The sequence below is a fragment of the Clostridium sp. ZS2-4 genome (assembly GCF_026719745.1).
In the GTDB taxonomy this organism is placed as follows: domain Bacteria; phylum Bacillota; class Clostridia; order Clostridiales; family Clostridiaceae; genus Clostridium_H.
The window spans coordinates 1-44,688 of record NZ_JAPPRQ010000130.1; the positions used below are offsets into that span (position 1 = coordinate 1).

At 28.6% G+C, this 44,688-nt stretch carries 38 protein-coding genes, 2 other RNA genes and 1 pseudogene; 32 read left to right on the forward strand and 9 right to left on the reverse strand.

Going from position 1 to position 44,688, the window contains the following annotated elements; translation table 11 throughout:
• Positions 1–411: 411 nt before the first annotated feature.
• From OIO11_RS14765 to OIO11_RS14800, 8 genes are all read left to right on the forward strand, one after another.
• On the forward strand, positions 412–579 hold the full coding sequence (locus OIO11_RS14765; RefSeq protein ID WP_268072208.1) for a hypothetical protein: 168 nt from the start codon (positions 412–414) through the stop codon (positions 577–579).
• A gap of 112 nt (positions 580–691) precedes the next feature.
• On the forward strand, positions 692–1,261 hold the full coding sequence (locus OIO11_RS14770) for a hypothetical protein (protein ID WP_268072209.1): 570 nt from the start codon (positions 692–694) through the stop codon (positions 1,259–1,261).
• Between the two features lie 354 nt (positions 1,262–1,615).
• Entirely contained in the window at positions 1,616–1,873 is a 258-nt protein-coding gene (locus OIO11_RS14775; protein WP_268072245.1) for an SdpI family protein, read from the forward strand.
• Between the two features lie 301 nt (positions 1,874–2,174).
• Entirely contained in the window at positions 2,175–2,573 is a 399-nt protein-coding gene (locus OIO11_RS14780; RefSeq protein WP_268072210.1) for a bacteriohemerythrin, read from the forward strand.
• A 61-nt stretch (positions 2,574–2,634) separates the two neighbouring features.
• Complete coding sequence (locus tag OIO11_RS14785) at positions 2,635–3,099, forward strand: NUDIX hydrolase (protein WP_268072211.1); 465 nt, start codon at positions 2,635–2,637, stop codon at positions 3,097–3,099.
• A gap of 92 nt (positions 3,100–3,191) precedes the next feature.
• Entirely contained in the window at positions 3,192–4,025 is an 834-nt protein-coding gene (locus OIO11_RS14790; protein ID WP_268072212.1) for a methyl-accepting chemotaxis protein, read from the forward strand.
• Positions 4,026–4,067: 42 nt separating this feature from the next.
• Entirely contained in the window at positions 4,068–4,931 is an 864-nt protein-coding gene (locus OIO11_RS14795) for an MBL fold metallo-hydrolase (RefSeq protein ID WP_268072213.1), read from the forward strand.
• A gap of 155 nt (positions 4,932–5,086) precedes the next feature.
• Entirely contained in the window at positions 5,087–6,268 is a 1,182-nt protein-coding gene (locus OIO11_RS14800; RefSeq protein ID WP_268072214.1) for an alanyl-tRNA editing protein, read from the forward strand.
• A 350-nt stretch (positions 6,269–6,618) separates the two neighbouring features.
• Here the strand turns inward: OIO11_RS14800 and OIO11_RS14805 are convergent, their stop codons facing one another.
• Positions 6,619–7,839, reverse strand: coding sequence for a DEAD/DEAH box helicase (locus tag OIO11_RS14805; protein ID WP_268072215.1), 1,221 nt, complete (start codon positions 7,837–7,839; stop codon positions 6,619–6,621).
• A 362-nt stretch (positions 7,840–8,201) separates the two neighbouring features.
• Here OIO11_RS14805 and OIO11_RS14810 point away from each other — a divergent pair, with 362 nt between their 5' ends.
• Both OIO11_RS14810 and OIO11_RS14815 read left to right on the forward strand, forming a co-directional pair.
• Positions 8,202–9,275 carry a DUF2157 domain-containing protein gene (locus OIO11_RS14810; protein ID WP_268072216.1) on the forward strand — a complete coding sequence of 358 codons (1,074 nt, stop codon included), beginning with the start codon at positions 8,202–8,204 and terminating at the stop codon, positions 9,273–9,275.
• Positions 9,268–9,840, forward strand: a complete 573-nt coding sequence (locus OIO11_RS14815; RefSeq protein WP_268072217.1) for a GDYXXLXY domain-containing protein — start codon at positions 9,268–9,270, stop codon at positions 9,838–9,840. Before OIO11_RS14810 ends, OIO11_RS14815 begins: the two co-directional genes overlap by 8 nt.
• Positions 9,841–9,954: 114 nt before the next feature.
• On the opposite strand, the gene OIO11_RS14820 is transcribed toward OIO11_RS14815, so the two are convergent.
• Entirely contained in the window at positions 9,955–11,313 is a 1,359-nt protein-coding gene (locus tag OIO11_RS14820; protein ID WP_268072218.1) for a YjiH family protein, read from the reverse strand.
• A gap of 211 nt (positions 11,314–11,524) precedes the next feature.
• Between OIO11_RS14820 and OIO11_RS14825 the strand changes: the two genes are divergently transcribed.
• Positions 11,525–12,907, forward strand: a complete 1,383-nt coding sequence (locus OIO11_RS14825; RefSeq protein ID WP_268072219.1) for an MATE family efflux transporter — start codon at positions 11,525–11,527, stop codon at positions 12,905–12,907.
• Positions 12,908–12,998: 91 nt separating this feature from the next.
• A complete protein-coding gene (locus OIO11_RS14830) occupies positions 12,999–13,811 on the forward strand; it encodes a TrmB family transcriptional regulator (protein ID WP_268072220.1) in 813 nt (270 codons plus the stop codon).
• Between the two features lie 142 nt (positions 13,812–13,953).
• Here the strand turns inward: OIO11_RS14830 and OIO11_RS14835 are convergent, their stop codons facing one another.
• On the reverse strand, positions 13,954–14,349 hold the full coding sequence (locus OIO11_RS14835; RefSeq protein ID WP_268072221.1) for a hypothetical protein: 396 nt from the start codon (positions 14,347–14,349) through the stop codon (positions 13,954–13,956).
• Positions 14,350–14,516: 167 nt separating this feature from the next.
• Between OIO11_RS14835 and ssrS (OIO11_RS14840) the strand changes: the two genes are divergently transcribed.
• The 4 genes from ssrS (OIO11_RS14840) to OIO11_RS14855 all read left to right on the forward strand — a co-directional run bounded on the left by ssrS (OIO11_RS14840) (position 14,517) and on the right by OIO11_RS14855 (position 19,052).
• A non-coding RNA gene (gene ssrS, locus OIO11_RS14840) (6S RNA) lies at positions 14,517–14,701 on the forward strand.
• 286 nt (positions 14,702–14,987) lie between these two features.
• Positions 14,988–16,175 (forward strand): O-antigen ligase family protein, encoded by a 1,188-nt coding sequence (locus tag OIO11_RS14845; RefSeq protein ID WP_268072222.1) that lies wholly within the window; start codon positions 14,988–14,990, stop codon positions 16,173–16,175.
• 143 nt (positions 16,176–16,318) lie between these two features.
• On the forward strand, positions 16,319–17,020 hold the full coding sequence (gene deoD / locus OIO11_RS14850) for a purine-nucleoside phosphorylase (protein WP_268072223.1): 702 nt from the start codon (positions 16,319–16,321) through the stop codon (positions 17,018–17,020).
• Between the two features lie 340 nt (positions 17,021–17,360).
• Positions 17,361–19,052 carry a glutamine--tRNA ligase/YqeY domain fusion protein gene (locus OIO11_RS14855; RefSeq protein ID WP_268072224.1) on the forward strand — a complete coding sequence of 564 codons (1,692 nt, stop codon included), beginning with the start codon at positions 17,361–17,363 and terminating at the stop codon, positions 19,050–19,052.
• Positions 19,053–19,147: 95 nt separating this feature from the next.
• On the opposite strand, the gene OIO11_RS14860 is transcribed toward OIO11_RS14855, so the two are convergent.
• Complete coding sequence (locus tag OIO11_RS14860; RefSeq protein WP_268072225.1) at positions 19,148–19,354, reverse strand: DUF6465 family protein; 207 nt, start codon at positions 19,352–19,354, stop codon at positions 19,148–19,150.
• 195 nt (positions 19,355–19,549) lie between these two features.
• Positions 19,550–20,782: an aminopeptidase gene (locus tag OIO11_RS14865; RefSeq protein ID WP_268072226.1), complete on the reverse strand. Its 1,233-nt coding sequence runs from the start codon at positions 20,780–20,782 to the stop codon at positions 19,550–19,552.
• Between the two features lie 267 nt (positions 20,783–21,049).
• On the opposite strand from OIO11_RS14865, the gene OIO11_RS14870 reads away from it, so the two are divergent.
• The 7 genes and pseudogenes from OIO11_RS14870 (at position 21,050) to OIO11_RS14900 (ending at position 27,524) form a co-directional block, all read left to right on the forward strand.
• The gene (locus tag OIO11_RS14870) at positions 21,050–22,030 is read left to right on the forward strand and encodes a glucosaminidase domain-containing protein (protein ID WP_268072227.1); all 981 of its coding nucleotides are present in this window, start codon (positions 21,050–21,052) and stop codon (positions 22,028–22,030) included.
• Positions 22,031–22,116: 86 nt separating this feature from the next.
• Positions 22,117–22,449: pseudogene (locus tag OIO11_RS14875) on the forward strand (MarR family winged helix-turn-helix transcriptional regulator); the annotation flags it as partial.
• Between the two features lie 59 nt (positions 22,450–22,508).
• Complete coding sequence (locus OIO11_RS14880; protein ID WP_268072228.1) at positions 22,509–22,874, forward strand: HsmA family protein; 366 nt, start codon at positions 22,509–22,511, stop codon at positions 22,872–22,874.
• A gap of 152 nt (positions 22,875–23,026) precedes the next feature.
• A complete protein-coding gene (locus OIO11_RS14885; protein WP_268072229.1) occupies positions 23,027–23,932 on the forward strand; it encodes a helix-turn-helix transcriptional regulator in 906 nt (301 codons plus the stop codon).
• An 879-nt stretch (positions 23,933–24,811) separates the two neighbouring features.
• Positions 24,812–26,617 carry a MutS-related protein gene (locus OIO11_RS14890; RefSeq protein WP_268072230.1) on the forward strand — a complete coding sequence of 602 codons (1,806 nt, stop codon included), beginning with the start codon at positions 24,812–24,814 and terminating at the stop codon, positions 26,615–26,617.
• 159 nt (positions 26,618–26,776) lie between these two features.
• A non-coding RNA gene (gene ssrS / locus OIO11_RS14895) (6S RNA) lies at positions 26,777–26,961 on the forward strand.
• A gap of 176 nt (positions 26,962–27,137) precedes the next feature.
• Positions 27,138–27,524, forward strand: coding sequence for a PrsW family glutamic-type intramembrane protease (locus OIO11_RS14900; protein WP_268072231.1), 387 nt, complete (start codon positions 27,138–27,140; stop codon positions 27,522–27,524).
• A gap of 331 nt (positions 27,525–27,855) precedes the next feature.
• On the opposite strand, the gene OIO11_RS14905 is transcribed toward OIO11_RS14900, so the two are convergent.
• Positions 27,856–30,066, reverse strand: a complete 2,211-nt coding sequence (locus tag OIO11_RS14905) for a GGDEF domain-containing protein (protein ID WP_268072232.1) — start codon at positions 30,064–30,066, stop codon at positions 27,856–27,858.
• Between the two features lie 188 nt (positions 30,067–30,254).
• Positions 30,255–30,941 (reverse strand): formyltransferase family protein, encoded by a 687-nt coding sequence (locus OIO11_RS14910; protein WP_268072233.1) that lies wholly within the window; start codon positions 30,939–30,941, stop codon positions 30,255–30,257.
• Between the two features lie 369 nt (positions 30,942–31,310).
• Here OIO11_RS14910 and OIO11_RS14915 point away from each other — a divergent pair, with 369 nt between their 5' ends.
• The 5 genes from OIO11_RS14915 (at position 31,311) to OIO11_RS14935 (ending at position 36,939) form a co-directional block, all read left to right on the forward strand.
• Entirely contained in the window at positions 31,311–32,015 is a 705-nt protein-coding gene (locus tag OIO11_RS14915; protein WP_268072234.1) for an MIP/aquaporin family protein, read from the forward strand.
• Positions 32,016–32,155: 140 nt separating this feature from the next.
• Positions 32,156–33,649, forward strand: a complete 1,494-nt coding sequence (glpK, locus tag OIO11_RS14920; protein WP_268072235.1) for a glycerol kinase GlpK — start codon at positions 32,156–32,158, stop codon at positions 33,647–33,649.
• Positions 33,650–33,839: 190 nt separating this feature from the next.
• On the forward strand, positions 33,840–35,279 hold the full coding sequence (locus tag OIO11_RS14925; protein WP_268072236.1) for an NAD(P)/FAD-dependent oxidoreductase: 1,440 nt from the start codon (positions 33,840–33,842) through the stop codon (positions 35,277–35,279).
• A gap of 23 nt (positions 35,280–35,302) precedes the next feature.
• Positions 35,303–36,562, forward strand: a complete 1,260-nt coding sequence (locus OIO11_RS14930) for an NAD(P)/FAD-dependent oxidoreductase (protein ID WP_268072237.1) — start codon at positions 35,303–35,305, stop codon at positions 36,560–36,562.
• A 5-nt stretch (positions 36,563–36,567) separates the two neighbouring features.
• Entirely contained in the window at positions 36,568–36,939 is a 372-nt protein-coding gene (locus tag OIO11_RS14935) for a DUF1667 domain-containing protein (RefSeq protein WP_268072238.1), read from the forward strand.
• 77 nt (positions 36,940–37,016) lie between these two features.
• Here OIO11_RS14935 and OIO11_RS14940 read toward each other — a convergent pair whose 3' ends face one another.
• Both OIO11_RS14940 and OIO11_RS14945 read right to left on the reverse strand, forming a co-directional pair.
• The gene (locus tag OIO11_RS14940) at positions 37,017–37,907 is read right to left on the reverse strand and encodes a polysaccharide deacetylase family protein (protein ID WP_268072239.1); all 891 of its coding nucleotides are present in this window, start codon (positions 37,905–37,907) and stop codon (positions 37,017–37,019) included.
• Between the two features lie 34 nt (positions 37,908–37,941).
• Positions 37,942–38,202, reverse strand: coding sequence for a hypothetical protein (locus OIO11_RS14945; RefSeq protein WP_268072240.1), 261 nt, complete (start codon positions 38,200–38,202; stop codon positions 37,942–37,944).
• Positions 38,203–38,420: 218 nt separating this feature from the next.
• Here OIO11_RS14945 and OIO11_RS14950 point away from each other — a divergent pair, with 218 nt between their 5' ends.
• The 4 genes from OIO11_RS14950 to OIO11_RS14965 all read left to right on the forward strand — a co-directional run.
• A complete protein-coding gene (locus tag OIO11_RS14950; protein WP_268072241.1) occupies positions 38,421–38,810 on the forward strand; it encodes a hypothetical protein in 390 nt (129 codons plus the stop codon).
• Positions 38,811–39,120: 310 nt separating this feature from the next.
• A complete protein-coding gene (locus tag OIO11_RS14955; RefSeq protein ID WP_268072242.1) occupies positions 39,121–41,076 on the forward strand; it encodes a DNA gyrase/topoisomerase IV subunit B in 1,956 nt (651 codons plus the stop codon).
• 85 nt (positions 41,077–41,161) lie between these two features.
• On the forward strand, positions 41,162–44,074 hold the full coding sequence (locus tag OIO11_RS14960; RefSeq protein WP_268072243.1) for a DNA topoisomerase IV subunit A: 2,913 nt from the start codon (positions 41,162–41,164) through the stop codon (positions 44,072–44,074).
• Positions 44,075–44,269: 195 nt separating this feature from the next.
• A partial coding sequence (locus tag OIO11_RS14965) for an NAD(P)/FAD-dependent oxidoreductase (protein WP_268072244.1) occupies positions 44,270–44,688 on the forward strand: 419 nt, incomplete at its 3' end.

A 44,688-nucleotide genomic window follows, 5' to 3' on the forward strand; every position in this document is an offset into this window, starting at 1 on the left:
AATTTAGTATATTATTCCAGCAGGCTTCGCCTAAAAGATTGGAAGTCGAAGGAATATTATAGATAATAATAACAGGTAATTATGTACAAATATAAGTTTTATATTTGTACGAAACTTAGGTAATTAACATTTATTTAAAACAGAATCCCAAATAAGAATTTAATAGATATATAAAGTAAAAACTTTAAACTAGAAATAAAACCGTGGCTTATGAAAAATCTTAAAAAGTATGTAAATATAAGTGTTTAAAGTTTAAATATATTACTTTATGCATAAAAGCTCCTGCTGATGTGGGAGCTTTTAATTTGTAAAAACATACTTTAATGAAGTGTACAGGTTATATACTAAATTTATATATTTAGGTTTATTATAGTGTAATCAAATAAATAATAGAAAAAATAGGGGGATAATATGAAGAAATCGATTGAAGCATTAATAATTACCTTTATAGCAGGTACTATTGGGATTTATTTAGGTGCAGCTATAAATCTTGAAGGATATCTAGGAGTTATTTTATCAATAGCTACTATGGGTTATTTTATTATTTCAGCAATTGAAAACATGGACAATAAAAAATAATGAATAGTGACATTTGTTTTAGGGTTAATATGGTATAATTACATATAAATTGTTATTAAATAATATAAAGACATTATGTCTTAATTACTTAAGAAATTTAGGGGGAAATTTTATGAGTGTATTTATAATAATACTTCGACTTATCTCTATTAAGTTATGCTATGATTTAGCAAAGAAAAACAATTATAATGTTACTTTATGGACTGTATTAGCTATTTTTATTGGATATTTAGCTCTTATTACATTGATTATAATAAATATAGTTAAAAAAAGAGGTACAAAAGGGGAGGTTACATTACTAATTATTTTTATAAGCATAAGTATAGGCTTAGTAATGTACTATAAACCTATACATGTTGAAAAAACATATTATGGTAATATGCTAGATGGACAAAAGATATTAAAGAAAAACATATATGTAAACATAAATGGTGAAATATATAAAGATATAAATGGGCATAAACAAATAAATGGTACTATGAAGTTATATGATAAAGAATATATATTAGATTATCTATTGGAAAAGGATAATAATTACAAATTGTTCTCTATAGATAAAGAAAGTAATGTAGAAGTAACCCAAGTTTATATATCTAAAGATTTCAAGTCTATAAATATAATTTTTGATGATTCGGATAAAGAGTATAGCGGGTATACAATAGCAGCTGTAAGCAAGGAATAAAATTATAGTTAAATATACGATATATGGGAATTACCCTCAAGACACTTATTTTTAAAAAGAAGTTTAGAGTGTATAGTTGCTATAGCTTAGTCTAGTTACTTAGTCTAGTTACTTAGTCTAGTTACTTAGTCTAGTTACTTAGTTTAGATTAATTGCTTTGCTGAGATGGAAAATACTTTTAAATAACCATATAAAAAGCTAATATTAAAAGAAACAGTTAAGACATAATAGCAAAATTATATGACATAACTGTAATTAAACAATAAGAAAAAGTATAAGTAATAAGGGGGGAGAGGCACGTGATTTCTCTAATAGTATCAATAGTTTTTATTGCATTCAAAAAGTATAAATGATATGTACGGCTGTAGAACACCTTTATCAATGAAAAATCAAGACACTTGGGATGTAGCACAAAAGCATAGTGGATTTAGTATGATGATACTTGGAGTTATTAATGGCATTTTTGGAAGTTGGTCAATTATTCAACCAATGGCTATTAATAAGGAAATAGTGCAGCTGTTATTTTTATTAATAGGTACTGCAGGTATGATATTTATAGAAGAAATACATTTAAGAAAACTATTTAATAAAGATGGTAGCAGAAAAAAATAGAATGAATTCATATAATAGTGTTGTCCTTTATTATCAAAATGCTCAACCTGATATGAATCATGTGACACATATGCAAACAGAGGAAAGAATATGGCTGAGTCTTTATTGAAAAAGTATATTGTATAGTGTAGAAATTAGTAAAGATTAATCTATTTATAGAGAAAAATATTAATTTACCTTTTTTAGTTTTCAAAATTAATGTTATTTTAAAAGATAAAAAAGGTAATTAATGATATGTATAGAATATTATATCATGGGAATAAAATATTAAGGTTTTTGCTTTAAAAGGAGGAAATATTAAATGATAAAGTGGAAAGAAGAGTATGTTATAGGTGTAGATAATATTGATGAACAGCATAAAAAGTTATTTGAAATAGCAAGTAGAGCTTATGCGCTTTTAAAAAATGAATTTTGTATTGATAAATATGATAAAATTGTGGAGATATTAGGTGAATTAAAAGAATATACGGTATATCATTTTAATTCAGAAGAAGAATATATGACAAGTATAGGTTATAAAAAGTTTTTATCTCATAAAGTAGAACATGATGAGTTTATAAAAAAAATTAATAACATTGATTTTAAGGGTATTGATGAAGATCAAGATAAATACCTATTACAAACATTAGACTTTGTAGTTAATTGGATTAGTGGTCATATTTTAGGAAGAGACAAATTCTATGTGAATAATGTAAAATAATTTAATATACATAAAAAAGTGCTAATTTCAGCACTTTTTTATATTAAGGAGGATACAAAGCTTGAAATTAGGAACTTTATGTTATATAGAAAAGGATAATAAAATTTTGCTGCTTCATCGTGTTAAGAAAAAAAATGATATTCATGAAGGCAAATGGATTGGAGTAGGAGGAAAAGTAGAACAAGGAGAGACACCAGAAGAATGTGTAATAAGAGAAGTTAAAGAAGAAACAGGACTAACTATTGAAAAGCCAGCATTAAGAGGCGTTATGACCTTTCCTAAATTTAAGGATGATGAGGATTGGTATGTATTTTTATTTGCCGCTTATGAGGCGGAAGGTGAGTTAATAGAATGCAGTGAAGGTAATCTTAAGTGGATAGAAAAGTCAAAGGTTTTGGATATGCCTACCTGGGAAGGCGATAAAATATTTGTTAAATGGATTTTAGAAAACAGAAACTTTTTTTCTGCAAAATTTATTTATGAAAATAGTGAATTGATTAATCATGATGTAGTATTTTATGGATAATAGTTGAAGATAGTACTAAATCGTTTACTTGACTTTACGATATATAAGTAATATATTCGAATTATATAAAATTATTGGAAAGGGTGGGATATATGATAGAAACTTTAGAACAAAATGAACTTATAAGGTCTTTTAATAATTTAATACCATATTTTCAATATTATTTTGAGGATGAAATAGCTTTTACTATTTCAAACACTGAGTATTTTTTAAGAGTTGTTGATAGTGAAACTATTAAGTCCGGAGTAACAGCAGGTGATATCCTTCCTGTAGGTTGTGCAGCTTATGAATGTCTAAAGGCTAAAAAACCTGTATCTATAATTGTACCCAAAGAGGTTTTTGGCATTTCTATAAAAGCAATGGGGGTTCCTGTTAAAGAAAATGGACAAATAGTAGGAACTATAGTTATAGCAAAAAGTTTAAAACGTAAAAAAGAAATGCTTACGTTAACTGAAAACCTATCTGATTCTTTGGAGCAAATAAATAAATCTCTTAATGAAATTAATAAAGGGGTACAAAATGTTTCAGCAGCTAATAGCTCAATACAGCAAAATGTAGACAAGACTTATGATGAAGCACAAAATACGGATGAAGTATTAAATTTTATTGAAAACATTGCAAAACAGACTAACTTATTAGGATTGAATGCAGCAATTGAGTCATCTAGAGCAGGAGAATTTGGCAAAGGTTTCAGTGTAGTTGCCAAAGAAATAAGAAAATTATCTGTATCTAGTAGTGAATCAATTAAGCAGATAAATGAAGTTCTAAAAAATATTCAAAATTCAGTAATGGAGATGTCAGACAAAATTAACAATTCAAACAATGTTTTTGAAGCACAGGTTTCATCTATTCAAGAAATAACAGCAGTTATAGAAAAATTAAATGAATCCGCATTGATACTTAAACAAATGACATCTGAAATTTAAGTGATATAGTTAATATAAAATTAGGCTGGGGAGATGTTACTTATGAAAATTACAACAGTAATAGAAAACTCTTTGGGAGATAATAAAGAATTTAAAAATGAACATGGATTATCTTTTTTTATAGAGACACCTAAATGTAATATTTTATTTGATACAGGTAAAACAGGAGACTTTATTGAAAATGCAAAAGATTTAGGGATTGATTTAAACAAAGTAGATTATTTAGTACTTAGTCATGCTCATTATGATCATTGTGGGGGAGTTACAAGATTTTTAGATACATTCAATGTTCGTCCAGAATTTTATGTAAGTGAAAAATTCTTTATAAATAGTGATAAATACCATTATTCAGATGGAAGTCAAAAATTAGATTTTACTTCTGATAGTACGGAATATAGATATATAGGAATAAATTTTGATGAAGCGTTTATAAAAGATAAAAAATTAAACGTTAACTATGTAGATAGTGATATGGTAAAGGTTGATGATAAAGTATATATCTTTACTAATTTTGAAAAAACTTATGATTTTGAAGCTTTAAATCCTAATATGAAAATTAAAAAAGAAGAAGAATACATAGTGGATCCTTTTGATGATGAAATAACTGTAGCTGTAGATACAGAAAAAGGACTCTTAATTTTACTTGGTTGCTCTCATCCTGGAATTTTAAATATAGTTGATACAATTGCTAAAAGAACAGGTAAGAAGATATATGGTATAATGGGAGGAACTCACCTTGTAGAAGCAGATGAGCAGCGTATAAATAAAACTATAGAACGTCTAAAGGAAATGAATATTGAGATTATAGGGGTATCTCATTGTACAGGAGAAAAAGCAGTTGAAATGTTCAAGGAAAAGTGTGATAATTTCTTTGTAAATTCTACTGGAAATGTTTTGGAAGTATAAGAAGTAGTTTTAATGTAAGCTGAAGAATAGATTTGATATAATAAAAAAAGCTTATCTATGAAAAAATATGTAATCATGTTTTTCAGCAGATAGGCTTTTTATAGTATACCAATGATAAATATAGATTCATAACAGTATTGAAAGGGGTTTTAGCTATGACAGAAAAGCTGTATTATTCAGATTCTTATTTAAAGGAATGTGAAGCAGAAATAGTAGATGTAATAAAAAAAGAGGAGAAGATATTTGTAGTTTTAGATAAAACTCCTTTTTATCCAGAAGGTGGAGGGCAGCCCTCAGATGCTGGAAATATAAATGGGATTAAGGTTATATATGTTTACGAAAAAGATAATATAATATATCATCAGGTAGAAAAAGAACTTAAGTGTGGAAAAGCAGTATGCAGTGTGGATTTTGAAAGAAGGTTTGATTTCATGCAGCAGCATTCTGGAGAGCATCTTTTATCAGGAGCTATACATAAGTTGTATAAAGGAAATAATAAAGGTTTCCATCTAGGAGAAGATTATGTAACTCTAGATATAGATATTTATCCTTTTACTGATAATATGGTACAGGAAATAGAAAGAGAAGTGAATAAGTACATATATATGAATGAACCTTTTACAACTTACATTGTAGATAAAAAGAACTTAGATAAGGTTCCTTTGAGAAAGAAGATAGCGGTAGATGAAGATATAAGAATAGTGGAAGCAAAAGATATGGATTGTTGTCCTTGCTGTGGAACTCATGTTTTAAGAACTGGAGAGATAGGTCTTATAAAAATACTTAAAGTAGAAAAATATAAGGGAATGAGCAGAATATACATAAAATGTGGAAAGAGAGCATATGAAGACTTTAAAGTTAAACATAATATAATAAGTACTTTAAGTAGACAATTTTCTACTGATGAAAATTGTCTACTTAAAAATGTAAATAAACAATCAGAAGAAATATTTAATTTAAAAAGATCATTAAATGATTTAAAGACTAAATTAGCTGAAGAAGAAGCTTTAAAATTAATAGAGTACTCAAATGAAAACTTTATCTTTAAAAGCTATGAGAATAAAAATTTTGAGGAAATTACATATATTAGAGAAGCTTTAAGTAAAAAGCCATATATAGTTATATTAACTTCATTAAAAGACAAAAAGATATTGTTTGCTAATAATACTAATATTAAATTAAGCTGTGGAAGGATTTTTAAAGAACATATTAAAAATTTTAATGGAAAAGGTGGAGGCAGTGATATAAAAGCCCAAGGTTCTTTCAACAATACAGAGGATTTAGAGGATTTTTATATGTTTTTACAGGAATGTTTAAATAAGACTTTTATAGGTTAATAAAAAAAGGGAAGTAAAGTAGGAGAGGTAGCAGTAAATAGCACCTCTCTTTTAATGATTATAGAAAAATCATTAAAAGAGAGTATTTAAGGTAAACAAAGTAAAATTTTTAGCTTAAAATGAGTTTTATTTACATAATAATTATTATGTAAATAAAACTCTAAATGTAAAGTTAAATCATACTCTTAAAATAATAACAATATATAATTTTTTAACATAACCAATATAACAATATTTAAAATTAAATTCTTATATAAAATTCTCCTTAGCAAGTTATTTTAATTTTTGCTAAGGAGAACAACTATTAGCTTTTAATGCAACGTTTTATTCTTATAGATTTAATATCAATATTATTTGAATTTTTTAAAGGCAGTTTTCTTATTTTTACTCGATGTTTTAGTAAAATTACTTTTCCTAGTCGGTTTACTTTTTCTTATGTTTGTAATAGCACCTTTATATACTGTCTTTGCTTCAATTTTTATATTAAAATCTTTTTCATATTTTTTAATTAATGATATCTCTTCTTTTGTAACTATCGAAATAGCAGTACCCAAATTTCCAGCTCTTCCAGTTCTGCCTGTTCTATGTAAGTATTCATTTGAATCTTCTGGTAAATCTAAATTAAATATATGAGTTACATCTTTTACATCTAGTCCTCTGGCAGCTAGATCTGAAGCTATTAAAAGTTGAATCTTTCCGTTTCTAAATCCATCTAAAGCTTTTTTGCGTTCTTCTTTTGATGCACTGCCATATATTCCATGTGCTTTAATGTGGTGATATTGAAGTTTTGATGTGGTTATTTCGATTTCATCACTCTTATTTATGAATACAATGGCTTTTTCAGGTTTTAGGCCAGCTACCAATTTTCTTAAAGTCTCAATTTTATCTCTTTGTTCTGCAGTAATATAATAATGAGTAATATCAGGATTAACTTGATTCTTCTCTTCAATCTTAATAATTTCTGTTTCTTTCATTAAACCTTTTGCTATATTAAGTGTTTTCTCATTTATAGTAGCTGAGAAGACCATTAATTGTCTGTCTCTCATTGTAGTTTTTATAACATCTTTTACTCCAGTTAAATTGTTTTGATCTAGAAGTCTATCACCTTCATCTATAACAATGGTTTTAACAGTATGTGGACGTATTTTTTTCATTTTTATAAGCTGAAGTACTCTTCCTGTTGAACCTACAATTATATGAGGCTTTTCTTTTAACTTCTCAATTTGTCTTTTTATATTAACTTCTCCTATCATCGTTGCAGAAGTTATAGGTATTCCAGAATTTTGAGATAAAAGTTTTATTTGGTTATCTATTTGCATAACTAATTCATGGGTTGGAGCCAATATAATAGCTTGCATTTCTTTTTTATTACTATCTATCTTTTGGAATATAGGAAGTAAATAGGCTAATGTTTTCCCACTTCCAGTTTCAGATTGTCCGATTATATCTTTATTTTCTAATGCCAAAGGTATTGCTTTTACTTGAATATCTGTAGGCTCATTGATACCTTCTTTTTTTAATCCTTCTATTAGATTTGAATTTAATTGTAATTCCTGAAATGAAATTGCCATAGTTATCTCCTTTATAATTTCTCTGATTTGTGAATAATTTGGAAGTATTTTTATACTAAAAACTTCTATAATTCTATACTTAGCATATCATTTTGTCAATTAGATTATTTAATACTAATATACATCCAGTTTTAAATTTATTTCAGCAATATGAACAAGAATATGGTATGTATATAAAATTATAACTATTCTAGATTATTATATTATTAGATTTTGACATAGCTTTTTGATATAATAAAGCAAAGAGTTGAATTTAAAGTGGGTTAATATAGTTATCTAAACACAATATGATACTAATATACATATAAGGCATCTGACTAAATAGGAGAGTGCTTTTTATTATATTTTAAGGGGGAAAGTGAATGAAGAAAAGATTAAGTAAATCAAATTATAAATTTCTTTTGAATGAATTAACCTATCAAAGAGATAATCATGTAATTACCCAAGAAAAATTTGAAGATATGATGAACTTATATGAAGAAGGAACAGGAATAAATTTTATAAGAGTATTGGTAACAATAGGAGCTATTTTAATAGGACTTGGGATTTTAAGTTTTGTGTCTAGTAATTGGATTTATATGAGTAAAGTCTCAAAAATTATTATCATTATATCCGTTATGGGAATATCTATGTTTACATCTTTTAAGCTTGAGTATACCTATGAAAAAACTTCAAAAGCTTTATTATATTTGAGTACACTAATATATGGTTCAGGAATATTTTTAATAGGGCAAATATTTAATTATGGTGGAGAATTTACCACTGCCTTTTTGTTATGGTCAGTAGGAGTAGTATTAATGGCATTAATATTAAAGGAAAAAATATTATTTATCTCTGCACACATATTGTTACTTGTATATATAAATGGAAGCTTTGGAGATAATGTACTAATGTATTCTTTAATACTTATTTGTACTTTCTATATTGGAAATAAGTCATTTCAAGATTCTAAGCATATAACTTTTCTTAACAATTTAGCAGCATTAGATTTCATTTTATATTTCTTAGACTATTTAAATTTCAAAAATATCTATATAGCTATGATATTTTTTCTAATAGGATTTGGAATGTATTATATCAAACATAATTTAAATATATATATTTTTAAATTGCAAGGACTTGTTTTAATAGGCATAAGCGGAATATCTTTAACCTTCAGATATATTTGGGAAGAGCTATCATTTGTAACTAATGGAAATTCAATAGCTATTATATTTGGTATAGCATTCTTAATATTTTTATTAAGTTTAGTTAGAAAAGGTCTTTTAATACCACTGGTATTTATTTGTGTTTTGATTTTGAGGTATTACTTTGATACTCTATATGATTTTATGCCTAAGTCTCTATTCTTTATTATTGGTGGACTCATTCTTCTTGGTTTTGGCTACTACTTTGAAAAACTTAGAAAAAACTATGGAGGTGAATTACATGAATAAAATAATTGAGAAAAGAAGCTCTAGATACTTAGCATCATTTCTTATATTGTTCTTGATTTTAGTTTCCATGACAATAGAACCTGTAACAACAAATATATTGGGGGAAGAAATATTTATTAAAACAAAACCTTATGACCCAAGAGACTTATTTAGAGGGGATTATGTGCAGCTTAATTACGAAATAAATGATATTAATTTAGAACAGCTGGATAATGAAGTATTAAAATATAAAGATAAAGAAGAAGAAGACAATTTTTTTGAAGATTTGAGAGGTAAAAAATTATACGTATCTTTAAAGAAAAACGGAGAAATTTATGTAGTTGATAAAGTAACATTAAAAAAACCTGAAGAAGGAATATTTCTTAAAGGAAAGTATGAATATCCTATTTGGGATAATACTGCTCAAGCTAAACTAATCGGAATCAGAGTTGATTATACGTTAGATAAATATTTTATACCTGAAAATACAGGTGAATCCTTAGAAGAAAAGGCACGAAATGGAGAGGTTTTTGCAAAAATCAAAGTTTATAAAGGATATTCTTTTTTACAGGAAGTTGTAGATTAAATAGGTTTGTGGGATTTAAGAATATTTGAAAGCAGATTATGAATTTAAAAATAAAATAGATAAATCACAAGAATGTATTTAAAAAACCTCTTCTGCTGATGCAGAAGAGGTTTTTTAAAATATTATATGAGCTATTAGTGTAATAATAGGCAGTGTAATCAGTGTACGCTGAATAAATATTATTACTAACTCCTTTAAAGAAACAGGTATCTTTGAACCTAACAGAAGTCCACCAACTTCAGACATGTAAATTAGCTGAGTAACAGAAGTACATGCTATTACAAATCGTGTCAATTCACTTTTGATTGTAGCCCCAATAACAGATGGAAGAAACATATCTGCAAATCCTACAATAAGTGTTTGTGAAGCTTCTCTTGCTTCAGGTATATGAAGAAGTTTTAATAAAGGTATAAAAGGTAATCCCATCAATTTAAATATAGGAGTATATTCAGCTAAAATAAGAGCAAGAGTTCCCATAGCCATAACTATTGGAGCTACCCCTAACCACATATCAAGTATATTTTTCATTCCTTGTTTTAAGAAATCTGTAAAGGTATAACTGTTACTTGCTTTTTCTATCGCTTTTGTTAATCCCCAGGTAAAAGGAGTATGGTTTTTAGGTATTACTTCTGAATCTTCTTTTTTAATATCGTTGAAATACGTATCAGGTTTTCGTGAAAGCGGTGGAATACGTGGAGTTATTATAGCTGCTGCTAATCCTGATAGAGTGACAGTTAAATAAAATGGAATGAAAAGATGTCCAAGATTTACTTGAGAAATAACTATAAGACTGAAGGTTATTGAAACGGCAGAGAAGGTTGTCCCGATGACAGCAGCTTCTCTTTTAGTATAGTAACCTTCTTCATATTGTTTGCTTGTAAGCATTACACCAATTGTTCCATCTCCAAGCCAGGATGCTATACAATCTATTGAAGAACGGCCAGGTAAAGAAAAAATAGGACGCATAATTTTTGTAAATATTGCACCAAAAAATTCCAACAACCCAAAATCTAATAGTAGAGGAAGTAACATACCTGCAAAAAGGAATACAGAAAATAAAATCGGAAGCAGATCATTTAACAAAAGACCGCCCGTCTTTTCTGACCATATCCATTCTGGACCTATCTTAAAGAATGTAAGAATAGCAAATACAGCTCCAAGAATTCTAGCAAAAACCCATAGTGGAGATACATTAAACAATGTACTTAAAAATTTATCATTAGAAAAAGTTTTAGGTTTTAATGTTTTAGCTGTCATTGTACCTACAAAAGTAATACATATAATAATTGTCATAATTCCTGGCAGCTTATTTGAAAGATGATTTTGTACAAATTTTGATAGTATTGCAATAGGAATAGTAATTTTTCCATTATATGAAATAGGAGTCATGAAAAATAAAATTCCCAACAATGATGGTATTATAAATTGAAATAAGTCCTTTGACGAATAGCTATTTTTTACTTGTTTTTCCATATTTATTCTCCTTTGTGTTATGAATGTTCATGCAGCAATATTCATTATAATGTATGAATATTAGTTTATCAAGAATATAATTGAAAGTCATAGTGAGTTATTTGTATTATTTTTCTAATAATGTATTTTTATTGACAAAAAGAGGAAAAAGCATATAATAATATTAGTAGTACATTATGTACTACTAATATTGACTAGAAGAGGGGATATTATGTTAAAACATAAAGGTGAGAAAGAAAAATATTTCAAAGCAATGTTAGCTCTAGCTATACCTATTTCAATTCAAAGTTTATTTCAAGCTTCTCTTAGCATGATTGATCAGATTATGATCGGGCAGTTGGGGGAAGATGTTGTTGCAGCTGTTGGACTTGGTTCAAGGTTTCCTTTTATTTTACTTATAACACTTTCAGCTATTGCCTCTGCTGCTTCCATTTTTGCAGCACAATTTTATGGACAAAAGAATATGGATGGTATTGCAAAAGCAATAGGTGGAACTGCTATATTTGGGATTATCATTACAATTATTTTTACAATCACTTCTTTAGCATTTCCACAGCATATATTAAGAATTTATACAAAAGATACACCAATAATTAAAATGGGAAGCGAATATTTAAAAATAGTTGCAATAGGATATATACCTATGCTGTTTATAGGCATATATTCTTCTGTACTAAGGAGTATTGAACGGGTAAAGATTCCAATGTACACAGGGTTATGTTCTATTTCTGTAAATACATTATTAAATTATATACTTATATTTGGTAAGTTTAATGCTCCTAGGATGGGGTTATGTGGTGCAGCATTGGCTACTACATTATCCAGATTCATTGAATTAGGTTTAATATTAGGCATTGTATATATAAAAAAATATCCAATAGCATTCGGAGTTAACAAACTATTTAATATATCTTCAGATTTCATGAGGAAATTATTTATGATAATGTGGCCTCTTGTTATAAATGAATTTTTATGGGCACTAGGAGAAACATTATATTCTGCTATATATGGAAGAATAGGAACTGTACAGGTAGCGGCTATGACATTGACTTATCCCGTCCAAAGTTTAAGTATAGGATTATTTTCTGGAGTAAGTGGAGCAGCTGCTATAATGATAGGTAATAGTCTTGGACAAAAGGATAATGATACAGCTTTTAACTATTCAAAAGAATATATAAAATTGGGAATTATAGGGTCAGTAGTTCTTGGAGTATTGATGATAGTATTTTCAGGAGCATATACTTCAATTTATAATGTTTCTCCAGAGTCAAAGCAGTATACAGTAAAGCTTTTAATTGTTTTTAGTTCAGTTTTATGGATTAAGGTTTCAAATATGATAATAGGTGGTGCCATATTAAGAAGTGGAGGTGAAACCAAATATACCCTTGTTCTTGATATGATAGGTACTTGGGGCATTGGAATTCCTATGGGCCTCATATCTGCATTTGTTTTTAAATTACCTGTTTACTGGGTTTACTTCCTAATTTCAATGGAAGAATTGGTAAGATTGCTTATAGGATTAAAGTTAGTTTACTCTAAAAAATGGATTAAAAATATACAAAATGTAAGTGCTTCAAATGCAATAGAAGTGTAATTTATGTATAAATGGTATATTGCTGAATTTTAGAAGTTAATATAATATTAAATTAGCTTAATATTTACAAATATATTTGGAGTTAAAGAATATGAAATTGGTGGAGAGGAGCATTTATATAGAAATGGACGATATTTTAGACTTATTTGAAAAACTAAATTTTTCAAGAACAGAAGCTTCAGTTTATGTTAATGTTTTAAAAAATCCTAAATCAAGTGGCTATCAAATAGCAAAAAATCTCAATATGTCCAGATCATCTGTGTATGCTGCTTTAGATAATCTTTATAAAAAAGGGTGTGTATTTGTTCTACCTGGAGATACCCAAATCTATAAAGCAGAAAATCCAAAGACATTAATAAACAATATGAAAGATGATTTTATAAGAACTACTGATACTCTTGAAAAAAAATTGGATGAAATTAAGAATAATGATTTAGAAGAAAGATTTTTGAATATTGAAGGATATGACAATATTATTGCTAAAGCAAAAGAACTTCTTTTGACTGCTGAAAAAGAGGTATATATAAATACTGATTTTGATATACAGATATTTAGGAATGAGATGAGTGAGCTAACAAAAAGGGGAGTAAGAATAATTATATTCTCATTTTCAAAGCTCAATGACGAAGGTCTTACTTTAGAAGTTTACAATCATTGTGATAAAAGATGTTATGGAAAGCAGACAAGAATAATGCTAGTTGTTGATTGTCAGAAGACACTTATTGCAGATAGCGGAAGGCATAGAGAGAAATTCTTGGGAACCTTTACTGAAAACACTCTCTTGGCATCCATTATATCTGAACATATACATCATGATATTTACTTTTTAAAATTGAAAAAGAAATATCAAAAGGATATAGTTGAAAAAGATATAATGATAAATACACTCTTGGAAAATAGATAATAAATGTTATTATGTAGGTTGTTTTTTAAAAGGCAAGAAATATGAACCCCAATTATCTAAAGATTATGGGGTTCATAAATAATTTCAAGTTGAATTAGCCTACATTTAGATTAATCATTAAATGATAACTAATATCAAGAAGTTAATAACATATGAAGCTTTCAATTTTTCTTAGGTCTATTCCAAAATAAACCCAGTAAAATCCGTTCCATCTCCAGCCAGCAGCGGATTCTTTTCCTACATAAGTAAGCCATGCCCAGAATGATCTACCATTTCTTAACCAAATATATACATACCTATATTTACAAGGTCTAATTGCACCAGGGTCAACAGCTTTAAGTTCTGCTTTAGTCTCTGTTTTTTTTGGCGTAACTGATGGTGGGGGACCCATCGGAGGACTATCCTGTTGTCCTCCAGCAGGTGGCTTTTGAAATGGAGGTGGCATAGGAGGACCTTGACGATAAAGAGAATAAAACGGACAGTAGAGACAATTAAAATTATTTAGATTGTCATACTCATCAAAACTTCGAAAATACACATTTATACACTCCTTATAAGAACTACATTTATATTATATGTTGGAGTGTTCTAAAAGGTTATTACAGTTATGCTTTTATAAAAATAACTATTGATTTTTTTATGTAATTTGATATAATAGTTCTTGGGTAAAGCTTTTCATAAGGAGTAATACTCATTAATAAGTTAATATGTCTGAAATATTTGTGGAGCTCTTATTTTGAACCTACATAACTTAAAAGGGAGTTCAATATTTAGATGCAGATTAGATCTATAAGACCAGTATAAGGCAAGAACAGTGAAGCATCTGTGAGAATACCCACCTATCAGAGAGATAGGTGTCAAAATCAGAGCAACGGTATTTTGGATTTTAAATTAGTAAATATGGCTATAATGCTATTAAAGAGAGATAGAAATTTCTATCTCTCTTTTTTAGGTTTAATTTTATTAAATATTCAACTTTAAATTTGTATGGAATTTTAATTTTAAAAAGCTGCATGGATTAATTATCTACTTACAAAACAGTTAAATTCTGTTTTTTTTATATTTACTGAATGGTTTCAGGTATTATGGGCAAAAAATAATAGTATTGGAAAAAACGAAAATTTTATTTAATAAATATACATCCATTCAAATAGAAAATAACAGGAGGCAATATATATGGACGTGTTAAGTATTTTTCTCATAGTATTTTCACCGTATTTAGCAATATTACCTATGGCAATTATCGGATTTAATATAATTATTAAGAATAATTGTATTTTATTAAGAAATATTTGGAATATAGGATTACTATTTCTTTTTGTATGGTCTTTTTTTGTGGGAATCATAAATGTAGATATAGTTTCCACATTAGCCTCCTTTGTCATATTATTTTATTTCTTTGTTTGCATATATTTACAAAATCACTATAATACCGTGGAACAAATAGAAAAGCTTTTTAAAAATATTATGTTAATTTCTATTGGATCTGGTTTTATCGGAATTATTGAGGGGATTACAGAAATACATTACAATTTCAGCTGGTGGAAATATTTACTTGGAATTTATCCATTTCTTCCTTTTGAAGAAAAGTACCGAATTTCTGGAACTTTTGGTAATCCAAATGTAGCAGGAACTTGGTATGCAGCTATGGTTCTTATATGCTTTTATTTTTATCAAAATGCATCTAAAGTTAAGAAAGTATTCTATACATCGGTAGCTTTATTATTTATGACTGGTTTAATTATGACGGGATCACGTGGAGCAGTAATAGGATTATTGATAGGATTAATTACATATGCTTATTTTATAGAAGATAAAAAGAAAATGATATTTTTGATATTAATCTTGTTATCAGGTATAGCATTAATGTTAAATTTCCCACACTATTTTCCAAGAGGAAGAGGAATATTCATTTCAATCAAGGATCGAAGAATGATTTGGAAAAATTGTTTTAATATGTTTGAAATCAAACCCATAACTGGATGGGGACTAATGGGAATTTATTTTGCAAAAGGGGATGTATTTGATTATGTTAGAACAGTTCATGGACATAACATATGGATTACAATAGGAACTACTTTGGGGAGTGTTGGTCTTAGTGCATTCATATGTATGCAGTGTTATTTGTTTAATGAGACTAGGTTACTTAGACAACATCACTGTTCCTTAGTACATTTATTAGCTGGTTTAGAAGCTATAGTTTTAGCTCAAGGATTAGTAGATTTTACTATAATAAGTCCTCAGGGAGGTATAATATTTTTTGGGTGTTCTGCACTTATTAGTAGTCTTGCTTTTCAATACAGAAATATATCTGTTGATGAATATTTTTCAATACCTTTGTTACAAAGAATAAAGAATAAGTAATATGTTTATACCATATTTATTATTCACTTTAAGAGAATGGTTCAACTTACTATGTATAAATATAAATTGTATAAATACATATAGATTGATTAATATATGTTATAATATATTGTATTTTAGTAATATTTTAGGAGGAATTTTAAATGAGTGTACATATATCAGCAAAAACAGGAGAAATAGCAGAAACAATTTTATTACCAGGAGATCCATTGAGAGCAAAATTTATAGCAGAAAACTTTTTAGAAGATGCTGTTTGCTACAATGAAGTTAGAGGAATGTACGGATTTACTGGTACATACAATGGAAAAAAAGTTTCGGTTCAAGGCACTGGAATGGGGGTTCCATCTATATCAATTTATGCAAATGAACTTATAGAAAGCTATGGAGTAAAAAATTTAATACGAATAGGTACTTGTGGCTCTATACAAGAAGATGTAAACGTAAGAGATGTTATTTTAGCTATGAGTGCTTCAACTACTTCTGGAATTAATAAAATTCGTTTTAAAGGAATGGACTATGCACCTACAGCAAGCTTTGAATTATTAAAAAAAGCATACGATATTGGGGTAAGTCAAGGCGTGAATATGAAGGCTGGAAATGTGCTTACCAGTGATTTGTTCTACGATGATGACCCAGACTCATGGAAGCAATGGGCAAAATTTGGAGTATTAGCTATTGAAATGGAAACTGCAGCTTTGTATACTCTTGGAGCAAAGTATGATGTAAATACACTTTCAATTTTAACTGTTAGCGATAGCTTAGTAACTGGAGAAGCCACAACCGCCGAAGAACGTCAAAGTACATTTACAAAAATGATGGAAATAGCTCTTAAATTAGCAGAATAAAAAATTCCAAGTTGTTAAAGACATATAGTGTATAAAAGCTGTATGTCTTTGTTCGTAATTAAGAAATAGTATGTCTAATAGTATTTGAGACTAACCGTTGGTTGTTTATTTAATTTGTATTTGATATTATATACATAGGTCATCCCTAAAAAACTAACGTCCTACAAATTATGAAGTATTTAATAAAAATATTGAAGTTTATAAGTGTAAAGTATTATAATTACATATAAAATAATAAAATTTGCTTGAAATAACATATATTTATGATACCATTAGATAAGAATATATTGTTATCTAATGTGGGTTTATACAAATTTTCATATAGGAGGAACAACACGACATGAAAAACAATACTGAAATAATAAAAAGTAAAGAAGAGATAGCTGAAGAGTCTAATATATCATCTAATTTTATCCATAATATAATAGATGAATATTTAGAAGCTAACCCTAATAATAAAATACATACTCGTTTTCCACCAGAGCCAAATGGTTATTTACATATAGGTCATGCAAAAGCTATATGCATAGATTTTGGTACATCTGAAAAGTATAATGGTCTATGCAACTTAAGATTTGATGATACTAATCCTACTAAAGAAGATGTAGAATATGTAGAATCTATAAAAGAAGATGTTAAATGGCTTGGATTTGATTGGGAAGATAGAATATTCTATGCATCAAATTATTTTGACAAATTCTATGAATATGCTGTTATGCTTATTAAAAAGGGTAAAGCTTATATAGATGATTTGAGCCCAGAGGAAATGAGAGAATACCGCGGTACATTAACTAAACCAGGTAAAAACAGTCCTTATCGTGACCGTTCAGTTGAAGAAAATCTTGATTTGTTCGAGAAAATGAAAAATGGAGAATTTGAAGATGGTTCACGTGTTTTAAGAGCTAAAATAGATATGTCATCACCAAATCTGAATATGAGAGATCCTGTAATTTATAGAATTTTCCATGCAACCCATCATAATACAGGAGATAAATGGTGTATTTATCCTATGTATGATTATGCGCATCCACTTGAAGATGCTATTGAAAGAATTACTCATTCTCTTTGTACATTAGAGTTTGAAGCACATAGACCATTGTATGATTGGGTTTTAAGAGAGTGCGAAATAGAAAATGCACCAAGACAAATTGAGTTTGCAAGATTGAATATTACAAACATGGTAACAAGTAAACGTAAGCTTAAAGCATTTGTTGATGATGAAGTAGTCGATGGATGGGATGATCCTCGTATGCCAACTATTTCAGGATTAAGAAGAAGAGGATATACTCCAGAAGCTATTAGAGATTTCTGTGAAAGAATAGGAGTTGCTAAATCTGAATCTATAGTTGATATAGCATTACTTGAACATTGTTTAAGAGAAGACTTAAAATTAAAGGTACCTCGTGTTATGGGAGTATTAGATCCATTAAAAGTTGTTATTACAAACTACCCAGAAGGTGAAGTTGAGTACTTGGATGTAGAGAATAATCAGGAAAATTCAGATATGGGTACAAGAAAAGTTCCATTTTCAAGAGTTATTTATGTTGAAAAAGAAGATTTTATGGAAAATCCACCTAAGAAATACTTTAGATTATTTCCAGGAAACGAAGTAAGATTAAAAAATGCTTATTTTATAAAATGTAATGAAGTTATAAAAGATGAAAATGGCGAAGTAGTTGAGCTGCATTGTACATATGATCCAGAAACTAAGAGTGGAAGTGGATTTACAGGAAGAAAAGTTAAAGGCACACTTCACTGGGTAAGTGCAGAACATGCATTTGATGCCCAAGTTAGATTATATGACCATATAATGATAGAAGATGAAGAGAATGAAGGAGAAATGAAACAAAATACAAATTCTCTTGAAGTTTTAGCTAACTGCAAGTTAGAACCATCACTTACTGATGTAAAACTAGGAGATAAATTCCAATTCTTAAGACATGGATATTTCTGTGTAGATACTAAGAATACAACTGAAGATAAAATGGTATTCAACAGAGTGGTTTCAATGAAAAGTTCATGGAAAAAATAAAAAATAAGTAACTGCAAAAACAGGTCTCTTACGTATGTTAAGACCTGTTTTTTTATTTATAATTTGATATATAAGGTTACTATGTATATAGTAGTTTATACTTCAAACTCTCCTTTTTCTTCACCTTTAAATGTACTTGCTATCCAATAACATTTATTTTGTGATGGCACAAAATATAGATTCACATTTTTCACATCTTTAACTTTTTTTCCTGTCTGTTTCCAAAACTCTCTAAACATATTTAGCAGTTGATTACTAGTTACCTCCTTGCCATCATGTTGAATACAAATCTTACTTTTCATAATATCCTCTCCTCCCTGAAATTTAATATAATAATAGGATTAAAAAACAATATTAATACAATATATCCTATTATAACAAAAAATATCCAAAAGTTCAAAAAAAACAAAAGTAGTGAGAGATAATTAGTTGTATAATCAAAAATAGACCATTCTCTTAATATTTAAGATATGGTCTATTTTTGCACAAATTAAATTTTAAAATGCCCAGTTTCCATTTTTAAATATTTGCATTGTTTCTCCATTTATTGTTTCACCAGTTATGTCAAGATCAGCAGAGCCTATCATAAAGTCTTCATGGGTTAAAGAAATGTTAGCACCAGCTTTTTCAATTTCTTCTTCATTCATTTCACTGCCACCTTCGATACAAGTAGGATAAGCCATTCCTAAAGCTAAATGACAAGAAGCATTTTCATCGAATAATGTGTTGTAAAAAATAATATTCGAATTTGAAATTGGTGAATCATGAGGTACTAAAGCAACTTCTCCAAGGTAACAAGAGCCTTCATCTGTTTCTATTAATTTTTTTAATGTTTCATAGCCTTGTTCAGCTGAAAAGTCAATAATTCTGCCATTTTTAAAGGTTAGGGTAAAGTTATCTATTAAGTTACCACCATAGTTAAGTGGTTTTGTACTTTTAACCTTACCATTTACGCCTGTTTTTAGTGGTAGCGTAAATACTTCTTCAGTTGGCATATTTGCAACAAAATAAGTTCCTTTTGAATTGTATTCTCCACCGCCTGCCCATAAGTGTTTTTCAGGCAGTTCTATTGTTAAATCAGTATCATTTGAAACAAAATGAAGGTTCTTAAATTTTTTATTATTTAAGAATTGAACTTTTTTATTCATATTTTTCAAGTGTTCGTTCCATGCTGATACAGGGTCAGGTTTATCTACTCTGACTATTTTGAAGATATTTTCCCAAAGTTTTTCTACAGCTTCTTCCTCTGCAAGAGTAGGAAATACTTTTTTAGCCCAACCTTTTGTTGGAATGGAAACTACTGACCAGGCAACTGTACTATTCATTATATATTCTCTGTAGTTTTTTAGTGCAATTGATCTTGCCTTATTTGCTTCTGCAATTCTTTTAGAATCCACATCTTTTAAAAGTTCAGGATTAGATGCAGAAATTGAAAGAAACGCTGCTCCGTTTTTAGCAAGTTCTTCAAAGCCATCTGCTTTCCACTTAGGAAATTCCTTAAATACCTCATCAGGTGCATTCATATATTTTATAAGAGCTAATTCTTCATCACCCCATTCAACATGAACATTCTTGGCACCAGCATTATAAGCACATTCTGCCGCAAGTCTTGTGAACTCTGCACATTCTATGGGAGAATTTATAACAAGTGTTTGACCATTCTGAATATTAACACCCGTTTTAACTGCAAGCTCTGCGTATTTTCTTAGTGTATCACTAAACTTATCCATTTTATCACTCCTTTAACTCTTTTACATATTATTAGTTTATCTTAAATTAAATATAAGTCAAATCTATATTTAATTTAAAAGTGGAAGAAGTGTCAAGATTAAAAAATGCAGATGTACTTTGTAGATATAAGAAGAATGTGTTTAATAGGCGCCAGAAATTGTGATAAAAATGTAACGAAAGAATAACAAAATGTAAGGATAAAAGCTGGCTAAAATTAACTTTATTGTTTATAATTAAATTACAATATTATATAGGAGAAAATTAAAATGAAAAGAAAGCTAAAGAGAAGAAAGATAGAGAAAAGAAAAATAATAAAAAAAATGTATAAAATAATTGCTTTATTGATTATTGTAGGGGTAGTTTTAAATATGGCAAATTATTTTATATGGACAAATAGTCATATTGATGATAAGAAATTAAATATAAGTTCTTATATTAATGCTGCTGATGAAGCAAGTAAAGGTAAGTTACAAATTAATTGGAAATATTTGGTTGCTATTGATGGTGTTAGATACAAAAACGATTTTTCAAAAACGGATAATAGAAGTTTAAAAGATTTAGCAGATATGTTTGTTATTAAAAATAGTACAACCTATAAAGCTGAAAATAGTGATTATAGATTAAGAAGTATAGAGGAAGTTTTAGAACAATTATCTTTTAAAAAAGAAGAAAAGAAAAGAGTATATACTTATTTAGACGACTTAAAATATATGGGATTAGTTAAGAAAAATTTAAAAGAAAATTCCCCACAGAGAAAATTTATTAATAAAATAGCTCCTGATGCTGTTGAAATATATAAACAGTATGGCATTTTTCCTTCTATAACTATAGCTCAAGCTATTTTAGAAACTAGATGGGGAAAGTCAGAATTAGCTGTTAAAGCAAATAATTTGTTTGGCATAAAAGCTGATAAAAGCTGGAAGGGTAAGTGTATAAATATGAAAACTTCAGAATACTACGATAAAGTTATAAATGATGGCTTCAGAGTATATGAAAATGCAAGCGAATCTTTAAAGGATTATGGAGAGTTCTTAAGTAAAAATAAGAGATATAAAAAATACGGTGTTTTTTCATCTTCTTATTATATAGAACAGGCAGAGGCTATTGAAAATGCTGGATATAGTACTAAAGAAGATAAAAAAGGTGAAAAAATTTATGCTGATTTATTAATAAATTTGATAAGAGAAAATAACCTCCAGCTTATAGATTCTGAGGTGCAAATGGAGTATTCTAAAAGAGCAATTTAATATTGCTCTTTTTACGTCTAGTGGATTTAGAATATATTTAATTCCAATATTTTCATGATCTAAGAAATAAATTTAAAGACAGTGGATTTACAATACCTCAAATTACATTTATGAAAACACTAAACAGACATAATACAATGAAAATAAGCGAAATAAGTACAGAAATGAGTCTTGCAAATAGTACAGTATCAGGAATTGCAGATAGGCTTGAAAAACAAAATATTATAAAACGACTTAGAAGTAAAGAAGATAAGAGAATAGTTAATATTGAGCTTACTGATAAAGGAAAGACAATTGTTGAAGAATTTCGCGGTACAATAAATGAGTATTTTGAAGATATTTTTGATAAATGTGATGAAACACAAATGAATGCTATTATAGAAGGACTAGAAATGATAAAGAGAGTATTGGAGATTTAGGTAGACATGAATACACATAATTAAAATTAAATTTTTCAAAAACAAATGGAGGAAAATATATGGTAACATATGCAGTTATTTTTATTAATTTAGCACTTGTTTTTTATACAATAGGTGTATGGAGTGAAAAGAGACAAGGAGAACTTAAAAAATGGCACTTAGGAGTGTTTTTACTTGGACTTGTTTGTGATACTGCAGGAACTACTTTTATGAGTATCATATCCGAAAGTAAATCATTACTTAATCTACATGGTATTACTGGATTATTAGCAATAGTTTTAATGCTTATACATGCTTTGTGGGCTGCAGTAGTTTTAATAAAAAACAATGAAAATATGAAGGCTAATTTTCATAAGTTTAGTGTAGTTGTTTGGATTATTTGGCTAATTCCATTTTTATCAGGAGCTATATTCCATATGCTGTAACTACCAAGTTTAGATTGTCACAAAAAGTATAATGATTTACCTTGCACCATTATACGAACAAGAATAACAACTAATACTTCTGTTATTCAAATAAGTTTAATATGACATATAGTTGTCATATTATTATGTTATAATCTATTTGGGTGATTATAATGCAGATTAACAGGTTATTTGAAATTGTATATATCCTATTTGAGAAAAAGACAATTACTGCAAGGGAACTATCAGAGCGTTTTGAAGTTTCACAGCGGACTATTTACCGTGATATTGATGTACTTAGTATAGCTGGAATACCTATCTATACTAATAAGGGCAAAGGCGGTGGCATTAGTATACTACCAGAGTTTGTTTTAAATAAATCAGTACTTTCAGACACAGAGCAAAATGAAATATTATCAGCATTACAAAGTTTAAATGCATTACAAGTTCCTAATATAGATCCTGTTTTAAGTAAGCTTGCAGCCCTGTTTAACAAGAACAATACAAGTTGGATTGATGTGGATTTTTCTCATTGGGGTAGCAATGATAGTGAAAGAGAAAAGTTTAAGGTTTTAAAGAATGTTATTTTGACAAAAAAAGTTATAGAGTTCGATTATTACAGTTCATATGGGGAGAAGTCAACAAGACGTGTAGAACCTTTGAAGCTTGTTTTTAAAGACCATGGATGGTATATTTATGGATACTGCAAATTGAAAAATGATTATAGAATGTTCAAAGTCACACGCATAAAAAGACTTTTATCTTCAGAAGAAAGTTTTAATAGAGATACCCCAAAGGATATTTGGTGGGATTCAGATGATTCGTACAAAAGCAAAATGATTACATTAGTTTTAAAAATTGATGGGAAGATGGCATATCGAGTGTTTGACGAGTTTTGCCCAGAAGATATTGAAAGTAACATTGACGGTAGCTTTACTGTAAAAACTATTATTCCCGAGAGCGATTGGATTTATGGATATCTAATGTTCTACGGAGAATACGCAGAGGTTCTAGAACCAAAACATATTAAGGATACTATCACGAGTAAATATGAAAAAGCATTAAAAAAATATTTATAATATGACATACTGTTGTCAGTTTATGAATGTTACACTGATTTCATTAACTGGAAAGAGGTGTATATAATGAATTATGAAGTAGTAGAATTAAAGGAGAAAACAGTAAGTAATACGTATTTGCACCTATACTTTATTCATCTTGTATAATAGAAAAGTTGAGAAAGTACAATAGTTGAACAAAAAACTTCCTAAGAATTTTAGAATTTAGGAAGTTTTATTTTTGTGATCAAATTCTTAATAAATTGAATAAGTAGAAATTGATTTACTACCCAAACTCGATTAACTTAATCTAGGTATAAAAAAGTATAAAGAACATAACGATTTACCTTACACCATTATAGATAGCTTATTACCTTACCATGATCTTTCGACCATGATAAAGCAGGTCACAACCTATAATGATGGTTCGTTCAACCATATAGAATATTTACCCAGCCCTATACAACCTTTCGGCTGCATAGAACCAGTACAATACCCTATATAGTCTTCGCTCGACCCTATAGGATAAGTTGGAACCCTATTACAATCAATAGTTTGTAATAAAATTACAAATCTTCGACTATAATAAAACTTTTCCCCACCCTATTGAATCTTCCCTCCGACTGCATACAAACAAGTTTTAAACTCACCTATATGCAATCTTTGGCCGACATATATATACCCTTATTTAAGGAGCATATATATGTCTTGGCTCAACCGTTATGTTCCTTATGATATTAATATGTGCAGTTTAAAGAAATATATTCAAAATAAACTATGTAATTTTTGGCAATAGAAAAACCAATTAAGATTTATGTCATTAAAATAAATATTTAAAATATCTTTCATGGTTATTTATGGTATATTAATTACAAGAATTAATATACCGGAGGTGTAAAATTGATAAAGATAAAAACGATTTATTCTAAAAGAAAAGAAAAATATGAAAAACTTTTAAAAGCACAAAATAAAATTGTAAATATTATAAGTCTAATTAGAATGGTGATTTTTATAAGTGCAGTAAGTTTTCCTTTGATTTTTTATTATAATATAAAGAATATGTATTTAAGCGTTTTTACATTTTTGGCATTTGCTTCAATATTTGTAATTATAGCTATAAAACATGATAAAATAATAAAAACTAGAGATTTGATATATAATATGTGTAATATAAATCAGCAGTGTATAGAACGTGTAGAAGGCAAATGGAAACAATTTCAGGATGATGGTGAAGAATATAAAGATGAAAATCATCCTTATTCTAATGATTTAGATATATTTGGCAGGGCTTCTCTTTTTCAGTACATAAATAATACAACAACTTATATTGGAAGAGAAAAATTGAAAAAAAGTTTAACAAGTAATGGTTATTCACATCAGGAAATTTATAGAAGACAGGAAGCTATAAAAGAACTTAGCAAAATGATAGGTTTTAGACAACGATTAAAGGCAGAAGGACTCAAAAATTTTAATTCAGGTAAAAGTGCAGCAAGTTTATTGAAATGGGCAAAACAAAAACACAATTTTTATGATAGTAAATTTATTGAAACTATTAGTATAGTCCTACCTGTCTTAACTTTAGGAGCTATTGTATATTATTTTTTAGGTATACTAAAAAGTTATCATATACCTTTGGCGTTTATAATTGTAAATTTTATTGTACTTAAAATAAATAAAAATGAAAGAGAAAGTGCATTAGATACAGTTTATATTTATAAGAAACAAATAAATAATTATTACAATATGTTAAAGCTTATAGAAAAAAAGAGCTTTAAATCAGTTTACTTAAAAAATTTAAAATCAAATCTTATACATGAAAAAGGTACTTCTTCACAAAGAATAATAAAACTTAATAAACTTTCAGATTTAATTTTAGACAGAAACAATTTAATGTATTTTATATTGAACTATGTGTTTTTATGGGATTATCATTGTATGATAAATCTTGAAAAATGGAAAAAGGTAAATGGGGAAGAATTGGAGAAATGGTTAGAAACTATAGGGATTATAGAAGAATTGTCTAGTTTTTCAACATTAGCTTTTGATAATTTAGATTGGGCTATGCCTAAATTTAAAGAAGGTGAGTTTGTATTTAAAGTGGAAAACATAGGCCATCCTCTTTTAGGTAGTGAAAGAGTGTGTAATGATTTATCACTAGGACGATATAACAAAATTATATTGATTACAGGTTCAAATATGTCGGGAAAAAGTACATTTCTTAGAACTACTGGTATAAATTTAGTTTTAGCTTATGCAGGAGCACCAGTATGTGCAAAAAAATTTGAATGCAGTATAATGGAGATATTTACTTGTATGAGAATTAGTGATAATTTACAAAAAAATATTTCATCTTTTTATGGGGAACTACTTAGAATAAAGGAACTTGTAAGTAAAACCAAAGAAGGAAGAAAAGTATTCTTTTTATTAGATGAAATATTTAAAGGAACTAATTCTATCGATAGACATATGGGAGCAAAAAATTTGATAAATAAACTTAGTGAGGAAAAAGTGCTTGGAATGGTATCAACTCATGATTTAGAGCTTGGAAGTTTGGAGAAAGAAAACAGTAACATAAAAAACTATCACTTTGAAGAGTACTACAAAAACAACAAAATATATTTTGATTATAAGCTAAGAAAGGATATTTCTACTACAAGAAATGCTATGTATCTTATGAAGATTGCAGGAATAGTAGATGACGATTAAGTTTTTAAATTATATCATGAAGGGCATAGATTTATTTTAGCAATTGAGTAAAATATTTTCATAAAAATAGTTATTGCATTTTGTATAAAATTTGATATAATAAGTATCATAAAGAGGGATTTAGATAAATTCTAAAATGATATGTCAATAATTAAGTTAATATGTCTGAAATATTTGTAGAGCTCTTATTTTGAACCTACATAACTTAAAAGGGAGTTCGATATTTAGATGCAGATTATATCTATAAGACCAGTATAAGGCAAGAACAGTGAAGCATCTGTGAGGACACCCACCTATCGGATAGATAGGTGTCAAAATTGGAGCAGCGGTATTTTGGATTTATAAAGTAAAATATAATGAATATTATATTAGGGAGAGGTGGAAACACCTCTCTTTTTGATTTCTATTAAAAATTCAACAAGTGTTTTTATGCAATGTTAAAATACATAAGATAAGAAGAATATAAAAATAGTTATTACAAATAACAAAATCATAGACAAGTTTAGAAAGGTTGCTCGTTATGTACACAAGATTATTTGTAATAGCAGTAACTCCAGGAATAGCATTAGCACTTGCTGCGTATTTAACTGATAGGTATGATAGAGAACCTATAAGCTTATTAATAAAAGTTTTTATTTTAGGAGCACTTTCTGTGATACCAACCGCAATAGTTGAAAAATTTCTTGGAGCTTTTAACATATTTGGGGGATTAATAGGTAGTGCTTATACAGCTTTTATAGTTGCCGGATTGACAGAAGAAATTTTTTTTGATTTTATATTAATGGCTAATATTCCAATATTATTTGTAATATTTGTTCCTTATGTTGTTTACTTATGGGTAGCAAATTTTAGAAAACTCAATGAATATTTTTTGGAATCAAAGAAAGGTTTTGAAGAAAACATATGAGGTGCATTTTTCTTATATCAACCATATTTTGAAGGTGTAAATAGAATAAAGTTTATATTCATGGATACCCTAAGTTTTAAAAGGGAGTGATTTATGTGCCATCAAGAGATGAAAAAAGAAGATTTGACTATATGGAAAAGAAAGCTGAAGAGAGTAAAAAGAAGAAATTAGGAAAAATGAACAAACCAAGAGGATAAGAGCCTAATAAGGCTCTTTTGTGTTTACTATATAAATACTTTAATATATGATTATACATTACATTTAGGAATTATATAAGTAGATATGGATATGATAAAACAATAATAGCTCCAAGAATAGGTGGCAAAGTATGCTAAGTTACAAAATTTTTATCAGGCATTCCAATAAAATATCCTTGACCATATTCTATTCCTAATTCTTTAATTTTGTTCATAATGGCTTCATTTTCAACAAATTCTGCTACTACTTTTATTTTATAGGCTCGAGCCATATTAACCATAGCCTTGACTAAATGTTCATTTTCCTCTTTATCAAGAATATCTTTTATAAAAGAACCATCTATTTTAATGTATTCTACTGGTAATAATTTCAAGTACTGCATAGATGAAAAACCAGTACCAAAGTCATCAATTGAGAATTTAAACCCAAGATTTTTAATTTCTTTAACTAATTGTGAAACCTCATTAAGATTTTGGATATTCTGTGTTTCAGTAATTTCAAATATAATGTTTTTATGTAATATATGGTATTTGTCTACAATTTCTATTATATTAATGATATGTTGTTTGTTTTCTAATTCTTTGCCTGAAAGATTAATAGATAATTCTAATTTATCATCTCTATCCACTAAAGATTTATATTTGAGAGCTTTTTCTGCCACAATTATATCTATATTGCTGATCATATTATGATATTCCGCTAGTAGAATATAAGGGTAAGGCGAGAGATATTTACCTTTATTGTCTATCCTCATTAATGTTTCATATTTATTAATTTGCATAGTATCTAAATCTATTATTGGTTGAAAAAAGGGTACTAATTTATTTTCATTAATAACATCTACCAAAAAATTTAGTTTTTCATCATTTTCTCTTATTTTCTTAACCATTTCTTCAATATTAGGACAAATAATTAATTCTGAGGTACTTTTATGTTTTAAATCTTTTATAATATTTTCAAATATATGTATTGCCGTACCAGCATCTTCAATGCGTCTCATATCAATGTTTATTAATCCTATAAATGCATTAATATTTATGGAAATATCTTGGATATCTATATTTAGTTGTTTTAATTTCAAATGTAGTAGTTTTGCACTTTGCACTGATTTTTCCCATATGTTTTTTTTAAAAAGACATAAAAAATTATCTGCTCCTAACCTAAAAATATCACACTCAGAACCAACATAATGATTAGTAAGTTCAGCAAACTTATTTAAGATTAAATCACCTATGTCACTACCATATTTACTATTAATCACTGAAAAATTGTTGATATTAATAATTAATGCATTCTGCTCTTTAAACACTTTTTTTCTTTCTTTAATTATACTCTTAAAATACTTCTTATTAAAAACTCCTGTAAGTTTATCTATATAATAAGCTTTTTTAAAGATATAATAACCAAAAAAAATTATTATAGCATATAATACTACTATTAAAAGCAAAATTTTAGATGAATATTTCCAGGCATCATCAAGTAACATATTCTCATGTATTTTGCATACAAGCGTCCAATTTAAATTATCAATTTTTTGAAAATAAGCATATATTTTGTCACCAGTAAAATCTGCATACTGTACCATTCCAGATTTTTTATTAGAAAATTGTTCATTCCATAAGTTTATATAGTTAGTTAATAAGGTATTATTTATTTTAACATGTTTCATGTTATGCCCTATTAAATCTTTTTTTTCATGAGCAATAATTACTCCGTTTGAATCTAGTATATAGTTATTAAGACTATGTGATTTTGTAAAAAGATAAAATTCTTTATTAAAATCGTCTAAAAATATATCTGCGGCAAGTATACCCAAAACTTTATTATTGGATTTAACACCATAAGAAAGGGTTATAACTGGTTTATGATAATTTATATCATAATAAACACTACTTACTAAAACCTGGTCAGAATTTATAGATGACTTGTACCAATCTCTTTGTCGAAGATCAACTCCTGATTCTTTAATCTTATTGTGAAGACCTGTATGACTATAGGAAATACCATCTTTATTATCAACGAAATAAATTGAACTTATAATAGGTAAAGATTTATTTGTGTAAGAGAAAATTTTAGATAGTTTATCCTTAGAATTTGGTAAATTGCTTATAGGTTCGTCAGAGATTAAATTAGCGGTATTAACTACTAAAACCTTTAGAGTGTTTATTTGTTCCTGGATAAATTTAGAATATTCTTCTGCGGTAGTTTTCATAGCTATTTTTTTTTCTTCTAATAGTTTTTGTTTTTGATATCTAAAAATTAAAATTCCACTTATGAACATTAATAAAAATAGTATCAAAAAGAGTGTTTTTGATGGTTTAATATTACTTTCTATAATATTCACCCCACAATCAGTATTTTTTATCAAGGATAATTTTTCAAAAAGTTATCTCATACATTATACACTTTATTTTAATCATATAAAAGTTTTTCAAAGAAAAAGAATAAAAAACGACAAAAAATAATTAAAATAAACGTAATAAAACTCTGCATGTGTTGACATATGTTTTATTACGTTTATTTTAATTATTACTATGCTATTGGTTGTCTTTCAGGTACAGGGTAATTAAAGACAGACCCACCAACATCAATAAAAGGACCTGGTGCTAAAGGATAAGTAGTTGATTTTATCCTCTTTTTAATCTCTTTTTGTGTCATTGTTTTTGGATGAATTTCACAAAGGGCATTTAACTGTTTCCTAGTATAAGGTTGCTTTTCCCATTTTAAATCAGATTTAGGAAGTGATTTGTTTGAATATATTAAATCAATAATGGTTTGATATAAATATAGTAAATGTATCATAGATTTTAATTTTAGAGATTCTACTGTTTCATCTTTATATATAGGAAAATAAGAAACTTTAACGATATTACCCGTATCCACCTCTTTTTTCATATGATGGCACGTAACCCCATATATTTTTGCATCTTCATATAAAGCAAAATTATAGCATCCTGTACCAGGATATCTTGGAGAACCAGGGTGAAAATTTATAGCTGCAATCTTTGCTTGTCCAAGCATGTAAGATGGTACAATCCATGGAGATAGAAAAGAAATTAAGTAATCAGGTTTATACCATTTCAATTCTTCTGGAAATTTGCTTTCTACCTTGTCTTGAACTATTACTAAATCTTTTTCATTAAAAGCCCTCCTTAAAATTTCAGCTGCATAATTACAAAAACTACTTTTTTTACTTAAAAAAACAATCTTTTTTTTCATAACAAATCACCTCTTTAAAGCAATTATTACATTGGTATAATTACTATATTTTACTGTTATTAGCTAAATAATATTCCTAGAAATATAGTATATATTTTTTTAAAAAAGATATATACTATTGCTTTTTATTTCCAAAAAAGATAAAATAATGTAAAAGGGGTGGTAATTTAAAATATATTAAATAAAGAAATAAAGAAATAAAATATAGTAATAAGAGGTGGAATGCATACATAGAATTTATTGAGTGACTAAAAGAAATTTGTAACAAATAGATTTAATAGAAGATATAAATTCATACCTAATATTAAAGTACAAAAATAAATATATATAATATATATTTATAAAATTTTATTTTAAGGGGGAATTTTAATGTCACATTTTATGGCAGAATTTTTAGGTACCATGATTTTGGTATGGCTAGGTGATGGAGTAGTTGCCAGTGTTTCACTTAACAAATGTAAAGGACAGAATGGTGGATGGATAGTTGTAACTACTGCATGGGCAATAGCTGTTGCGATCCCTGTTTATATTTTTGGAGCTATAAGTGGAGCTCATATAAATCCAGCTGTTACTATAGCGAATGCAGTTATTGGTAATTTTGCATGGAGTGAAGTTGTGCCTTATATAGTTGCCCAAATGTTAGGTGGAATTGTAGGAGGAGCATTAGTATGGTTAACTTATTTACCTCATTGGGAAGCAACTGAAGATAAAGCTACAAAGCTTGGAGTATTCTGTACAGCACCAGCTATTAGAGATACTAAATCAAATCTTTTATGTGAGATTTTAGGTACAGCAATGTTAGTATTTGGATTATTAGGTTTAGGTCAAGCAGAAATGGTAGCAGGAATTAGTGCATTAGCAGTTGGTCTTTTAATATTTGTTATTGGTCTTTCACTAGGAAGTCCTACAGGATATGCAATAAATCCAGCTAGAGATTTGGGACCACGTATAGCTCATGCTATTTTACCCATAGCAGGAAAAGGCGATTCTGATTGGGAATATTCATGGATACCAGTTGTTGGTTCGATTATTGGAGGAATATTAGGAGCTTTAGTATTTGTAGCTGTATTCTAAAATGGTTAATAATAGGGAAAACAAACTGATTTATAAACATAACAAGTAGTTTTTAAGCATTATTACTAATGTATGATGTTTTTTATAATTTAAAATGAACAGACGTTTTGTAAACGTTTAAAATGGGAGGATGATTAACGATGAAAAAGTATATAATGGCATTGGATCAAGGAACAACGAGTTCAAGATGTATAATATTTGATGAAAAAGGTGAAATTGTAAGTGTGTCACAAAAAGAATTTGAACAAATATATCCAAAAGCAGGATGGGTTGAGCATAATCCTATGGAAATATGGGGTACTCAAATAGGTGTAGCAACAGAAGCTCTTGCTAAAGCGCATATAACAAGTCAAGATATTGCTGGTATCGGTATCACAAATCAAAGAGAAACAACGATAGTATGGAATAAGAAGACAGGTAAACCTGTATATAATGCTATAGTATGGCAATGTAGAAGGACAGCTAAGACTTGTGATGAATTAAGAGCTAAAGGATTAGATAAAGATATTAGAGAAAAGACAGGATTAGTTTTAGACGCATATTTTTCAGGAACAAAAGTAAAATGGATATTAGATAACGTTGAAGGAGCTAGAGAAGAAGCAGAAAAAGGTAACTTAGTATTTGGTAACGTAGATACATGGCTAATTTGGAATCTGACAAAAGGTAAAGTACATGTAACAGATTATACTAATGCTTCAAGAACTATGTTATTTAATATACATGAATTAAAATGGGATGAAGAACTTTTAAAAGCTTTAGATATACCGAAATCAATGCTTCCGGAAGTTAAACCATCTAGTTGTGTATATGGTGAAACAGATATAGATATTTTTGGAACATCAATTCCAATTGCAGGAGATGCAGGAGATCAACAGGCGGCATTGTTCGGTCAGGCGTGCTTTAAACCAGGTATGGCAAAAAATACTTATGGAACAGGCTGCTTCTTATTAATGAATACAGGAGAAAAAGCAGTTGCTTCTAAAAATGGATTACTAACAACTATAGCAGCTAGTACTTCAGATAAGGTAGAATATGCCCTAGAAGGAAGTATATTTATTGGAGGAGCTGTAATTCAATGGTTAAGAGATGAACTTAGAATGGTAAAAAGTTCTCCAGAATCAGAAAAATATGCTGAAGCAGTAGAAAATACAAATGGTGTTTATTTAGTACCAGCGTTTGTTGGACTTGGAGCACCATATTGGGATCAGTATGCAAGAGGTACTATGGTTGGACTTACAAGAGGAGCTAAGAAAGAGCATATTATAAGAGCGGCTTTGGAATCAATGGCATATCAGACCTATGATGTATTAAAAGCTATGGAAGAAGATTCAGGAATAGAGCTTAAAGAATTAAAAGTAGATGGAGGCGCATGTGCAAATAATTTCTTAATGCAGTTCCAATCAGATGTTTTAAGCGTAAAAGTTCAAAGACCAGAAATAATAGAAACTACTGCGCTTGGAGCAGCGTATTTAGCAGGACTTGCTGTAGGATATTGGAAGGATAGAGACGATGTAACAAGGAATTGGGCAATATCAAGAAATTTTGAGCCTTCAATGTCTAAAGAAAATAGTAAAGAATTACTTGAAGGATGGCATAAAGCAGTAAAGAGATCTCTAGAATGGGAAAATAAATAAAATTTAAATAATCATTTAGTATTTCACTTAAAAGCTGGCTATTTGATTATAGCCAGTTTCCAACTTTATTATTCATAACTTTGTATATAAGAGAATATTGATTAGGCAGAGAATAGGAGAGCCTTAATTTGAATGGTAATATTACCATTCAAATTAAGAGTTCTTTTTATTATAGTTGAGGAGGAGTATTATGTATGATATTACAATTGTAGGAGCAGGAGTTACAGGATGTGCAATTGCTAGAGAATTATCTAAATATAAATTAAAAACATGTGTGTTAGAAAAGGAAGTAGATGTTGCCAGTGGTACAAGCAAGGCTAACAGTGGTATTGTTCATGCAGGGGAAGATCCTGTCCCAGGCACTCTTAAAGCTAAATTAAATGTAAGAGGAAATGAACTGTACGACAAATTAAAAGAGGAACTAGATTTCCCATTTAAAAGAAATGAATCCTTAGTTTTATGCTTTGATAAAAAAGATATACACAAATTAGAAGAAATGAGACAGCGTGGACTTAAAAATGGTGTTCCAGATACAATGGAAATATTAAACAGGGAAGAAGTTTTAAAATTAGAACCCAATTTATCAGATAAAGTTGTAGCTGCGTTAAGACTTCCAACAGGAGGAATTGTTTGTCCATATGAACTTACAATTGCTCTTGCAGAAAATGCCTATACAAACGGTGTAGAATTTAAATTTAATACAAAAGTAGAAGGTGTTGATAAGAAAGAAAATATGTACATTCTTAAAACTAATAAAGGAAATATAGAAACTCAAATAATTATAAATGCAGCAGGATTGTTTGCAGATAATTTAAATAATATGGTAAGTGAAAGAAAAATCAACATAATTCCAAGAAAGGGAGAGTACTGTTTATTTGACAAGGCTGTAGGCAGTATAGCCTCAAGAACGTTATTTCAGCTTCCAACAAAGATGGGTAAAGGAGTGTTGGTTACACCAACAGTAGATGGAAATTTACTTATAGGACCAACTTCTGTAGATATGGATGATAAAGACAATAAAGATACAACACGAGAAGGAATAGATGATGTGTTAGAAAAGGCCAAGCTCACTATAAAAGAGATTCCTATGAAACAGGTTATAACTTCATTTACAGGACTTAGAGCTCATGAAGTAGAGGGAGATTTTATTATAGGCGAAGTAGATGATGCTAAGAACTTTATAAACGCTGCTGGAATTGAATCACCAGGATTAACAAGTGCGCCTGCTATAGCTGAAATGATTAGAAATATTATTGTTGAAAAATTATCACCAGAAAATAATGATAAATTTAACCCTATAAGAAAAGCAATTCCTAAATTTAGAGAAATGAATAATGAAGAAAGAAAAGCTCTTATTTCTAAAGATGCAGCTTACGGTAAAATAGTTTGCAGATGCGAAACAGTTACTGAAGGTGAAATAGTTAATGCTATAAAAAGACCATTGGGAGCTACAACTTTAGATGGAATAAAGAGAAGAACAAGAGCTGGAATGGGAAGATGTCAATCAGGATTTTGTTCTACTAAATTGGTAGATATTTTGATAAGAGAACTAGGTGTATCTCATACAGAGATAACTAAATTCGGAGGTAAATCTAACTTATTGGTAGGAAAGCCAAAAGATAATATTTAATAATAAAGAGGGGAGGAGTTTAAATGCAACAATACGATTTAGTTATAATCGGTGCAGGACCAGCGGGACTTGCTGCAGCTATACAGGCTAAGGAAGAAGGAATAGGTAATATTCTAATATTAGAAAGAAATGATAAACTTGGAGGAATACTTAACCAATGCATCCATAATGGATTTGGTCTCCATATTTTCAAAGAAGAGTTAACAGGTCCTGAATATGCACAGAGATTTATAGATAAAGTAAAAAAGATGAAAATACCATATAAATTAAATACAATGGTAATAAATATAAATAAAGATAAAGTTATAACAGCTGTAAATGACAAAGATGGAATAAGTGAAATAAAGGCTAAAGCTGTAATCCTTGCTATGGGATGTAGAGAAAGACCTAGAGGAGCAATAAATATACCAGGAAGTAGATGTGCTGGTATATATGCTGCAGGTACAGCTCAAAAGTTTGTAAATATCAAAGGATATATGCCAGGAAAAGAAGTTGTAATATTGGGGTCAGGTGATATTGGACTTATAATGGCAAGAAGAATGACATTAGAAGGTGCAGAAGTAAAAGCAGTAGTAGAGCTTATGCCTTATTCAAGTGGACTTAAGAGAAATATTGCTCAATGTTTAGATGATTTTGATATACCATTAAAATTGTCTCATACAATAACAAATATAGAAGGTAAAGATAGGGTTGAAGGAGTAACTATTGCAAAAGTTGATGAAAATTTAAAACCCATAAAAGGAACAGAGGAACATATAAAGTGTGATACACTGTTATTATCTGTTGGACTCATTCCTGAAAATGAACTTTCCAGAAATGCTGGAGTTAAGCTTTCAAACATAACTGGAGGAGCAGAGGTAAATGAGAGCATGCAAACTAATATAGAAGGAATATTTTCCTGTGGTAATGTACTCCATGTACATGATTTAGTAGATTATGTTACTGAAGAAAGTTATAATGCTGGTAAAAATGCTGCTAATTATATAAAAGGAAAAAAAGTTGAAGGTAAATCAGTGGAGTTAATTGGAACATCTGGTGTTAGATATACTGTGCCTAAACAGATAAATCCTAAAAATATAGACAAGACTGTAGATGTCAGATTTAGAGTAGGAAACGTATATAAAGATAGTTATATTTCTGTTTATTTTGACAATAAACGAGAAATGCATATAAAGAAAAGAATTTTAACTCCAGGAGAAATGGAAACAGTAAAACTTACAAAAGCGATGCTTAATAAATATTCAGATTGTAAAACAATTACTGTAAAAGTGGAAGGGGAGTAGAATATATGGCTGTGAGAGAATTGACTTGTATAGGATGTCCAGTGGGATGCAATTTAGAAGTTGAAATTAAGGATGGAAAAGTTATAAATGTACAAGGCAATATATGTGTTAAAGGAAAAAATTATGCTGAAAAAGAGTGTACAAATCCAACAAGAATAGTAACTTCTTCAGTACCAGTTTTAGAAGGAGAAGTAGACATACTATCTGTTAAAACGGAAAAGGATATACCTAAAGAAAAAATATTTGAATGTATTAAAGATTTAAAAGGTATAATTGTAAAAGCTCCAATAGAAATTGGTGATATAATAGTTAAAAATACAGCAGGAACAGGTGTTAATATAGTTGCCACAAAAAAAATCGTGAAAGCCATTAAATGAAGAATTAAAATATAGGTAATTTAAAGAGAGCACCTACACTCAAGTAGATGCTCTCTTTGCTTATATAAAAGTTATAATTATTTTATTTTTGTAAATTGAGTCTTATATGTGTCTTTTGAAATTACGTCAAAAATAAATCCTTGTTCTTTAAGACCTTCTATAATTTCAGGTAAAGCTTGTACAGTTGTTGTTTTTGGACCTAAATCGTGCATTAAAATAACGGCTTTCCCATTTCTTGCACGTTTACTTTGGTTTAATACTGAGCTTACAATTTTATCTTCATCTTGACGATATTTTGATGCATCTGTAGAATCTACATTCCAATCAAAGTATACGTAACCTTCTTCATCCATAGCTTTTAATATATCTTTCATTATCTTTTTACCACCATATTTATGGCTAACAGTATTATTAGAACCACCTGGATATCTTATAATATGAGTAGGTTCATTTCCAGTAATTTCAGTTAGAAAACTATCTAATTTTTTTACATCATTTTTAAAATTATCAACTGACTTATAAATAGTTGGATAATCATGGCTGTATGTGTGATTAGCTAAAGCATGTCCATCTTCAGCGATTTTTTTATATAAATCTTTTAAACTTTCATGACCATTTACAAAAAAAGTTGCTTTTACATTATAATTTTTTAATGTTTTTAATATATCTAAAGTGTTTTTTGATGGTCCATCATCAAAAGTTAAGTAAGCTATTTTTACATCTTTCATTTTTTCGGTGTATAAATTTCTTTTCTCATCAATAGTAGTTTGCAATATTTGATTTTTTTCAGTTATTTTTTGGTTGGTGTTTTTTATCTCATTTATCTTTTGTGTCAATTTACTATTTTCGCTTTTTACTTTCATAATTTTTGCTTGAGCTATAAGCATATTTGAAAGTGAAAATATCAATGCACAAAATAAAATAATTTCAATTAATCTAAGCTTTGAATTTGATTTTCTTCTTCTCATATTATTACCATCCATCTCTTAAAATTTAATTATGTTATTCTGATATTTTTGTTAATTCATTTATTTTCTTTTCAATGTCAGAATGATTTTTGTTTAATTCATCATTCTCAGCAGTTAAAGAACTATTTGTTTTTTGAAGTGCTTGAAGTTCATTTTGTAATGCAGCATTTTGAGCTTTATATTCTTTAATTTTGGGACCGTTAAAAAAATTAATAAATAAAGCAATAATGGTTATAGAGCTTGTCAGAAGTACATTTATTGCTCTTGTCTTTCTCTTTATTCTTGAATTTCGCATAATTCTTTCTCCTTTTTTAATGTTTCATATATATTCGACACTATTATATAACATTTTATTATAAAGTAAAGTTACAAAAATGTAACAATCTAATAAGATATGAGAAAAGAAAAGGTAAAGCTAAGTATTTCTTGAAAATTCTCATAAACATGTCCCTTTTTTATCTAAAAAGCATATATAGTAATATACAGTTCTTTGTAGAAGGGGGGACTGAGGTAATGACAGAACTTATTGTTCAATATGTTTTGATAGTTTTATTGGTTGTAGGATTAGCATATTTTATATTTTTACTTAAGGACAAGGATATTAAAATCAGTGAAGATTATTTTGGTATAGCTTACACAATATTAGGTTTTCTTCAGGAAAATGAGGCTACATCTGAAAATATAAAGAAGATATTAAGGTTCGTATCAGAAGCTGTTAATTATGTAGAAGTTAATTATAAAGATGAAGATAATTTTATAAAAGAAGAGAAAGCTTTAGTTTTAGCAAGAGAAGCTTTAGCAACCTTGGATTTTAAAAATGAAATTCCAGATGAGACTTTAAGACAAATTATAAGATTAAGTGCAGTTTTTTTACCTCCAACAAAGAATCAAGTTGATGGTTAAAATGATACGATTGAAAATTCTAATAAAATTAGGATGTGTATTTTTACATATCCTAATTTTATTAGAATTTAAAGTTATTATGATACTGTTACTTTATTTCTTTATTGTAAGGTGATTAAAAAGTTTATGTTATAGCCATAATAGATAAATTATACCTTGTAATAGATTATGAAAATGGGTAAAATAGAGTATGGTTTTACAAATAAGAACATTAGTTTCTATATTTACGTGAATTAAATAATTAACAAGTTGGTATTACAAATATATAATAAAATTCAACATAGATATAAATTGGAGTTGGAGGAGTAATATGAATTTAGGAAATAACACAATGAATTCTTATGATGTTACAGATTTAACATCTTTAGAAAAATTAGAGCCAGTCAGAGTTAGACCTGGTATGTATATAGGATCTACTGGAACAAAAGGACTTCATCATTGTATTTGGGAAATATTAGACAATTCTATAGATGAAATAGCCAATGGTTATGGGGATAGAGTAAAAGTAATTTTAAATAAGGATAAAAATGTTACTGTCATAGATAATGGAAGAGGCATACCCACTGGAGTACACCCAATTAAAAAGAAATCAGGTGTAGAAATGGTATATACTGAACTTCATACTGGAGGTAAATTTGATAATAAAAATTACAAAACATCAGGAGGACTTCATGGAGTTGGAGCAGCAGTTGTCAATGCTTTGTCTGAGTGGCTTGAAGTAGAGGTAAAACAGAAGGGTAATATTTATAAACAAAGATTTGAATATGCTTTTGATAAAGAGTTAAATAAAAAAATGCCTGGAACGCCTGTCACACAACTGAAAAAAATAGGAAATACAGATGAAACAGGAACAAAAATAACGTTTAAGCCTGATAAAGAGATATTTAGTACAGTTGAATTTAAATTTGACGTAATAGATGAGAGATTACAGGAATTAGCTTTTCAAAATAAAGGTATAACTTTGGAATTGATTGATAATAGAAAAGATGAGATTGTGGTGAAAGAGTATCATTCAGAGAGAGGGCTTTTAGATTTTATAGATTATTTAAATGAAAGTAAAACTACTATTCACAAAGATCCTATACTTTTTGATGGTGAAAAAGAAATAGATGGAATGAAAGTGTATGGAGAAGTCTGTATGCAATTTACAGATTCTACTACTGAAAACTTTGCAAGCTATGTAAATAATATACCCACAACAGAGTCAGGAACACATGAAACTGGATTTAAAACAGGTATGACGAGAGCTTTTAAAGAATGGGCAAAAAAATTGAACATAGTTAAAGAAAAAGATAAAGGTTTTGAAGGTGATGACCTTAGAGAAGGATTAACGGCTATAATAAGAGTTAAAATAAGTAATCCTATTTTTGAAGGTCAAACAAAGACTAAGCTTGGAAACAATGAAGCTCACACAATAATGAATGAATTAGCTTATACTAAATTAGGGGCTTGGATTGAAGATAACAAAGAAGTAGCTGCAAATATCATTAATAATGCCGTATCAGCAGCTACTAGAAGAGAAAAAATTAAGAAAATAAATGAAGCAGAAAAAAAGAAAGTAGGAAAAGGAACAGCACCACTTGCAGGTAAAGTATCTGTTTGTACACTGAAAAGACCAGATGTATGTGAATTCATAGTAGTTGAAGGAGATTCAGCAGGTGGTAGTGCAAAACAGGCAAGGGATAGAAGATTTCAAACTATAATGCCTTCTAAGGGTAAAATAATGAATACAGAAAAACAAAAGCTTGAAAATGTACTAGCTAGCGAAGAACTTAAGCTTTTTAATGTAGCTATAGGTACAGGTGTATTAGATAACTACAATGAAAGTGATCTAAAATACGATAAGATAATAATATTAAGTGATGCTGATGTAGATGGGTATCACATAAGAACTCTATGGATGACTTATATTTATAGATATATGAGACCTCTTATATCAAATGGACACTTATACATAGGATTACCTCCTTTATATAAGGTATATAAAAATGTAAAAGGTGAAGAAATTAAACAATATGCATATAGTGATGAGGAATTAGCAAAAGTAAAAAAGAAAATTGGCAAGGGTGCATTAATTCAAAGATATAAAGGTCTTGGAGAAATGAATCCTGATCAGCTTTGGGAAACTACATTAAATCCTGAGACAAGAACCCTTCAACAAGTTACCATAGACGATGCTGCAAAGGCTGAGAAGATGGTATCTCTATTAATGGGAGATGTGGTAGCTCCAAGAAGAAATTATATGTATAAATATGCGGAATTCTAATTTTAGTTTAGAATTTACATTAGGTTGTCTAAATTTGAAGTGTCAAAAAAGATAATTCTAAACTATTAAGAAAGGAATTGAAAGAATGTCTAGAAAAAATATGGAAATACCAAAGGATAATAATATAGTAACGGTACCTCTTTCTGAGGTTATGCCGGACAATTATCTTCCTTATGCTGTAGAAGTGGCTAAGGAAAGGGCTCTTCCAGATGTTAGAGATGGTTTGAAACCAGTTCATAGAAGAATTTTATATGGAGCTTATAAATTAAAGGCTCTACCTGATAAACCTTACTATAAATCAGCGAGAATAGTGGGAGACATTTTAGGTAAATATCATCCACATGGAGATACCTCTGTATATGATGCAATGGTTATTCTTGCCCAAGATTTTGCCACAAGAAGTCCTCTTATTGATGGACATGGAAACTGGGGAAGCATAGATGGAGATAATGCAGCCGCCATGCGTTATACTGAGGCAAGACTTACTAATATTGCACTAGAGATGCTTAAAGACATAGATAAAGATATAGTTGAAATGGTAAATAACTATTCTGATACAGAACTTGAGCCTAAAGTGCTTCCAGCAAGATTCCCTAATTTACTTGTAAATGGAACCTTCGGTATAGCAGTAGGACTTGCAACAAACATACCTCCCCATAACTTAGGAGAGGTAATTGATGGTACTATAGCTTATATAGATAATAATGAAATTTCAACTGAGGAACTTATGAAATATGTTAAAGGACCAGATGTACCTACTGGTGGAATTATAATAGGTGAAAAAGCACTACTTTCTGCTTACGAAACTGGAGAAGGAAAAGTAACTTTAAGAGCAAAGACTTCTATAGAGAAATTAGAAAATGACAGATATGGGATAATTATAAATGAGTTTCCTTATAGAAGGAATAAAGCTAAGATTCTGCAGAGCATATCTGAAATGACAGCAGATAAAAAGCATACAAAGGCTCTTGAGGCTGTAACGGATATTCGTGATGAGTCAGATAGAAATGGAATAAGAGCAGTTATAGAATTTAGAAAATCAGCAGACAGAGATATTATTGATAAAGTATTAAAATATTTATTTAAAAGAACAGATTTGCAGTGCAATTTAAATTTTAATATGGTTGCAATAGCTAATGGTAAGCCAGAAACTATGGGACTTAAAACTATTATAGGTCATTATGTTAATCATCAAAAGGATGTAGTGACAAAAAGAACTGAGAAGGAATTAGAAATTGCAACAAAGAGATTCCATATTGTAGAAGGCTTTATAAAAGCTATCGACATCATGGATGACATAATTACAACCATAAGAGCTTCAAAATCAAAAAAAGATTCGGAGAATAATATTATAAAACAGTTTGGATTTACTGAAGCACAAGCTCAAGCAATAGTTGAACTAATGCTTTATAGGTTAACAGGGCTTGAGATAAAAGTTTTTGAGAAAGAATATAAGCAGCTGGATAAACAAATTAAAATTCTAAAAAAAGTGCTTGAAAGCGAGAATGAACTATTAAAAGTTGTAAAAAAAGAGCTTGAGGAAATAAAGGCAAAATACTTTGATGCTAGAAGGACTCAGATAATCTATGATGATGAGGAAGCTAAAATTGATTTAGAGGAACTGATATTAGAAGAAGATATTGTAATTACTATATCAAATGAAGGATATATAAAAAGAATATCTGATAAATCATATAAGAGATCCAATACTAATGTTGAAGATATAGAATATAGAGAGGGAGATTTTAACAGATATTTAATTAATTCAAATACTAAAGATACTTTGATGGTATTTACTGATTTAGGAAATATGTATCAGTTAAAATGTGCAATGCTTCCTGAAATGAAATGGAAGGAAAAAGGTGAGAAACTAGATACTTTAGTAAGGTCTATGGATTTAGAAAAAGAAAAAGTTGTTAGTGCAGTTATTGTTAGTGAATTACTTGATGAAAGAGGATTTATTTTTTTTACAAATAGAGGAGTTATAAAGAAGACTTCTTTAGATAAATTTGAGACTAATTACTCTAAATTAGTTGCAATAAAGTTAAAAGAAGGCGAAAAATTAGTTGATATTCAATTATATAATAAAAATAGAGTAGAGAGATATATAAATATAAAGACTAAAGAAGGTCTTTGTTTTAGTGTTGATGAACCTAAGCTTGAAGTCGCTGAGAGAAATATATTAGGAACCCAGCTATTTAACCTTTCAACAATTGATGAAGTTGTAGAAATACAGTATACTCAGAAATTCGAACATAAAACATTTATAGTGAATGTTGATAAAAATGGATTCATCAAGATATCCAATAAAAGAACTCATAAAAATTCTTATTCCTGTTTCACTAACTCTTTAAGTAACCTACTGATATTTGGTGATAAGGGAAATGTATTTAAGCTTTCTTCAAATATGATACAAAATATTGATTCTAATGGAATTAATTTAAATGCGCTTATAGACGATTTTAATGAAAAAGAAGAAAGTATTATAAATATTTTTTCAGTATTAGATTTTAATGAAGATAACAGCTTGTATTTTTTTAGTAAATCTGGATATGTTAAAAGAACTTTATTAAGTGAATTTACTGGAGAATATACAAGTATTAAAGGATATAAGCTAAAAAATGAAAATGACGCTCTGATAAATGTAAAATTAAGTAACGATAAGATAAATAAGGATATATTGTTAATAACTAAGGATGCAATGTGTATTAGGTTTGAAAGTGGCAGCATAAACGTTATGGGTAAGATAGCATCAGGAGTTACTGGTATTAGTCTTAGAGATAATGATGAGGTAATTTATGCTGAATTTATAATTTATAGAAAAGAAACTGATGAAATAGTTGTAGATGGAGAAGATACAGGCAACATAAAATTAATTTCAAAAAATAATCTTGAAGAAGAAATGAAATTCAATGACATAAAATTACAAAACAGAGCAGGAAGAGGAGGAAGGTTACTTCTTCTAGAATTGGATGATTATATTTTAAAAATTAAATAATTTTATAAAAAGTATATTGCAATATATGCCAAAAGATGTTATTATACGTATGTCAACATAATTTAAGTTAAAATTATGTTAAAAATATGTTAAGTAAATATTAAATGGCAGAGAATAAGAGAGCCTATTTTTAAAAGGAAAAATATATTCCTTTTAAATTAGTGCTCTCTTTTTTATGCGAATAGGAGGAATAATATGTTTGATATTACAATTATAGGTGCAGGAGTTACTGGATGCGCAATTGCAAGAGAATTATCTAAATATAAATTGAAAACGTGTGTATTAGAAAAAGAAATAGATGTTGCATCAGGAACAAGCAAAGCTAACAGTGGGATAGTTCATGCAGGAGAAGATCCAACACCAGGAACTCTTAAAGCTAAAATGAACGTTAGAGGAAATGAGATGTATGATAAGCTTCAGGAAGAATTGGATTTTCCTTTTAAGAGAAATGGTTCTCTAGTTTTATGTTTTGATGAAAACGATATGCATAAATTAGAAGAAATGAGACAGCATGGTCTTGTAAACGGTGTACCGGACACAATGGAAATACTAAAGAGAGAAGAATCTTTAAAATTAGAACCAAATCTATCAGATAAAGTTGTAGGTGCATTAAC

Excerpts from the sequence above, each read along its gene's own strand:
- OIO11_RS14765 (WP_268072208.1), top strand. The coding sequence starts at position 412 with ATGAAGAAATCGATTGAAGCATTAATAATTACCTTTATAGCAGGTACT.
- OIO11_RS14770 (WP_268072209.1), top strand. The coding sequence starts at position 692 with ATGAGTGTATTTATAATAATACTTCGACTTATCTCTATTAAGTTATGC.
- OIO11_RS14775 (WP_268072245.1), top strand. The coding sequence starts at position 1,616 with ATGTACGGCTGTAGAACACCTTTATCAATGAAAAATCAAGACACTTGG.
- OIO11_RS14780 (WP_268072210.1), top strand. The coding sequence starts at position 2,175 with ATGATAAAGTGGAAAGAAGAGTATGTTATAGGTGTAGATAATATTGAT.
- OIO11_RS14790 (WP_268072212.1), top strand. The coding sequence starts at position 3,192 with ATGATAGAAACTTTAGAACAAAATGAACTTATAAGGTCTTTTAATAAT.
- OIO11_RS14795 (WP_268072213.1), top strand. The coding sequence starts at position 4,068 with ATGAAAATTACAACAGTAATAGAAAACTCTTTGGGAGATAATAAAGAA.
- OIO11_RS14800 (WP_268072214.1), top strand. The coding sequence starts at position 5,087 with ATGACAGAAAAGCTGTATTATTCAGATTCTTATTTAAAGGAATGTGAA.
- OIO11_RS14805 (WP_268072215.1), bottom strand. The coding sequence starts at position 7,839 with ATGGCAATTTCATTTCAGGAATTACAATTAAATTCAAATCTAATAGAA.
- OIO11_RS14810 (WP_268072216.1), top strand. The coding sequence starts at position 8,202 with ATGAAGAAAAGATTAAGTAAATCAAATTATAAATTTCTTTTGAATGAA.
- OIO11_RS14815 (WP_268072217.1), top strand. The coding sequence starts at position 9,268 with ATGAATAAAATAATTGAGAAAAGAAGCTCTAGATACTTAGCATCATTT.
- OIO11_RS14820 (WP_268072218.1), bottom strand. The coding sequence starts at position 11,313 with ATGGAAAAACAAGTAAAAAATAGCTATTCGTCAAAGGACTTATTTCAA.
- OIO11_RS14825 (WP_268072219.1), top strand. The coding sequence starts at position 11,525 with ATGTTAAAACATAAAGGTGAGAAAGAAAAATATTTCAAAGCAATGTTA.
- OIO11_RS14830 (WP_268072220.1), top strand. The coding sequence starts at position 12,999 with ATGAAATTGGTGGAGAGGAGCATTTATATAGAAATGGACGATATTTTA.
- OIO11_RS14845 (WP_268072222.1), top strand. The coding sequence starts at position 14,988 with ATGGACGTGTTAAGTATTTTTCTCATAGTATTTTCACCGTATTTAGCA.
- deoD (WP_268072223.1), top strand. The coding sequence starts at position 16,319 with ATGAGTGTACATATATCAGCAAAAACAGGAGAAATAGCAGAAACAATT.
- OIO11_RS14855 (WP_268072224.1), top strand. The coding sequence starts at position 17,361 with ATGAAAAACAATACTGAAATAATAAAAAGTAAAGAAGAGATAGCTGAA.
- OIO11_RS14860 (WP_268072225.1), bottom strand. The coding sequence starts at position 19,354 with ATGAAAAGTAAGATTTGTATTCAACATGATGGCAAGGAGGTAACTAGT.
- OIO11_RS14865 (WP_268072226.1), bottom strand. The coding sequence starts at position 20,782 with ATGGATAAGTTTAGTGATACACTAAGAAAATACGCAGAGCTTGCAGTT.
- OIO11_RS14870 (WP_268072227.1), top strand. The coding sequence starts at position 21,050 with ATGAAAAGAAAGCTAAAGAGAAGAAAGATAGAGAAAAGAAAAATAATA.
- OIO11_RS14880 (WP_268072228.1), top strand. The coding sequence starts at position 22,509 with ATGGTAACATATGCAGTTATTTTTATTAATTTAGCACTTGTTTTTTAT.
- OIO11_RS14885 (WP_268072229.1), top strand. The coding sequence starts at position 23,027 with ATGCAGATTAACAGGTTATTTGAAATTGTATATATCCTATTTGAGAAA.
- OIO11_RS14900 (WP_268072231.1), top strand. The coding sequence starts at position 27,138 with ATGTACACAAGATTATTTGTAATAGCAGTAACTCCAGGAATAGCATTA.
- OIO11_RS14910 (WP_268072233.1), bottom strand. The coding sequence starts at position 30,941 with ATGAAAAAAAAGATTGTTTTTTTAAGTAAAAAAAGTAGTTTTTGTAAT.
- OIO11_RS14915 (WP_268072234.1), top strand. The coding sequence starts at position 31,311 with ATGTCACATTTTATGGCAGAATTTTTAGGTACCATGATTTTGGTATGG.
- glpK (WP_268072235.1), top strand. The coding sequence starts at position 32,156 with ATGAAAAAGTATATAATGGCATTGGATCAAGGAACAACGAGTTCAAGA.
- OIO11_RS14925 (WP_268072236.1), top strand. The coding sequence starts at position 33,840 with ATGTATGATATTACAATTGTAGGAGCAGGAGTTACAGGATGTGCAATT.
- OIO11_RS14930 (WP_268072237.1), top strand. The coding sequence starts at position 35,303 with ATGCAACAATACGATTTAGTTATAATCGGTGCAGGACCAGCGGGACTT.
- OIO11_RS14935 (WP_268072238.1), top strand. The coding sequence starts at position 36,568 with ATGGCTGTGAGAGAATTGACTTGTATAGGATGTCCAGTGGGATGCAAT.
- OIO11_RS14940 (WP_268072239.1), bottom strand. The coding sequence starts at position 37,907 with ATGAGAAGAAGAAAATCAAATTCAAAGCTTAGATTAATTGAAATTATT.
- OIO11_RS14945 (WP_268072240.1), bottom strand. The coding sequence starts at position 38,202 with ATGCGAAATTCAAGAATAAAGAGAAAGACAAGAGCAATAAATGTACTT.
- OIO11_RS14950 (WP_268072241.1), top strand. The coding sequence starts at position 38,421 with ATGACAGAACTTATTGTTCAATATGTTTTGATAGTTTTATTGGTTGTA.
- OIO11_RS14955 (WP_268072242.1), top strand. The coding sequence starts at position 39,121 with ATGAATTTAGGAAATAACACAATGAATTCTTATGATGTTACAGATTTA.
- OIO11_RS14960 (WP_268072243.1), top strand. The coding sequence starts at position 41,162 with ATGTCTAGAAAAAATATGGAAATACCAAAGGATAATAATATAGTAACG.